The sequence below is a fragment of the Gardnerella nova genome (assembly GCF_049244055.1).
In the GTDB taxonomy this organism is placed as follows: domain Bacteria; phylum Actinomycetota; class Actinomycetes; order Actinomycetales; family Bifidobacteriaceae; genus Bifidobacterium; species Bifidobacterium vaginale_H.
Genome location: NZ_CP058369.1, coordinates 1,325,963 through 1,383,633 on the forward strand (window position 1 = coordinate 1,325,963; position 57,671 = coordinate 1,383,633).

Annotated in this window: 48 protein-coding genes and 3 rRNA genes (2 of these 51 running past the window's edge); 22 read left to right on the plus strand and 29 right to left on the minus strand. The window is 43.9% G+C overall.

The window, feature by feature from the left end:
• Window positions 1-667, minus strand: the 5' portion of a protein-coding gene (locus tag HXT56_RS05165) for a carbohydrate ABC transporter permease (RefSeq protein ID WP_116712656.1). Its footprint begins 188 nt before the window's first position; 667 of the gene's 855 nt are visible here — the first part of the coding sequence; it begins with the start codon at window positions 665-667; its stop codon lies beyond the left edge, outside the window.
• A gap of 299 nt (window positions 668-966) precedes the next feature.
• On the opposite strand from HXT56_RS05165, the gene HXT56_RS05170 reads away from it, so the two are divergent.
• A complete protein-coding gene (locus HXT56_RS05170; protein ID WP_421777947.1) occupies window positions 967-1,980 on the plus strand; it encodes a LacI family DNA-binding transcriptional regulator in 1,014 nt (337 codons plus the stop codon).
• A gap of 188 nt (window positions 1,981-2,168) precedes the next feature.
• Here HXT56_RS05170 and HXT56_RS05175 read toward each other — a convergent pair whose 3' ends face one another.
• The 3 genes from HXT56_RS05175 to HXT56_RS05185 all read right to left on the minus strand — a co-directional run bounded on the left by HXT56_RS05175 (window position 2,169) and on the right by HXT56_RS05185 (window position 6,101).
• Entirely contained in the window at window positions 2,169-3,515 is a 1,347-nt protein-coding gene (locus HXT56_RS05175; protein ID WP_116712658.1) for an ABC transporter substrate-binding protein, read from the minus strand.
• 274 nt (window positions 3,516-3,789) lie between these two features.
• On the minus strand, window positions 3,790-5,193 hold the full coding sequence (locus tag HXT56_RS05180) for an ABC transporter substrate-binding protein (protein ID WP_116712659.1): 1,404 nt from the start codon (window positions 5,191-5,193) through the stop codon (window positions 3,790-3,792).
• A 197-nt stretch (window positions 5,194-5,390) separates the two neighbouring features.
• Window positions 5,391-6,101, minus strand: coding sequence for a histidine phosphatase family protein (locus tag HXT56_RS05185; protein ID WP_116712660.1), 711 nt, complete (start codon window positions 6,099-6,101; stop codon window positions 5,391-5,393).
• Between the two features lie 172 nt (window positions 6,102-6,273).
• Here HXT56_RS05185 and HXT56_RS05190 point away from each other — a divergent pair, with 172 nt between their 5' ends.
• Window positions 6,274-6,729: a DUF4235 domain-containing protein gene (locus tag HXT56_RS05190; protein ID WP_116712661.1), complete on the plus strand. Its 456-nt coding sequence runs from the start codon at window positions 6,274-6,276 to the stop codon at window positions 6,727-6,729.
• A 109-nt stretch (window positions 6,730-6,838) separates the two neighbouring features.
• Window positions 6,839-7,627, plus strand: coding sequence for a nitroreductase family protein (locus HXT56_RS05195; protein WP_421777948.1), 789 nt, complete (start codon window positions 6,839-6,841; stop codon window positions 7,625-7,627).
• Between the two features lie 50 nt (window positions 7,628-7,677).
• Here the strand turns inward: HXT56_RS05195 and HXT56_RS05200 are convergent, their stop codons facing one another.
• Complete coding sequence (locus tag HXT56_RS05200; protein WP_250310023.1) at window positions 7,678-7,935, minus strand: hypothetical protein; 258 nt, start codon at window positions 7,933-7,935, stop codon at window positions 7,678-7,680.
• A gap of 351 nt (window positions 7,936-8,286) precedes the next feature.
• Between HXT56_RS05200 and HXT56_RS05205 the strand changes: the two genes are divergently transcribed.
• From HXT56_RS05205 to HXT56_RS05215, 3 genes are all read left to right on the plus strand, one after another.
• Window positions 8,287-9,813, plus strand: coding sequence for an aminotransferase class I/II-fold pyridoxal phosphate-dependent enzyme (locus HXT56_RS05205; RefSeq protein WP_421777949.1), 1,527 nt, complete (start codon window positions 8,287-8,289; stop codon window positions 9,811-9,813).
• Between the two features lie 351 nt (window positions 9,814-10,164).
• Window positions 10,165-11,595, plus strand: coding sequence for an ATP-binding protein (locus HXT56_RS05210; RefSeq protein ID WP_116712665.1), 1,431 nt, complete (start codon window positions 10,165-10,167; stop codon window positions 11,593-11,595).
• Between the two features lie 368 nt (window positions 11,596-11,963).
• Window positions 11,964-13,226 (plus strand): MFS transporter, encoded by a 1,263-nt coding sequence (locus HXT56_RS05215; protein WP_116712678.1) that lies wholly within the window; start codon window positions 11,964-11,966, stop codon window positions 13,224-13,226.
• Window positions 13,227-13,270: 44 nt separating this feature from the next.
• On the opposite strand, the gene HXT56_RS05220 is transcribed toward HXT56_RS05215, so the two are convergent.
• From HXT56_RS05220 to HXT56_RS05235, 4 genes are read right to left on the minus strand one after another with little or no spacing between them, the layout of a single operon-like run.
• The gene (locus HXT56_RS05220; protein ID WP_116712666.1) at window positions 13,271-13,795 is read right to left on the minus strand and encodes a hypothetical protein; all 525 of its coding nucleotides are present in this window, start codon (window positions 13,793-13,795) and stop codon (window positions 13,271-13,273) included.
• A gap of 27 nt (window positions 13,796-13,822) precedes the next feature.
• The gene (locus HXT56_RS05225; RefSeq protein ID WP_421778499.1) at window positions 13,823-15,034 is read right to left on the minus strand and encodes an ABC transporter permease; all 1,212 of its coding nucleotides are present in this window, start codon (window positions 15,032-15,034) and stop codon (window positions 13,823-13,825) included.
• Window positions 15,018-15,728 (minus strand): ABC transporter ATP-binding protein, encoded by a 711-nt coding sequence (locus tag HXT56_RS05230; RefSeq protein ID WP_004129373.1) that lies wholly within the window; start codon window positions 15,726-15,728, stop codon window positions 15,018-15,020. The genes HXT56_RS05225 and HXT56_RS05230 overlap by 17 nt, the downstream gene beginning before the upstream one ends.
• On the minus strand, window positions 15,725-16,627 hold the full coding sequence (locus HXT56_RS05235) for an efflux RND transporter periplasmic adaptor subunit (RefSeq protein WP_421777950.1): 903 nt from the start codon (window positions 16,625-16,627) through the stop codon (window positions 15,725-15,727). The genes HXT56_RS05230 and HXT56_RS05235 overlap by 4 nt, the downstream gene beginning before the upstream one ends.
• A 474-nt stretch (window positions 16,628-17,101) precedes the next feature.
• Between HXT56_RS05235 and HXT56_RS05240 the strand changes: the two genes are divergently transcribed.
• The 4 genes from HXT56_RS05240 to HXT56_RS05255 all read left to right on the plus strand — a co-directional run bounded on the left by HXT56_RS05240 (window position 17,102) and on the right by HXT56_RS05255 (window position 19,944).
• A complete protein-coding gene (locus tag HXT56_RS05240) occupies window positions 17,102-17,773 on the plus strand; it encodes a response regulator transcription factor (RefSeq protein WP_116712670.1) in 672 nt (223 codons plus the stop codon).
• Window positions 17,770-18,930 (plus strand): histidine kinase, encoded by a 1,161-nt coding sequence (locus tag HXT56_RS05245; protein WP_421777951.1) that lies wholly within the window; start codon window positions 17,770-17,772, stop codon window positions 18,928-18,930. Before HXT56_RS05240 ends, HXT56_RS05245 begins: the two co-directional genes overlap by 4 nt.
• 160 nt (window positions 18,931-19,090) lie before the next feature.
• Complete coding sequence (locus HXT56_RS05250) at window positions 19,091-19,561, plus strand: hypothetical protein (protein ID WP_004129385.1); 471 nt, start codon at window positions 19,091-19,093, stop codon at window positions 19,559-19,561.
• A gap of 11 nt (window positions 19,562-19,572) precedes the next feature.
• A complete protein-coding gene (locus HXT56_RS05255) occupies window positions 19,573-19,944 on the plus strand; it encodes a hypothetical protein (protein WP_004112863.1) in 372 nt (123 codons plus the stop codon).
• A 182-nt stretch (window positions 19,945-20,126) separates the two neighbouring features.
• On the opposite strand, the gene HXT56_RS05260 is transcribed toward HXT56_RS05255, so the two are convergent.
• From HXT56_RS05260 to dcm, 4 genes are all read right to left on the minus strand, one after another.
• Window positions 20,127-20,528, minus strand: coding sequence for a transcriptional regulator (locus HXT56_RS05260; protein WP_004129386.1), 402 nt, complete (start codon window positions 20,526-20,528; stop codon window positions 20,127-20,129).
• A 182-nt stretch (window positions 20,529-20,710) separates the two neighbouring features.
• Window positions 20,711-21,430, minus strand: a complete 720-nt coding sequence (locus HXT56_RS05265) for a nitroreductase family protein (RefSeq protein WP_421777952.1) — start codon at window positions 21,428-21,430, stop codon at window positions 20,711-20,713.
• 110 nt (window positions 21,431-21,540) lie between these two features.
• Window positions 21,541-22,989, minus strand: coding sequence for a Sau3AI family type II restriction endonuclease (locus HXT56_RS05270; RefSeq protein WP_421777953.1), 1,449 nt, complete (start codon window positions 22,987-22,989; stop codon window positions 21,541-21,543).
• Window positions 22,990-23,098: 109 nt separating this feature from the next.
• Complete coding sequence (dcm, locus tag HXT56_RS05275) at window positions 23,099-24,373, minus strand: DNA (cytosine-5-)-methyltransferase (RefSeq protein WP_250310011.1); 1,275 nt, start codon at window positions 24,371-24,373, stop codon at window positions 23,099-23,101.
• 335 nt (window positions 24,374-24,708) lie between these two features.
• Here dcm and HXT56_RS05280 point away from each other — a divergent pair, with 335 nt between their 5' ends.
• The 3 genes from HXT56_RS05280 to upp all read left to right on the plus strand — a co-directional run bounded on the left by HXT56_RS05280 (window position 24,709) and on the right by upp (window position 27,538).
• Window positions 24,709-25,890: an NUDIX hydrolase gene (locus HXT56_RS05280; protein ID WP_421777954.1), complete on the plus strand. Its 1,182-nt coding sequence runs from the start codon at window positions 24,709-24,711 to the stop codon at window positions 25,888-25,890.
• A gap of 46 nt (window positions 25,891-25,936) precedes the next feature.
• Entirely contained in the window at window positions 25,937-26,593 is a 657-nt protein-coding gene (locus HXT56_RS05285) for a thymidine phosphorylase (protein ID WP_421778500.1), read from the plus strand.
• Between the two features lie 306 nt (window positions 26,594-26,899).
• On the plus strand, window positions 26,900-27,538 hold the full coding sequence (gene upp, locus HXT56_RS05290) for a uracil phosphoribosyltransferase (RefSeq protein ID WP_102155552.1): 639 nt from the start codon (window positions 26,900-26,902) through the stop codon (window positions 27,536-27,538).
• 898 nt (window positions 27,539-28,436) lie between these two features.
• Here upp and rrf read toward each other — a convergent pair.
• From rrf to HXT56_RS05310, 4 genes are all read right to left on the minus strand, one after another.
• Window positions 28,437-28,553, minus strand: a 5S ribosomal RNA gene (rrf, locus tag HXT56_RS05295).
• Between the two features lie 177 nt (window positions 28,554-28,730).
• Window positions 28,731-31,792 (minus strand): 23S ribosomal RNA (locus HXT56_RS05300).
• A gap of 373 nt (window positions 31,793-32,165) precedes the next feature.
• Window positions 32,166-33,691, minus strand: a 16S ribosomal RNA gene (locus HXT56_RS05305).
• Together the 16S, 23S and 5S rRNA genes form the textbook arrangement of a ribosomal RNA operon.
• A gap of 189 nt (window positions 33,692-33,880) precedes the next feature.
• On the minus strand, window positions 33,881-34,027 hold the full coding sequence (locus HXT56_RS05310; protein ID WP_162720529.1) for a hypothetical protein: 147 nt from the start codon (window positions 34,025-34,027) through the stop codon (window positions 33,881-33,883).
• 385 nt (window positions 34,028-34,412) lie between these two features.
• Here HXT56_RS05310 and HXT56_RS05315 point away from each other — a divergent pair, with 385 nt between their 5' ends.
• Window positions 34,413-35,213: an SIR2 family NAD-dependent protein deacylase gene (locus HXT56_RS05315; RefSeq protein WP_421777955.1), complete on the plus strand. Its 801-nt coding sequence runs from the start codon at window positions 34,413-34,415 to the stop codon at window positions 35,211-35,213.
• Between the two features lie 137 nt (window positions 35,214-35,350).
• On the opposite strand, the gene HXT56_RS05320 is transcribed toward HXT56_RS05315, so the two are convergent.
• The 12 genes from HXT56_RS05320 to HXT56_RS05375 form a co-directional block, all read right to left on the minus strand.
• On the minus strand, window positions 35,351-37,267 hold the full coding sequence (locus tag HXT56_RS05320; protein ID WP_421777956.1) for an alpha-glucosidase: 1,917 nt from the start codon (window positions 37,265-37,267) through the stop codon (window positions 35,351-35,353).
• 63 nt (window positions 37,268-37,330) lie between these two features.
• On the minus strand, window positions 37,331-37,519 hold the full coding sequence (locus HXT56_RS05325) for a hypothetical protein (RefSeq protein ID WP_421777957.1): 189 nt from the start codon (window positions 37,517-37,519) through the stop codon (window positions 37,331-37,333).
• 181 nt (window positions 37,520-37,700) lie between these two features.
• A complete protein-coding gene (locus HXT56_RS05330; RefSeq protein WP_116712642.1) occupies window positions 37,701-38,012 on the minus strand; it encodes a prevent-host-death family protein in 312 nt (103 codons plus the stop codon).
• Between the two features lie 203 nt (window positions 38,013-38,215).
• On the minus strand, window positions 38,216-39,184 hold the full coding sequence (locus tag HXT56_RS05335) for a ketopantoate reductase family protein (protein ID WP_116712607.1): 969 nt from the start codon (window positions 39,182-39,184) through the stop codon (window positions 38,216-38,218).
• A gap of 241 nt (window positions 39,185-39,425) precedes the next feature.
• Complete coding sequence (locus tag HXT56_RS05340; protein ID WP_116712643.1) at window positions 39,426-40,472, minus strand: ribokinase; 1,047 nt, start codon at window positions 40,470-40,472, stop codon at window positions 39,426-39,428.
• A 46-nt stretch (window positions 40,473-40,518) separates the two neighbouring features.
• On the minus strand, window positions 40,519-40,914 hold the full coding sequence (rbsD, locus tag HXT56_RS05345) for a D-ribose pyranase (protein WP_116712608.1): 396 nt from the start codon (window positions 40,912-40,914) through the stop codon (window positions 40,519-40,521).
• 292 nt (window positions 40,915-41,206) lie between these two features.
• Complete coding sequence (locus HXT56_RS05350; RefSeq protein ID WP_421778501.1) at window positions 41,207-42,145, minus strand: D-ribose ABC transporter substrate-binding protein; 939 nt, start codon at window positions 42,143-42,145, stop codon at window positions 41,207-41,209.
• 265 nt (window positions 42,146-42,410) lie between these two features.
• The gene (locus tag HXT56_RS05355) at window positions 42,411-43,412 is read right to left on the minus strand and encodes an ABC transporter permease (RefSeq protein ID WP_116712610.1); all 1,002 of its coding nucleotides are present in this window, start codon (window positions 43,410-43,412) and stop codon (window positions 42,411-42,413) included.
• A 171-nt stretch (window positions 43,413-43,583) separates the two neighbouring features.
• Window positions 43,584-45,077, minus strand: coding sequence for a sugar ABC transporter ATP-binding protein (locus HXT56_RS05360; protein ID WP_421777958.1), 1,494 nt, complete (start codon window positions 45,075-45,077; stop codon window positions 43,584-43,586).
• Between the two features lie 215 nt (window positions 45,078-45,292).
• Entirely contained in the window at window positions 45,293-46,303 is a 1,011-nt protein-coding gene (locus tag HXT56_RS05365; RefSeq protein ID WP_116712612.1) for a LacI family DNA-binding transcriptional regulator, read from the minus strand.
• Between the two features lie 386 nt (window positions 46,304-46,689).
• Window positions 46,690-47,154, minus strand: a complete 465-nt coding sequence (locus HXT56_RS05370) for a nucleoside deaminase (protein ID WP_116712613.1) — start codon at window positions 47,152-47,154, stop codon at window positions 46,690-46,692.
• Window positions 47,155-47,231: 77 nt separating this feature from the next.
• Window positions 47,232-48,002, minus strand: coding sequence for an alpha/beta hydrolase (locus HXT56_RS05375; RefSeq protein WP_116712614.1), 771 nt, complete (start codon window positions 48,000-48,002; stop codon window positions 47,232-47,234).
• Window positions 48,003-48,293: 291 nt separating this feature from the next.
• On the opposite strand from HXT56_RS05375, the gene HXT56_RS05380 reads away from it, so the two are divergent.
• From HXT56_RS05380 to HXT56_RS05415, 8 genes are all read left to right on the plus strand, one after another.
• Window positions 48,294-49,226 carry a DUF4862 family protein gene (locus HXT56_RS05380; RefSeq protein ID WP_421777959.1) on the plus strand — a complete coding sequence of 311 codons (933 nt, stop codon included), beginning with the start codon at window positions 48,294-48,296 and terminating at the stop codon, window positions 49,224-49,226.
• A gap of 55 nt (window positions 49,227-49,281) precedes the next feature.
• Window positions 49,282-50,319 (plus strand): ROK family protein, encoded by a 1,038-nt coding sequence (locus tag HXT56_RS05385; protein ID WP_421777960.1) that lies wholly within the window; start codon window positions 49,282-49,284, stop codon window positions 50,317-50,319.
• A 35-nt stretch (window positions 50,320-50,354) separates the two neighbouring features.
• Entirely contained in the window at window positions 50,355-51,023 is a 669-nt protein-coding gene (locus tag HXT56_RS05390; protein ID WP_421777961.1) for an N-acetylmannosamine-6-phosphate 2-epimerase, read from the plus strand.
• A 174-nt stretch (window positions 51,024-51,197) separates the two neighbouring features.
• The gene (locus tag HXT56_RS05395) at window positions 51,198-52,763 is read left to right on the plus strand and encodes an ABC transporter substrate-binding protein (protein ID WP_116712618.1); all 1,566 of its coding nucleotides are present in this window, start codon (window positions 51,198-51,200) and stop codon (window positions 52,761-52,763) included.
• 200 nt (window positions 52,764-52,963) lie between these two features.
• Window positions 52,964-53,869 carry an ABC transporter permease gene (locus HXT56_RS05400; RefSeq protein ID WP_165846104.1) on the plus strand — a complete coding sequence of 302 codons (906 nt, stop codon included), beginning with the start codon at window positions 52,964-52,966 and terminating at the stop codon, window positions 53,867-53,869.
• Between the two features lies 1 nt (window position 53,870).
• A complete protein-coding gene (locus HXT56_RS05405; protein ID WP_116712620.1) occupies window positions 53,871-55,895 on the plus strand; it encodes a dipeptide/oligopeptide/nickel ABC transporter permease/ATP-binding protein in 2,025 nt (674 codons plus the stop codon).
• Entirely contained in the window at window positions 55,892-56,752 is an 861-nt protein-coding gene (locus tag HXT56_RS05410) for an ABC transporter ATP-binding protein (RefSeq protein ID WP_250309765.1), read from the plus strand. Before HXT56_RS05405 ends, HXT56_RS05410 begins: the two co-directional genes overlap by 4 nt.
• A gap of 151 nt (window positions 56,753-56,903) precedes the next feature.
• Window positions 56,904-57,671 carry the 5' portion of a dihydrodipicolinate synthase family protein gene (locus HXT56_RS05415; protein ID WP_421777962.1) on the plus strand. The gene runs 192 nt beyond the window's last position, so 768 of the gene's 960 nt are visible here — the first part of the coding sequence; it begins with the start codon at window positions 56,904-56,906; its stop codon lies beyond the right edge, outside the window.

The window sequence follows — 57,671 nt, forward strand, 5'->3', positions numbered from 1 at the left end:
AGTTCTGGTCAAAGAGCTTGAAACCGTTAGTAACTGTCAGGAATGTGCAAACAGTAATCGATGGCATCATCAAAGGAATGGTGATCTTAAACAGTGTTTGCATTGGGGTTGCACCATCAACAGCAGCAGCCTCAATAACATCTCCTGGAAGAGCTTGCAAACCAGCAATATAAATAATCATCATATAGCCGATTTGCTGCCAGCAAATAAGCAGCACCAAACCCCAGAAGCCATATACAGCAGAATATGTAATAGAACGACCAAAGTAAGCCAAAATACCATTAAGCACAAGCTGCCAAACATAACCCAACACAATGCCGCCAATCAAATTTGGCATGAAGAACACGGTGCGGAAAACGTTTGATCCCTTAAATTTCTTAGTGAGCATATATGCAATTGCGAAGGCAATCACATTAATAAGAATAGTGGTAACTACAGTAAACGCCGTAGTAAAAATTAACGAATGAACAAAATGTGGATCCTTAAATGCCTTGCGGTAATTACGGATACCAACAAACTTACCGTCTGTAACAGTGTGGAATTTGGTAAAGCTCAAATACACGCCCATAACAAACGGGGCAACAAAACCAATAATAAAAGCCGCAAATGTTGGCAAGGCAAATAACGCCCACCATTTACGTATTGCTTTTCCGCTCATACTAATCATGACTCGTCACTTTCTCCTCCTTGAGTGCGACGTCACCATAGACGTCGATGCCCGAACCAATACTTTTATTTTACTACATGAACGAGTTATGTCAAACGTTGTCATTTTCTTGCAAAGAGATTATGACGACTTGTTGTTTTCAAATTAAAAAATTGCTTGTTATCATTGGCTTTTTAACAAAATCTGCTAGAATGGAAACGGTTGCAAACGTTTGTTTATTATGGGCTATAACGTCGATAGCAAACTTGCAAACACAAAGTTGTGGTAAGCGTTTGTTGTGTGGGAATGAAGGAGTTCACATGTCCGCAAACATTCAGGATGTCGCAGATAAGGCACACGTGTCAGTTTCTACAGTATCGCGCTCCTTCACGCGACCAGATTTAGTTTCTGCTTCCACACGCAACAAAGTTTTAGCCATCGCAGAACGCCTCAATTTTTCTATTTCACGTTCCGCAGCCGCATTGAAATCTGGACGAACATTGCGCATCGCTTTACTGATTAGCGATCAAATTCGTCTCTGGTTCAGCGCATCAATTATTCAAGGCCTAAACCAGGTATTCCACCCTGCTGGCTATGACTTATCAATTTTCCAAATTTCAAGTAGTGAAGAACGGCGAGAATTTTTCACCATGCTCCCTACACGGCGTAATGCTGATGCAGTTATCGTATGTTCTTTTGACGTAAACAGTGACGAAATTGCGCAACTCAAAACCACTGGCGTTCCTATTATTGGTATTAACTGTTTACACCCACAGAATTGTGATTTTGACGCAACCATCAACATTGACGACGATCAAGGCGCGCGTCTTATGGCACGACACTTGATTGGCTTGGGGCATCGCAATATTGCTTATGTGCGCACAACTCGCGATGTTTCGCTACATTTTAGCGTTTTGCAGCGTTATCATTCGTTTATTGACGAGTGTAAAAATAACGGAATCACACCAAAAGAAATTGTGGCACCTGCAAATTTAGACAGAATAAGCGCTATAGTTTCTATGCTTCTTGGGAATACAAATATGCCGACTGCTACTGCTTGCCAGGAAGATGGAATTGCTATACCACTTATGTTCCAGCTTGCGCGTAGCGGTTATGCAACTCCTGGCGATGTGTCGATTATTGGTTTTGACGATAGTTTTTATGCTCACGAAACTGGCTTAACTACTATTAGGCAGGATCCGGTTGATATTGCTGCAACTGCCGCAAAAATGACACTTTCGCTTATAAATGGTCAAGAGGTTGAAAATCCGTATATGATCGTGCCAGCGCAGCTTATTGTGCGTTCAAGCACTGCCGCTTTATTAAGTGAGTAAATATTTTATTTTATTTAAGCAAGTAGCTTTTTATAATTTCTACACACTATTTAAATAACATTAAATAACAAAATCCGCTAGGACTTAACACTTATATCATAAGTGCCAGTATCCTAGCGGATTCGCTTACGTCACCTTTGCTTACTTACGTCAGAGGTGCAACGTCTATTAATTTATTTGAATGAAGATTAGTCCTCATCTTCGTGAGCCTGAGCGTATTCCTTAGCCCAGCCGTCAACGAACGCAGTCTTAACCTTATCCCACTTGCCAGTGCCCTGAGCGTACTCAAGCAAAGCAGAACCAAGATCGTTCTTCCAGTTGTCAGATGGCATTACGGTGAAGTTCCAGCTTACTGGGGTCTTACCGGACTTTGCATCCTCAACAGCAGCCTGAGTCAATGGGTTGTCGGACTTAATGTCTGCGAAGCTCTTGAATGGAGTGGTGAAGCCCATCTTCTTGGACAAAGCATCCTTGCCTTCTTCGGAGGTAAGCAGCCACTTCAAGAAGTCCTTGGTGGCCTTCTTGTTAGCATCCGAAGCCTTCTCGTTGATGCACCAGTAGTTTTCAGAACCAGTGGCCAAGCCCTGCTTCTCTTCGCCCTTAGCGCCAATGTAAATTGGGAGCATGCCAAGGTCTTCAGCCTTCATACCAGCCTTGGAGAGATCACCCCAAGCCCAAGTACCATTCTGATAGAACACAGCCTTGTTCTGGGAGAACTCAGCGTTTGCATCTTCGCCGGTCTTGGAGCTGAGCTGCGTTGCAGGAGTGGTGGAATCAGTGATATAAAGATCGAAAATCTTCTTGTAACCATCGAGGAACGTACCCTTCACCTTTGCAGGCTGCTTGGTAACGTGATCTTCCTTGAACTCGTAGTACAAAGGAAGGTTTGCAAGGTGTGTCTTAAAACGCCAGTCAGAGCTGGAATCGAAGCCAGCAGAAGTGAAGGCACCGTCGACACCAAGATCTGCCTTATGAGCCTGAATATCGTCAGCCACTTCCTTTAACTTATCGAAGGAGTTAATTTCTTCAGCAGACTTAACTTTTGCATCCTTAAGCTCGGTGTACTTCTTCAACAAAGCCTTGTTGTAAATCAAGCCGTAGGTTTCCATTGCGTATGGCACGCCAACAACCTTGTCGCCATCCTTGAGAGCGATATCTTTGTTCTGAAGCTGCTTGTAAAGCTCAGTATCCTTCAAATCAGCGGTGTAATCCTTCCAGCTTGCATAGCCAACTGGGCCGTTAATCTGGAAGAGTGTAGGAGCTTCGTCACCCTTGCTGATTTCGCTCTTCAACGACTGCTCATACGTGCCGGAAGCAGCGGTCTGCACCTTAACCTGTACACCAGTCTTCTTGGTGTATTCCTTAGCAACTTCCTTCCACTGGTTAGCAGCTTCTGGCTTGAAGTTCAGGAAGTAAACCTTACCCTTCTCAGCAGCTTTATCGCTGGAAGAAGAACCGCAAGCTGCAAGCGCGCCAAACGCCATTGCTGAGCATGCTACCAATGCAATTGTTGATTTAATCGTACGATTCATCATCGAACCTTTCTCCTATGCCGACAATCCCTTCGTTGGACTGTCACACCTCTAGGTGTCCTTATCGACAATATTTATTATGCCTCAACTATTTGAATATTGCAAACGATGGCATAACCAAAATTAACGCGTGTCACCATAAAAACGGCACATAATAATATATTTAATAAAATTGGCAGGTATTTATTGGAAATAATTAAAGGGATTACGCAATAATTTAGCAAACGATTGCGCAATCCCTTGAGGATTATAGTTTAAAACAAATTATTTAATTAGGCTAACTCTTACTGTGAGCAATCGCATACTCTTTAGCCCAGCCATCCACGAACGCTTTCTTAAGAGTATCCCATGCTTGATTAGCGCCCATAGAAGTCATACCGTCTTTTGTCGCCTGAGCGTATGTAAGCAGATCAGAGCCAACATCGTCTTTCCAACCGTTAGATGGCATGGTAACAAACACCCACGTAACAGGTACTTTGCCTTCTTTAGCAGTGTAATCTACAGCAGCCTGAACAAGAGGATTTTTTGCTTTAGGGAATTTTTTGAAAGGAGTAGCAAAGCCCAACCTATTAGCTAAAACATCCTGAGCCCAGCTGTCAGTAAGCAGCCACTGCAAGAACTCATTAGTCGCCTCTTGATTCTTTTTTGAAGCCTTTTTATTAATGCACCAATAGTTTTCAGAACCCGTAGCCATGCCCTGATTCTCTTCGCCATTAGCGCCAATGTAAATTGGGAGCATGCCAACGTCTTCACGTTTTATGCCAGAATTTGCAAGGTCACCCCAAGCCCAAGTACCATTCTGGTAGAACACAGCCTTACCAAGCGCAAATTCATAAACAGCATCCTCACCAGTTTTAGTACTTAACTGACTTACAGGAGTTGTGGAATCAGAAATATAAAGGTCAAAAATCTTCCTGAAATTATCTAAATAGCTGCCTTTTATTTTTGCAGGCTGCTTAGTGTCGCCATTAAACTCGTAATAAAGAGGCATATTTGCAAGATGTGTTTTAAAACGCCAGTCAGAGCTGGAATCGAAGCCTGCGGACGTAAAAGCACCGTCAATTCCAAGCTCATCCTTGCGTTTTTGCAAATCGTCTGCAACTTCTTTCAACTTACCGAAAGTAGTTATTTGATCTTCAAAAGATTTGCCGTTTTCTTCCGGCTCCAACTTTGAATTATGAAGATCCGCATACCTAGCAAGCAAAGCCTTGTTGTAAATCAAGCCGTAATTTTCAGTAACATACGGCACTGCAACCGGCTTATTATTGTCTTTAATGGCAAGCTTTTGATTACTAAGCTGCTTATAAAGAGGGGAATTACTTAAATCAGCCGTGTAATCTTTCCATTTAGCGTAGCCAACAGGACCGTTAATCTGGAATAGCGTAGGCATGGCATCAGGATTATTTTTAACAGCATCACGAAGCTCATCTTCGTAACTGTTGCTTTGCGGAGTCTTGACATCTATATCAGCCCCCGGATGAGTTTTTTTATACTCATTAGCAACATCTACCCAAATATCCTTGCCTTCAGGCTTGAAGTTGAAGAAAATAACTTTCCCACCAGCAGACCTATCGGTATTTGCACCAAAAGACTTAGAAAAACCAAAAGCAGTAAACGCGCAAGCCGCCAAAACAGCGCAAACAACTAGCGCAATAATCGACTTAACTGAACGACTCATCATCGAACCTTTCCATATACTGCTAATCTCTTCCAAACTAACTAATTACCGCTATTGAATACTGTCTAAACCACAGTAGTGAACTAATACTACAGCAAATGCAAGACTCAAATATATAAATATCTTTGCAAAAAAATTTGCGTAAATCGCAATAAAATATCTGAAAATATCTGAAAATATCTGAAATTCTAAACCGTATTTCAGCAATTCCAATGCACGATTACATTGTCGCCTTTGTACTCGCCCAACACAGAATAATGAGCAGTATCCATACGAAGAAGTCGCGCAAATTCAGGATTTACTCCAAGCCAGCGCGCAGTAAGAATACGCAATACATGAGCATGCGCAACAACAAGCACGTCCTTGCCTAATTTCAATTTAGGCATTGCCATATCAATAATCTTTTGAGTACGATCCGAAACCTCTTGCAAGCTTTCTCCAGAAGTCCTGTGCACATCTACTGCTTCTCCACTAGGAAGCACTTCTTTAGCGTCACTAACCATGTGAGAAGGAAGAACTTTAGGACCATGCTTCCACACATCCCACGCCTCAACGCCACTTAACGCTGCAATATCGCCTCTAGTACGACCTTCAGCAGCACCATAATCCCACTCCAGCGCACTATCACAAATTGTATACGAAGTAAATCCAGCAAACTGAGCTGTTTGCTGCGCGCGACGAAGCGGACTAACAAGCACACAATCCTCATCAAAACCTTTTGTGAACGCACACTGCAATCTAGCGCCAGCCTCTTTTGCCTGCTCAACACCGACTTCAGTAAGCGGCAAATCCGTGCGCCCGGTATGTTGACCAGACACACTCCAAGCAGTTTGACCATGACGAAGTAACACCAAACGCCCCTGCTTCGCGCACTCCTTTTCAACTAACTCTTGAGTACCATTATTCTGCATAGTTTCACGTTCCTTTAACGCGCCATGTACCCTGCTACCGCGCCGGGCGCCCCGCAGCGCGAATATTCTTCAAATAAGTACTTCCTAAAATGCAGCTACTTTGCCGCAAATCGAGATTACTGTTCTATGTTACCGCCAAAATTGGTATTTCGTTACCACTAACATAGAAAATATGACGCAATTATCATCGGCAAATAGTAAATCTGCTCACAGCCACCGTGCAGCTCAAACTGCCGTGCAACGACTTAATGCAGCAAATCATAAGATTGATGTGCTTCGCGAGCGCCGATTAAAAAACCCAAATACTTTAGGAGATTCGTTGCTTAAAGCCGCGCTTCCGTCTTTTGCAACGTTTATAGCAGGGCAAATTGCGCAGTTAATATGGAAAAAACATGTTGATACTAAAAAAATCAATTTAAACTCTAATAATCGTTCTAATAATCTTTCTAAAGAAAAAATTGCGAAAGAGCAACGTGTTAAGCAAGAAGAGCCGTTGCTAATGTCTCTTGGATTTGCAGTATTTTCTGCGATAATTACTACGCTCGTTGGCCGCTTAGTAAGTCACGGAACCTTGTCTTATATTGCACGAAGGCAAAGAAAGCGTCAATTTAGAAAAAATAAATTCTGATTTTGAACAAATGAACTGAGAATGCAAAAATAGGCAAAATAAGCGAAATAATAAAAGAGATATAAAAAAAAATAAGGGATAATAAGGAATAATAAGGGATAATAATAACGTGCAAAACTTACGTCATAACGAAACTATTGATACTTTACTGAACCGCCGCTCTATTCGCGCTTTTAGCAACGAAGCAATTGACGAAGATACAGTCGCGACTCTTGAAACAGTGGCTCAGCGAGCCGCTTGCAGTCAGTTTTTTAACGACTGGTCAGCGATTAAAATTACGGATAGCGCAATTAAGCAGAAGCTTTCCGAAATTGGCAACCAAACATATATTGCCACTGCTCCGCTGCTGTATGTTTTTATTATTGACCAACACAGAAACGCTGTAATCGCGCAAAAAAATGGCGTAGATGTAGATACTAGCAGCGACGAGTTTATGCTTAAAACTCGTTACCGCTTTACTCAAGCACAAAACGACGTTATTTTGGCGCTTCACGCTATGGAAACTGCCGCGGAATCTTTGGGACTTGGTTGCGTAATTCTTGGTTCAATTTTGAACAGTAGAACTCAGCTTATTGATATTTTGAATTTGCCTGAATACACGTACCCTGTGCTTGGCTTAGCAATTGGTAAGCCTGCGCAAAATCCGGAATTAAAGCCGCGCATGAGCACTAACATGCAGATTTTTGAGAACCGTTACCCTGCTGACAACGCTGAATTATTAGAAAATCTTGCTGATTTTGACGCTCGTGTGCATCAATATTACGATTTGCGAAATGCTAGCCGACCGGTTGACGCTTTTAGTGCGCAAATTGTTGCGTTGGCAGCGGATAGTAGCGCTAAAAAACATGAGGCAGAAGACGTTGAGCAAGTTGCAAGGCAAGGTTTTAACGTTGCGTAGGTTTTAGCATTGCGTAAGATTTAACGTTACGTAATTAGCGCCGCACTAGTTTAACGTCGTCTTGGTTTATATCCACGCTTTCTAGACCTTGGCTTTGTACTTGCGGACGGCGGGCGCATATCAGAATACATGCGATCTACTGGATCTCTATGCGTCAAATGCCAACAGCCACAATATTCGCAAGCGTACACCCACAGCTTTGCACCGCGTTCGCGCAAACTTTGCTCCGCCGCCATAAGAGCCTGCCCTTTATTCTTATACATGATTTTTTGGGTAGTTTCGCAGCGCTTCGGAGTAAAGAAATACATAACTTTTATGGTAGCAAACCACTTAACACAACTTATATAAGTTACGCGCAATAGCAGAAATCACGCGTTATTCCCAACCTACGGCAACAATCACACTTATAAACGTTCAAAATAAATTCAATTCCTTATACTTTAGTTCAATTACTTAGCTAAAATTCAACAAAAATTCAATTTCGCCACTATTTCTCGTCATTTTTCTACGATTTTTTGAAAAAATACTATACAAAAGTAATCTTTTCGACTAACATTGGGCAAATAATTCAATTTAATACTTATATTTTGAACTTTATTGTGGACTTTGCCATAAACTTGTTCAATTTATAAATGCTGGTTTTACGAGAAAGACAGATTATGGCACAGAATTTTGCTGACGAGCTTAAGAAAGCTATGAAGCGCAAGGGGTACAAGCAGATTGACGTAATCGAGCTTGCAGCAAAAAACGGCCATAAGCTTGGCAAAAGCCAGTTAAGCCAATATTTAAGCGGCAAAACTGAGCCTCGCAAAGACATGCATAACATGCTAGCTGAAATTCTTGGAATTAGCGACGACGGGGTAAAAGGCGGTCATTCTTGCGCAAAAATCAAGCAAAACTGCCAGTCTGCAGAAGAACCACAATTAAATCAGCCACAGCTTACGGAAGCTGAACTTTCCCAAACACTCAAACATAGAAACTTCAACAAATCCACCAAACTCGAAAACGTACTTTACGACGTTCGCGGCCCTGTTGTTGAAGAAGCAAACCGCATGGAAGCAAACGGAACACACATTCTAAAGCTCAACATTGGAAATCCTGCGCCTTTCGGGTTCCGCGCTCCAGACGAAGTGATTTACGACATGCAGCAGCAGCTTATTGACTGCGAAGGCTACTCGGATAGCCGCGGACTTTTCTCTGCGCGCAAGGCGATTATGCAATACGATCAGCTTAAGGGCATTCCAGGCGTGCAAATGGAAGATATTTACACTGGAAACGGTGTTTCCGAGCTGATTAATCTTTCTATGCAAGCGCTGCTTGATTGCGGCGACGAGATTCTTATTCCAAGCCCAGACTATCCGTTGTGGACTGCGTGCGCTAGCTTGGCAGGAGGCACTCCTGTGCACTACATGTGTGACGAAAAGTCGCATTGGTACCCAGATATTGCCGATATTCGCTCTAAAATCACGCCTCGTACTAAAGCAATCGTGATTATTAACCCAAATAATCCTACGGGCGTGCTGTATAGTCGCGAAGTTTTGGAAGAGATTGTTAAGATTGCGCGCGAGTTTAATCTGATTATTTTTGCGGACGAGATTTACGACCGTCTTGTTATGGACGGCAAGAAGCATATTTCGATTGCTTCTCTCGCTCCAGACGTGTTCTGCGTAACTTTTAGCGGACTTTCTAAGTCGCATATGATTGCCGGCTTCCGTATTGGTTGGATGAGTCTTTCGGGAGATAAGTCCAAGGCTCGCGACTACATTATGGGACTTAACATGCTGTCTAATATGCGATTGTGCTCGAACGTTCCTGCGCAGTCGATTATTCAGACTGCTTTGGGTGGATACCAGAGCGTTGAGAAGTATTTGGAGCCGGGCGGTCGCGTGTATGAGCAGCGCGAATACTGCTATAACGCGCTTCAGGAGATGGATGGCGTAAGCGTTGAGCGACCGGATGCCGCTTTCTACATGTTCGTAAAGCTTGATCCTGCTCGCTACAACATTCACGACGACGAACAGTTTGCGCTTGATTTGCTTCGCGATCAGAAGTTGCTGATTGTGCACGGCAAAGGCTTTAATTGGCAGACTCCAGGCTACTTCCGCGTAGTCTACTTGCCGCGCTTGCAAACGCTTCGCGACGCGATGAGCAAACTCTCCAACTTCCTCTCCTACTATCGCCAGTAATTATGCATCTTGCTTGCAAACTGCAGCACTACAAATCACAGTACAAACAGCTAACGCAAGTAGGTACATTTCGGAGTATTTCGGAGTATTTCGGAGTAAAACACCGCAACAAACACAAAGAAAACCCAACAAAGCTATACAAGAGTAGGGCTCAACACACTTCGGAGTAGTTAAGAGTAAAACAACAATGTACTTAATAACACGCTGTAAATACTCCTAATTTACTCACATGGCATTCCAGTCAAATCCTTGAAATAATAACACTCTCTATATCCTTCTTTTGATATAGTAATCACAAGAATTATTCGTATAAAAATCGCGCAGTAATGCTTCGATATTTAAGGCGGAACAATGGAAGAGTACAAGATTGAAGATATTAAAGACCTGAAAGAAGGTCAGTATTTTGATCGCAAAAGTGCTCGCATAAAACCTAAAGATATATTAAAACACGTCATTGCCTTTGCCAACGCAGACGGAGGCACATTAGCTATCGGCATCGATGATAATGGCGAATTATCTGGCACAAATTATACGGAAGCTCATTCTTTAGACGAATATGAACTAGCAATCCAACAAGATATCATTGGCCAGCCTTCAATCGATTACAGTAAGTTAGACTATGAATCCAAAGATGGCAAAAATGCATTATTCATCATTCATATTGATTGCTCAAAAAATAGACTTATTAAAAACCGAAGTGAAGAAGTTTATTTAAGAATTGGAGATAAAAGCGTCAAACAAAATTACTCTCAAATTAAGCAATTAGAGTATGCTAAAGGCGAAAGATTATTCGAGGATAATCTGATTCCAGATGCTAACCTGGCAGATCTTGATGAACAATTGTTGAATGAATATAAAAAACAACTTAATTGCGAGCATTTACCTAATCAGCAAGTATTAGAAGCTCGCGGATTTATGCATCAAGGTCAACTAACTGCCGCATCAATTCTAATGTTTGGCAAAAATCCAAGCTATTATTTCCCACAAGCTCGTCTGAGATTCTTGCGATATGAAGGAACACATCGTGAGACTGGAGCACGAATGAATATTGTTAAAGATCAAACCTTTGACGGACCGATTCCAACAATTATTCGCCAATCACAAACAGCTATACGAGCGCAATTGCGCGAATTTGAATATCTTGGAAACGATGGAAGATTCAAAGTCGTACCAGAATATCCAGAATTTGCTTGGTTTGAAGGAATTGTTAACGCCGTAGCACATCGCGATTATTCATTAAGAGGCGATTATATTCGCGTTAGCATGTTTGACGATCGATTCGAGATATTCAGCCCTGGCTCCTTGCCAGATATTGTGACATTAGAGAATATGCGACATACGCGCTACGCTAGGAATCCTCGTATTGCTCGCGCGCTAGTTAACTTCGGCTGGGTTCGAGAACTCAATGAAGGAATTAATAGAATTTATGAGGAAATGGCGGAATTTTATCTCAATGATCCTCAATACAGCCAGCAAAATCCTTACTCTTTATTGCTGACGTTAGAAAATAACTATGCTTCGCGTCAAATGCGCATGGACGATCATATAAATGAGTTAGAGGAAAAACTAAATAATGGCGAGTTCAATGAGAATGAGCGAAAGATTCTCGCATATTCATATAGCAATGATCGAATTACCGTAAAAACAGCTGCAAATCTTATTAATATGAGCGAAGCTACAGCGCGAAAATTATTACGTGGACTTGCTAATAAACACGCTCTACTGTGGCATGGAAATTCTAAACTTGATCCTAAGCAATATTATGCGCGCATAAAAGATTAGATCAAGCACAAAAAACAGTTAAGAGTAGTTAAGAGTAGTTAAGAGTAAAACACAGCAACAAACACAGCAAAAACCCAACAAAGCTATACAAGAGTAGGGCTCAGCACAGTTAAGAGTAGTTAAGAGTAGTTAAGAGTAGTTAAGAGTAGTTAAGAGTAAAACACAGCAACAAACACAGCAAAAACCCAACAAAGCTATACAAGAGTAGGGCTCAGCACAGTTAAGAGTAGTTAAGAGTAGTTAAGAGTAGTTAAGAGTAAAACACAGCAACAGAACACTCATTACACTCGCAGTCCAGAAAAAGGTGTACATAAAGGTGTAAATATCAATAGACACATATCATTCATAATATGAAAGAAAAGCACGTAATGAACGCTGGAACACGAGTACGATCGGGTTTGATTATATCCGTTTTATCGCTTAATGCTTTTCTTATAACAAGCTGTAGATTTGGCGTAAGTCTATATCTTTTAATACATGTCGACTTATCTCACGCAGCGCTTAACGCGGTTTCCGTAGCACTTATGACCTGCGTAGCAGCACCGCTTGGCGGAATTATTGCAGATAAATATCCACCAACTAGATTGTTTATAGCGCTAACGTTCTGTTTTGCCTTGTTGTGCACTGGATACGGTTTCGCTTTAGTAGCACAGCATAATCTTATTGCTATTACGGTTACACTACTCGGCATAATATTCGGGTTCTTTACCGCATTTTCTTCGCCTAATCAAAAAGTATTGATGGCGTATAGCGCACCGACTGGCGAAAAAACCAAATTTTTAGCAAGCATGCGCATGTGGATTAATCTCAGCAGGCTTGCTGCACCTGCGATTACTGGCATATTTGTTGATATATGCAACCCGCTCATTTTCTTTACGAGCATTGCTATTGTGATGATACTAGCGGCGCTACCTCTACTGTTAGTTAATCTAAACCAGCAAACACAAAATAGCGCAAACAATACGAAAACAGGAAGCAATAAAACTGCTGGTTTTGCAGCTTCTCTACACTATATGAAATCTACACCATGGTTAATAGTCTTAGGAGTAGTATCAGCATTACAATCAGGCTCATGGCTTGCTGCATTCAGACTAATGGGAGCACACCATTGTCTCACACTTTTTCATTCGGCATCCACATGGGGATCAATAGTCAGCATATTTAACATTGGCATGATTGTAGGTTCGCTATTATGCAAATATATTGTGCTACATTATGAGATTTTATACTCTATTTTATTACCTGGATTCCTTTCTATTCCTTTACTTATTTTTGCACTTAATAATTGGATTGCTCTTTTTCTTTGCTCTGCTTTCATTGCAGGTATTATTTTTGACGCAACTATTGTCTATGGGCAAACAGCTCTTCTCGACGGCATACCAACACACATTCTCGGCGCGACTACTACTTTTACTTCTATTATGGAGCAATGCGGCATTATCGTAGGGTATGCAAGCGTACTAGCATGGGGAAATCTAAATTCATCATTATTCATAATGATTGCAGCTGGCGTAATACTTATTTCAACAGGTATAGCCTTATGGATTATTCAAACTCGTAAACAAACATACCCATCAATGCTTACCAAAGATTATTGGACACCATCAACATGGGTAAAAAGAAGCATATAACAAGCTATTTAGTGCGAAAGCACAATAAAGCTATGCAAATGCAACTACATCACAGGGCAATTAGTTTGCACATCCTGTTGGAATCCTGACGGATCTCCCAGTTTTGCTTTACGCATGTGCTCTTTGAAAAAGTTTCGCGTTGCATCATCACAACGATCTGGACCCATAAACGGCATGCTAGGCACTTTTTCAAGCTCATGCAAAGCTTTACTTGCCGCTTGTTCATCACTAGCATACGTATCTAGCCATTGCCGTTCCCAAGCACACTGATAATAATTAGATGCTTGCGTATCACCATATCCACTCTGGAACTGACCGTCTTTTTCTTCTCCAACCAAGTTTGCAGGAGCTTTATATTTTTCAGGCCAACTAAGCTTTGCCACAGATTCCTGATATTCCTTCTCTATATGAGCAAAATCAACAATCTCTCTAGGCGAACTATTTTGCGAGCGCTCACCACCCACACCACTCGCATTATTGTTGCCTACTCCTCCACACGCATTAAACATAAGAAGCGCACTAAGCACACCAACAATAAGAGTTGCTTTACCAATAGTATGATTATTCATTATTCCTTCTTTCTTATTTTTTGAAAATTAACGCAATGCTAATGCTGGTTGTAAACGCGATGCTTTTATTGCCGGCACCACACTTCCAGCAAGCGCTGTAATAAAAGCCGCAATAACAGCTCCAATAGCAGCTTCATATGGGTAAACTGGCGGACTAACTGGGCTTGCTGCATCCCAAAAACTTGATGCTATAGACACAAGACCAAAAGAAACAGCAACAGCAGCAATCGAAACTATCAGCGCTAAAATGATCGCACTGCCTAACACGAGTGAAGCAATCGACCATCTAGTAGCACCCAAAGCTCTGCGTATAAGCAGTTCATGCGTGCGCTGCTCCAACGATGCTAAACCAATATTGATTAAACCTAGCGCGGAAACAAAAAGCAATAATGCTGCTACGATAGCAAAACTTAATTGCAATACTGTTATCACATTCTCGTAATCATCACTATTATCATGTCTTCTAATTTCGTTTACTTGTCCACCGCAACAGTCGTAAAGAGCATCTGAAACATAAGATTTAATTGATTTTTGAGAACGATTTTCTTTATTCAACCAGTAGATTGAACCTTGAGCTTCTTTTCCAGAATATTCCCAAAGAGTTGAAGCGTAACGTAATAATCCTAGAATATTCACGTATACTTTTGCTGAGTCTACGCCATCGTTCACAACTCCAACAATCCTTATAGGACTCATTTGTGTTGTTTTGCGAGAAGTAATAAATGCTACTTCACCAATCTTGTATCTTTTGCTAGCAGATTGGTTTACTACCATTTCTAATGCGTTGCTTTTAGCGCTATTACTAAACCATCTTCCACTTACAATAGGTAAGTTATAAACTTTGTTGTATCCTGCCGTAGTGTAAACAGCGTCAACATATTGAAGATTGCTTGTCTTATATTCTTTGCTTATTTTTACACTATTCGAGGCTGGCATAGAAGCGCTAAACAGTAGTCCAGTGTTTGGTTGTAGCATAACGTTAGCGTTACGGTTTGCGGATTCAATGCGATTTAAGAATTTGTTAAATACTGAATATTCGTCAAAATTTTGTGCTGAAAAAGTAATCTCGTATGTTGGTCTACGACCGTTTAGCTGTTCGTTAGTTGCAATAAGATAGTCCTTACCAACCGTGCCGATAAGCACTGACGCAATAACGGCAATGATGCCTATAAACATTGAAAAACCTGTGAGGAAGGATCTCATAGGAGACAGGCGCAAATCTTTAAGCAGCATGATCATAAAGAACACCGCCTTCCATAGTAAAAATGTGAGAGCAAGAACGAGCTACTTTCATATCATGAGTGACTAATAGTAATGTTGTTCCAGATTCTTGAACACGATCATGCAACACTTGAAGCACTTTTTCTCCCGTACTACTATCGAGCGCACCAGTTGGCTCATCGCAAATAAGTAATTCGGGATTAGTAACGAGAGCACGCGCAATCGCGACTCTCTGCTGTTCACCGCCTGATAGACTTCCAGGGTATTCGTTTAGTTTATCTTGCAATCCAACAGCACATAATGCTTCTTCTATCGTTTTTCTTCTTGTCTGCTTGCTTTGTTGTAGTCCTGCGTATAAAAGCGGCAACTCAACATTTTCTCTAATACTTAAATGCTTAATGAGAGAATAGTTTTGGAAAACAAAACCAATATTTCGAGCGCGCATATGCGATACTGTATTATCACTACACTTTTGGATTGACTTGCCAGAATAATAGTATTTTCCAGTAAAATTTTTATTCAAAAATCCAATAATAGAAATAAGACTCGTTTTGCCGGAACCAGACCTGCCAACTACCGCGTATGTTTCACCTTGATTAAGTAACATAGAGGCAGAGTTAACAGTGGTAAGCCATTCGCCATTGCCTAGTTTTACACGCGCTGACACGTCTTGTAGTTCAACCAGTGGAACAGGATTGTTCTCCATAATCATTGCACTCCTGGAATGAGATCAGGAGAAACACCTGCTACGACATCACCCTCACGCAAGCCAGACGTAATTTCAATATTAGCGCCGTCACTGATTCCAAGACCAACTTCTTTACTCTCCCAATTATCGCCTTTTTTGTATGAGACTAAGCCTTTTTGAACTCTTCCAGCAACCGCACTAACAGGCAGAGTTAGAACCGATTGTTTATGCTTGCCATTAAAAACAAGCGTCGCATTTTGGCCTGATTCTACTTCTACGCTTTTATCTATTAAACACGTTAAAACTTTTGACGATACACTAGGTGTACTTTGCAAACTCGACTCATCTGTTTGAGTCGAATCAGCACTATCATTCTTGCTACTACCCGAAGCTGCAATATCGGTAGAAGTTCCACCGCTTTGTACTATTTGCAAACAATTGGTTGGTCCAACACCGTCTTCAACTTGGAAGCGACCTTTAATATCTGCAATATCCGCAGAACGAAGTAAAGCTTTTGCGTTAAGGCTTATTGAAAAACCTTCATATTTAAGAGTGAATAGCGGGAAAGATTTAGGCACGTCCGCAGATGATTCAGCTACTGACACAACTTTAGCGTCTACGGGAGCAATAATTTTGTTACCAGCATTGTAGCCTAGAACACTTCCAGCTTTTACAACACTTCCTGCTTTTACCGATGGAGAAAAATTCCCTCTACTTACAGCAGTGATAACAAAGGTAGACGATTGTTCTATTGCTGCTTTACCCGACACAACTTGTGTTAAAGGCTGTTTTTTGACTGAAACAAGTGGAACTGAATCATTTGGCGCCTGCTGCTGACTATTATCAACTGCTCTACCAGAGCATGCAGTAAGCAAACACACTGGCAGAGCAGCTAACAAGAATACTTTCGTAAACTTACGCATAACACAAAGCTCCTTACTCTCCAAACTCGTAAACGCATAGGATGCGTCGAAACAAGCCTCTCAAACTGATCCAAAATAAATAAAGTGCTTGATAATGCTACGATTAACGCTTTTATGATTGACACTTTATTGAGGATTTCAGCTTTTGCTTAATAGCCTATAATCGACGTAAAGAGTTTGCATCACACTAAATGATGATTTTATTTATGATTCTTGGAGCTTGCGTAATACCAGAGAATGATTTATTTTGCATAGAGTTTATACACTACTAAGCGACTTACTTGCGCATAGCCTCAACCACATTGATTTGAATCACTAAGCTTTAAGCGAACTTATTCGCTGCGGAGTAACCCCCGTAAGCTCCAGTAACTACCTTTATACAATCTGCTTTGTAAAGGTTTTCCTAGACAAGATATTCATCATACAAATTCAAGTACTATTATTACTTAAATAATGCTTTTCTAAAGGAGCAATATGATAGCAAAGCATATTACTGTTGGCATTGTTGATGATGATTGTTTTTGTCTACACGGCCTAAAAACATATATTGAACAGGTTGTTCCGTCCTGCAATATTTGCTGGTTGTCCACGTTTGCCGATCAAGCAATTCAGTTTTGTCAAAATCAATGCCCGGACGTGCTGCTAATTGACATGTATATGTCTGGGGTTTCGGGAATCAAAATATTATACGAATTGCGAAGAAGATACTCACTCCCAATAATAATTGCTATAACTTCATTCCCTATCAACGATTATGCTTTAAAAGCATCAACAGCAGGCGCACAAGGCATTGTTGGAAAGAACCACCCAGAAACTATTTGCGCCATGCTTAGCAGTATTGCCCATGGCACATTCAAGCCACAAATAATAGGAGATTTTCATTTTGACGACACGATGACAGCATTTCAACGTTTGCAAAATAAGCCCAAAAATGGACGCCTTGCTTTAACGGATCATGAGACTGAAATTGTAAAGTTGTGCAGTAAAGGCATGACTAATGCGCAAATCGCTAAACGTTTATTTGTTGAAACTTGTACTGTGGAAACTATCCTTCGTCGCGTGTTCAAAAAATTGAATGTGACAAATCGTTCACGACTTATTACTACATGGCTGCATGATGAATATTTAGGAAATGATACACAATGATTATTTTCTTAATGCGTCGTTTGCGAGAAAAGCTTATTGACAATAAAACATTTTTACTATTGGGATGCTTGTCGAGCACAATGGATGCATATATTTACTCAAATAGCGACAATATCACAATACAACTTGTCATAGTTTACATGATTCTTGCTGCTATAAATCTGTTTCTTTGCTTGCTCCCGCATTTTATGAGCATGTTCTATATTTTTGTACATCTAAGCATTCTTGTTATTCCTAGTCTGAATCTTCCACCAGTAACTTTCGGGCTAATCATATCATTTGTTTTTATTTCGTATTTATATCCGATTCAATTTACACTACCTTTATTCTTAGTAATAGATGCGTTACACTACGTTGCATACCGATACTTATCAACTTTGTCTTTCAAGTATCTTATTGCTTACCTTTTAATAAATATATTTTGCGTTTGCACTGGTATTATTTTGCGCATTTCTCACCAAAAAATGGTTCTTTATGAAAAAGATAAGCAAACAATTAATAATCTTCATCTGGCTGTGCGAATGCACGATAGATTAACTAATAAGATTGCAGATATTGCACTACAAAGTAAAATAGCATTACTTGACAAGTCTATTTCTAAAAAACAGCGAAGTGCTATTGAGGCAATAAATGATTTGGCAGATCAGGCTTTTGAAGAAGGACATAATATTATCGACATTCTACGTGGAAATACTGCTAAGCAAGATGCTCGAAGCGAGTTCATCCAGCACATTGAAGATACACTACAAATGAACGACTCAATCAACACATCTTGTGGATTAAAAGGAAAATCAATATGCAATATATCTAGTAACGATATTCCTGAAGACATTAGCGATGAAATCATCTGTGAAGTTATTGAATTAATCGAAGAACTATATTTGAACATGCGAAAATATGCTTCTTTAGTTTATTACATCAGAATTTCGATACGTGAAAAACAAATTGTTATAAAACAGTTCAATGTTCGATTTTTGGGCGGGAAAAGTAAAGATGCAATTCGCTCAGTATCTCAAAAAGGACTTCTGCTTCATCGCGATACCCTAAAGCATTTAGGCGGTTCACTCTATTTTCGAGCCTTTGGTAAGTATTGGGAATGTAATGCAGTTATACCTTTAAAAAATAAACATAACTATATAGATAGTATGCCTTACTGATTCAGTTTAAAAGATTAATGAATCTTAAGCAGTTTTAGATAGTAATTATTTGTAAAGGTTTTCCTAGACAAGATATTGTTTACCTTTTAGCACGCCATTAATTTATAAATTGTCAAGGTTTTTGGCATAAACAGTTACTTCTCGTACAGAAAGGCATATTATGAAGAAGTTAGCTATAGCAGGCGTATTATCTGCTTCATTAATTTTTAGCAGTATTATTGTTCCTTCTTCTACCGCACTCGCTCTTGAGCCAACAGGTAACACCGTTGAAAAGAACATAACATGCGGAAACATCGTAACAAAAGATGGCTACCGCGTGTATGTAGTTAATGGATATCTCATTAAAATTCCAGCATCTAATGCAGAACCAACGCAATCAGAGCTTCGTAACATATTACAAGAACGCGGGAAAATTAGTCTTGTAGTTAAAACAATTAAAACTATTTATCATAAATTACCTAAGCAAGTTAAACAATTCATTAAAAGTCATTTAGGATTAAACGAGCTTATAAAATTTTTGGAGCATTGGACTGGAAAGATTGAAGACGGAATTTATAATGCCTGCAAATCAGCAGGAATGCCAGATTGGATGGCTTGGATTGTAACAGAAGCAATTATGATGCTTATATAGTAGGAAAAGATATGAGTAATTTAGAAGATACAAAAGCACAAATTCCGTCCGTATTTTGGACAATAGCCAATGGCGTATTTCTTGCTAGCGGAATTGCGCTGATTGTAATGCGTAATGATTATCTATGGGGAGTGCCTCAAATTATCGCTGGATTATTTGGACTTGCAACCATGTTTCTCATTAAAAAACCGTGGTGCGCGCAGCTATATTTTATCGTATCTTCACTAGCTGTAATAGCAAATGGGCTTATGGAAATATTCGGCATAATCCACGGATCTGGATACGGTTATGTTCCGCTGATTATTGGCATAATTGTGCTTCTATTTATAGGCCTTGACAAGGATGAAAGTTCAAAAGCTCTTGGCATAGCCAAAAATAAGTAAAAGCATTAGACTGCGAATTTTAATATAAAAACATATCACAGTTTTCAAAGGCCAAGCTGTAGCCATGCATCCTACGACTTGGCCTTTGATTATTTATCTGTTAATGGTTTATTTTACATAGAGTTTATACGTTACTGAACAATTTATTTGCTTATAGCCTCAACCACATTGCGATTAAATCACTAAGCTTTAAGCGAACTTATTCGCTGCGGAGTAACCCCCGTAAGCTCTGCAACATCACGAACCGTCAAGCCCTGATTCCTTAGTATGCGAACCGTTTCCCGCATAAGCATAGATGCCTTTTGCTGAGTTTTTATAGCTGCAGATTTTGCATCTAACATACGTTGAAGCATAAGCTCATCTTGCTCACTAAGTTTCGGAGTTACTTTCACGCCATTGACTTTAACATTTAAAGTTGCAGCAGCATCTTTTACCATTGCTGCAACCTGATCAAGCCTACGTACTTGAGTAAATAATCCTGGTATTTCCGGCACTTCTATAGCCCACCAGTCATCACATCTGCGAGCTATAGCGGTCACCATTTGCAAACAATTTGTTGCATTATCATGCTCAGTAACACTCATTGGTTAAGTTTTTTCTCCAACTCTTTTCGCTTCACGCATATAAGTATGTGCCTATTTAACAATTAAGTAAATAGGCATTGCATACAAAAAATCGTATAAATCCATAACCACAATGTGCGCACTTCTATCTGATATTTTCCAAAGTACTTTGGGTTTTGCAAGATAGATTGGTTTGTGCGAAGTTACTTTTCTTGCACAAGTTCGATTGGCGGATGCTCCGCGCGGAAAGCATTTACGTGCGCTTCAGACGCATACCCCAGCGCAAAACCAGTAATCAGCGCATACTCCGGCGGAATGTCGAATACTTCGTCAAGCGGCGAACGCCACGTGGCAAGAACGCCAAGCGGGCATGAATCTACGCCTTGCTCTTTGGCAGCCAACAGTAACGTTTGCAGCATAATTCCAGCATCCAGCGCAGCAAACGGCAGAAAATCGCGGCGAACAAGCACAAATCCCATAACTGGCGCACCAAATGCCTGGAAGTTGCGCAAAGTGTGAGCATTTCGAGCAGGAAAATCTTTGCGATCAATATTTAAATGTTTATACAACGCCAATCCTAAACGAGCGCTGCGTTCTTTAAGCGATTGCGGATACGGAGCCATTACAGGAAAATCTCCATCCGGCTGGCTCATTTTCTGGGCTATAAGGCGTTCTTCTTCGCTAAGAGTTGCGTCTTTAGTGCGAAACATTGCTTTGCATTTTTGCGTATATGCATCAATAAGCTTCTGCTTGCGTTCTCCTTGAGCAATAGCGAGCATGTAGCCACGAGTGTTAGACCAGCTCGGCGATTGTGCAGCTGTTTGCAAAATAGTTTCAAGTATTTTAGAATCGACCGGTTTATTTAGAAAATCACGTGCAGAAAATCGCGACTTTGCGAGCGCTTCAAAAGTTTGTGCAATCATGCTTTTTAGTATATCTCACAAGTTACGCGTTAATGCAACTATCTTTTTTTAAGGATTGGAAGTTGAAGCCGGAATAGCCTTGGCATCTTGTGCGCCAGCTCCTGCGACATCTAACCAATATTCTCAGCAACTATTTTGGCAATATATAGCCTATCTATCCACCAACATTGTTTGGTGATAGTTTCACCGTTTGGAAGTGTTATAACATCATTGCCATTTTTACCGTGTGGCCTCATATGAAATACGTGATTAAATGACATCTTAGGAAGCTGATTCCCATCCGTTCCATAGCCAGTAGATTTACCAGATATCATAATCTCATGCACTTTATTCCATGCAGGCGCAACATATTTTTCAATATCTTCTTCTGGCATATTCCATAAAAAACCACCAACTAAAACATCATCTTTATAGCAAGTCGATTTTCTATTTTTCCCATTACTTTTAAAAACAACGAAATAGAACTTATTATTCTCAAAAAACTTATACAATCGCGAATCATGCCACTGCATATTTGGATCCGCCAATTCGGCCCAATCATCCTCTTTTAACGCAGGGAAAGACATATTCTGCTCTGGCTTACCGTCATCATACAATACAGTAGTTTTTAATTGAGTCACACTCGCTGCAGCAAACTGTTCAATTTCTTCTATTCTGTTCTTTTTTACACCCAACATCTTCAGTGCAAGCTGCGAATTAAAAGAATAATGCGTTTTAAGCTCCACATTAAATTTATTGGCCAAAACAGAAATTTTAGAACCAACATATTGCCCAATCCTCTTTTGCACATAATCATTAAGATTTTCGTTAATAGACATTGGCAACCGTTCAAAAAGACTACCTTCACCTAAAACTCTTTGTGCAACAATGGTCATATAGCTAGGCTTATACGAAAACGCACGCTGTTTTGCACGTATATATCTACTTTCAAACCCGCTTGGTGCAGGAGCGTCTCTCAACGACTTTGCAGCCGTTTCTCCCTTAGTACAAGCAGCAAGATAATTAGTATCAGACTCGCTCAACCTATCTGCATAACCAGAAGCTACTTTGTTTTTTATGTATTCCCAATCTTTACGGATTGTTTCTAGCTCACCAGGTTCATATTTCAATACAAAAGAACCGTAAATAGCGCAATCAAGTCTGGATTGGTTGGTTTTATCAGTCCTGTTATCAAGATAATAAATAATAATCATCTGACGCGCTTTTTGCCAAAATGATGATTTATCAAAAACCTCATTACACAGCGTCAAATAGTTGATAATATCAACAACCAAACGTTCTTTAGCAACTATCTTCTTTTTCTTATTTGAACGAATCGGCGTAACTTTTAATTCATAAAATTCATCAGCAACCATAATATCTGGTTGTTTATCGGAATTTATAGAATACCCGAAAACTGATTCTTCAATAATGTTGCCTAAAGAACCCTTGTTGCCTGCTTTTTCACCACGACCAGTTTTATCAATCTCGCGAAAAGTTTTGCCATTGATTCCAGTAAGCAGAGCGGTTATTTCGTCAATGTCCGAAAACTTGCGATTGTCGCCTATATGATTAGACATGCTTCCCACCATTCTGCCTCTTCCCTCGCACAACTTTATTTATTACATTTTCCTATTAACTCAATTCCTACACAACCTACAAATAATTATAATTATTTAGATACGAATTTTATGCCAAAATGTCATTAGCTAGAATTTTGCCAATTTTATGCGGAATACCAGTAACTAGCGCATTCCCCATACAAAACGCTCTATGGCCATCACTCATCCCATCATTCGTCCAACCTTTAGGGAACATTTGCAGCTGGTCTAGCTCATCTGGAACAAGTCTTCTCAATCTGCCATTTTGCATAACAACATGTTTGGTTCTACTAGCGCTTTTCCCACCTTCACCTGTAAGAATAGTTCTGCTTGGCGCATCAATTTTATCTGGAAAAGCAACAGGACCTTCTGAATACATGTACTCAAATCCATTCGAAGCTGTTCGTAACTCCCTTTTACCGCCTTTAAGATACTGCCAAGAAGCGAGCTTATCCTCTTCAATCCAATATTCTTTAGGCACTTGATTGGCTTCAACTAGAACGCTACCCAATGTCATTGCATTGCCAGTAAATACAGCATCCGTTTTAACGGTATAAACTACTCCATCTTGCATAACACCAGCATTCTGGAATAGGCTCACCTTAGCTTGTTTGCCAAAATCTTGAGATATAACATATGGATTGTCACTAATAGAAAATTCATGTTGTGCAGAATTTTTTTCTGCAATAGATGCTGGAAAAGCTCGTGCTATAACGCCATTTTGCAAAAGATGTTCGGACAAGTTATACCATTTCTTAGAATCATGTTCTGCAAAAACATATACTCGTCTACGTCTTTGAGGCATTCCGTAGTCAGCAGCATTAATAACGCGCCATTCTACGCTATATCCTAGGCGAAAAAGACAAGAGAGAATAATAGCAAAATCCCTACCACGCTGTGCGGCAGGTGATTTTAATAAGCGATCAACATTTTCAAGCAGGACATATTTAGGATGGCGTAATTCCAACATTTTATTAATACTCCACCACAGAACGCCTTTTTTGCCGTCAATTCCAGAAGACAATGCTAACGGTTTTGCCACAGAATAATCTTGACAAGGAAAGCCACCAACAAGCATGTCAAAATCTGGAATATCACATTCCCCGTGTTCAAATTTTTTAAGCACTTCTGCTATATCTTCATTAACACAGCTACCTTTGCCAAAACGCTTCTCATAGCATCTCCACGCAAATTGCTTGGATTCTTGCCCAGCAGGCTCCCACTGGTTTGCCCAAACTGTTTTGAAAGGCCCTGCTGGTTCTGCAGTAAAATCATTTCCTTCGGAAGGAACATATCCTTCTAATCCAAGACGAAACCCACCTACTCCTGCAAAAAGTTCAGCAACTTTTATTGTCTTGGACATATAAACCCTCGTAACATTAGCAAATTTTCAATACACGTATAATTTAGTATAAATTCAATACACAAAAAGATCAAATTTAATTCAACTATAAATTCCAATTCTGAATCTGATTTCCCACGCCAATAAAACAGTTTTAAACCATCTGCCAGTTTTAGCATGCTTTTTACTCCCCCATTTGCCAGTTTTAGGAGGTTTTTACGCCACCATTTGCCAGTTTTAGCAAATTTAAGGATTATAAAGCAATAACAGCTTTTTGTTACTGCTATGACTGTGACAAAAGTAAAAGATTACAGCGCAACTAAAAATTGCGAAAGAAAACCGCTAAAATAGTGAATATGAGTGTAGTGACGACACGATACGTTGAAGCGGCTGGCGGCATTATTTATCGCAGGCGCAATATTACAGGTAGCTCAAACGCTGGCGAGACGGGGAACCCGAGCAGCCAACCAATAAAGCCAATCCAGGCAAACAAACTAAGCGACGACGACTTCGAACTTTGCCTTGTTTACCGCCCTAAATACGACGATTGGAGCTGGCCAAAGGGCAAGAACGAGCCAAACGAATCACATCGCCACACTGCAGTGCGCGAAGTTGGCGAAGAAACAGGCTACTCCGTTGTTCTCGGCCCCCATATCACACAAATCGAATACCCGCTCGAGCACGAGGGTAAAAAGCAAACTGCTAAAAATGGCAATGGTTCACACAATACACAACCGGAAGTTATTAAACGAATCCACTATTGGATGATGCGTGAAATCGACAAGCCAACCGCAGCAAAACGCTTACCTGCTTTCGGACCAATTAAGCCAGCAAAACCTACGGAAATTGGCAATATTCTGTGGCTCACTCCTTCTAAGGCTCGCAAAAAACTTACGCACGATAGCGACCGCGAAGTACTAGACGCTTTCTTAGAGAAGCTCCACGCTGGCCAAGCAGAATACAGCACGTTGCTTTTGGTACGTCACGGAAAAGCTGAGTCTCGAAAAACTTGGCAAGGAAGTGAAGCAACTCGACCAATCACTCCTCTGGGTGCTGCCGCTTCATACGCTCTAGGCCGCGAACTTGCCTGCTACGCGCCGAATAAAATCATATCGTCTCCTTGGAAGCGTTGCGTAGAAACAGTTGCAGCTTTTGCACACGACTCTTCGCTTCCTATAGAACAGGTTGCGGAACTTACTGAAGATTGTCACGAAAAGCAACCAAAATCTACGTTGTCTGTTCTTGTGAACGAAATACAAAATCTTGAGCGCAACGCACAAAACGCGAACGAAAGCGCAACCAACAACACGACCAACAACACGACCAACAACACGACCGTCATGTGCTTGCATCGCCCAGTTATCGGCACATTCTTCGATTACTTGCGCAAAATTACGAAACCTCGAGCACACAAACGCATCCTTAGTCAAAAATCACCTTATATGCCAACTGGAAGTGCCGTGGTTTTGCACCTGACAAACACTCCTCAAGGTCCTCGCATTATTGATATTGAAAAGGTTATTCCAAGTGTCTACTAGTCTTAATTCGCAATCGAGTTCCATTCATTCGAGCCGCGCGGCCTTTATGCCAAGTCCTACGGGATCTGCTCGCCCAAGCCGACCTGCACAAATGGACCCAACAATGCTCGCGCAAATTGAAGGTGGCACCGATCCGCAAATTGTGCATGAAATTAGCCGCACTTCCGCTGCCGTTTTGCTTAATCGCGTGCATAAAACGCAATCTCCGGAAATCGTTGAGCGCGTGCTGAATTTAGTTGAGAATGAGGGTATTGAAGTTATTGCAGATTTGTGGAGTCACGCAGAAGCCGAGTCTCTCCCCGGAATGTTGTGGCGACTATATTTGTTACGCATGTCGTTGCGTAAGCAGCGCGAGGCTTACGCTGAATATTGGAGCCTTGGGGAGCCCGAAGCTACGAGTGCTTCAGCTATTACAGGAATTGACGAAGCGCCTACTGGGGAAGATATTGCACGCCTTGCAGATTCTATTCTTTCGGGTGCTTTTACGGGCGACTTTGCTGTAGCACTGTATCGCGCTTCAGCTTTTACTTCGATTATTGCGCGCGGTATGCGAGTTTACGCAAAAAAGTTGGATGAACAGAATAAAAGCGTTAGCCACACTCAAAAGATTGCGCGCAAGTTGCATACTGCAGCAAATCTTCACGCACTTTCGTTATCTTTTGCTCATGGCGCAAAACTGTGGCGAGCAGGAAAACTGGAATAAATTATTTACGATTAGAATTGCGCGGCGCGTGAGAATAAAAAACAATGTATACTCAAAATGATGCTGGCTTGTGTTTAAGCCCCGGGCTCCATTTTTTGCCGCTGCGAGCGGCGTTTGCGCCGACAGGCGCTTTCGCAAGTCAGTATCGTTTTTTGTTTTAAAGTTTGAAGTTTAGATTTTTGATTTTAGATTTTTGCTAGCGAGTTTTAGATAAAATATTTTTTTACTCACATTTGTTTATATTTTGCACAAAAGTAACGGCACGCCGCTAGCTTAACATGCAATGCTTGCACTAATCTAGAAGGTATGGATCTTCATGTTTTACATCATCCGCTGGTGGACCACAAGCTCACCGTTTTGCGCGATAAGAATACACCTTCTAACATTTTCCGCGAGTTGGTTTCCGAATTGGTAACCCTCGAAGCGTACGAAGCAACCCGCAATTTGGAAGTTAGCGATCGTGAGATTGAAACTCCTATTTGCAAAATGACCGGTAAGCATTTGAACCGTCCACGCCCAATGGTTGTGCCGGTTTTGCGCGCAGGCCTCGGTATGCTCGACGGCATGACTCGTCTTCTTCCAACCGCTGAGGTTGGATTCCTTGGTATGAAGCGCGACGAGCAGACGCTCGATATCATCACTTATGCCAACCGTTTGCCAGAAGATTTGACTGGACGTCAGTGCTTCCTTCTTGACCCAATGCTTGCCACCGGTGGCACTCTTATTGCCGCTACACACTATTTGGCTGAGCGCGGCGCTAAAGATGTTACTGCTATTAACATTTTGGCAGCCCCAGAAGGCTTGGAGCGTTTGGAGAAGGAACTTGATCCTTCCATTGATTTTAAGGTTGTTGTTTGCGCTGTTGACGAGCATCTGAACGACAAATCTTATATCGTTCCAGGTCTTGGCGACGCCGGTGATCGCTTGTATGGTTTGATTGACTAATAGTTACTAACCAAATCAAGCGAAAACTAAAGTTTCAAAACTACAAAATAGCCTGCTGGTTTGCAACAATTTGCATAATTCAGCAGGCTTTTGTATTAATTGATTGTTGGAAATTGCGGTTATTCCCTAAAATGCGTGTACATATCACAGTTTAGTTTCTGCACCAGTAACGAAAAAACGTTATTGAGTGTTACTCGTGCAGAGCACTGACTGCGCTAGTAACGAAAAAACGGGATTATACGTTACTAGCGCAGATTACGTACTGCAGGAGCAACGTATGCTTATATTGCAATTTGTTTGGCATGCGCGACGACCTGCCTGAGCGCTGCGATTTAGCGCGCGAAGGCAACTCGGAGCGCCGAGCTTGCTCAAGTTGAAAGCACGGGGTGCTTTCAACGCAAGCTCAGTAGTGAGCGTTTATTCCTCACGGCTATTGGTAGCCGTTCGGCTGATTTGGCATGTGAAGCACACCGTGCTTCACAATTGAGCCAAATCACGCTTTGAAGGAGCTTGAAATCCCAATGATTTCAAGCTCGGTCAAAGCGCCTGCCTGAGCGCTGCGATTTAGCGCGCGATTATTCCTTTACACGACTGTAAAGTTTTAATCGCTTTCTGGCGAGATTTCGACATTTACATTACATGACTGTAAAGGAAAAATCGGTTTAGTGATTTGGAACATTTACCGGAAAATTTCCGGCGTTTGTTGTTGTTTTGGTGGTTTTTTGGAACATTTGCCGGAGTTTATCTCATGTTTGGAGGGTTAACCCTCGCTCTACACTCCAAACATGAGGATACTAGCGCGTGTTTGGAGGATTACAAAAAACAATATACGAAAACAAAAAAACAATATACGAAAACAAAAAAAGCGGGGAACAAACGTTCCCCGCTAAAAAGAATAATGCGGCAGCGTGCTAGTCTCCCACACCCTATCGAGTGCAGTACCCTCGCCGTGTCAGGCCTTAGCTTCCGGGTTCGGAATGGGACCGGGCGTCTCACCTGAGCCATGACCACCGCAAACTTAATTATAACACTCACCAGCAGTGAGTGGCAAGTTGGCGGTTTGGGAACCGGACATGAACGCGAATAAAAACAACTCTTACCAACCGATCGTTAAGCAAAACATTCAGTACTCATTAACGCTAGAAGAAAAATACTCACAGAAACTCACCCTCCCCACTCACAAGAGTAGAGAAGAATGTCACCATCACCCATTAGTACTAGTCAGCTCCACCCCTTACAGGGCTTCCACATCTAGCCTATCAACCACGTGTTCTACATGGGGGCTCACACACTAACGTGCATGGAATGCTTATCTTGGAGCAGGCTTCCCGCTTAGATGCTTTCAGCGGTTATCCCTTCCGAACGTAGCTAACCGGCAGCGCCACTGGCGTGACGACCGGCATACCAGAGGTTCGTCCACCCAGGTCCTCTCGTACTATGGGCAGGTCTCCTCAACATTCCAACGAGCGCAGAGGATAGAGACCAAACTGTCTCACGACGTTCTGAACCCAGCTCGCGTGCCGCTTTAATCGGCGAACAGCCGAACCCTTGGGACCTGCTCCAGCCCCAGGATGCGACGAGCCGACATCGAGGTGCCAAACCATCCCGTCGATATGGACTCTTGGGAATGATCAGCCTGTTATCCCCGGGGTACCTTTTATCCGTTGAGCGATGCCACGTCCGTACGCCGGCACCGGATCACTATCTCCGACTTTCGTCCCTGCTCGACCCGTCAGTCTCACAGTCAAGCCCGCTTGTGCGATTACACTCAACACCCGATTGCCAACCGGGCTGAGCGGACCATTGAGCGCCTCCGTTACTCTTTAGGAGGCAACCGCCCCAGTTAAACTACCCGCCAGGCACTGTCCCTAACACGGATAACGTGCTGAGGTTAGACGCCAGATATGGAAAGAGCGGTATTTCACTATTCGACTCCACGCAAGCTAGCGCCCACGCTTCACAGCCTCCCGCCTATGCTACACGATCCACACCTAACGACAATACCAAGGTATAGTAAAGGTCCCGGGGTCTTTTCGTCCTTCTGCGCTTAACGAGCATCTTTACTCGTACTGCAATTTCGCCGGGCTCCTGGCCGAGACAGTGGGGAAGTCGTTACGCCATTCGTGCAGGTCGGAACTTACCCGACAAGGAATTTCGCTACCTTAGGATGGTTATAGTTACCACCGCCGTTTACCGGGGCTTAAATTCACCGCTTCACCGAAGCTAACGGATCCTCTTAACCTTCCGGCACCGGGCAGGCGTCAGAGCGTATACAGCGGCTTACGCCTTCGCACGCTCCTGTGTTTTTGGTAAACAGTCGCTACCCCCTAGCTTGTGCCACCCCCAACAGCTCAACAGCGTAAAACCATATCACCATCAAGGGTCTCCCTTATGCCGAAGGCACGGGAGTAATTTGCCGAGTTCCTTGGCCAGGATTCGCCCGATCGCTTCGGTATACTCTACCAGACCACCAGTGTCGGTTTAGGGTACGAGCGGAATCACACCTCACGTTGAAGCTTTTCTCGGCAAGCAGGATCACCGGAATCAGCCTTACAGCCTACCCATCACGCCTCAGCTTAACATCCCCCGGATTTACCTAGGAGACAGCCCACACGCTTAGCCACGGAAAACCACCTCCGCAGCCGGCTACCTACCCGCGTCACTCCCACGCTAACCTACTACCAATACAGTCCCAACACAAACAAGCCAACAACCCCGAAAGGAAGCCAACTCGCAAATGAAGGTTAGTACTCTCAGATTCAGTTCGAACGGTGTAACACCGGTACGGGAATATCAACCCGTTCATCCATTCGACTACGCCTGTCGGCCTCGCCTTAGGACTCGACTCACCCGGGGACGACGAACGTGGCCCCGGAACCCTTAGTCATTCAGCGGACGGGATTCACACCCGTCTCTCGCTACTCATGTCTGCATTCTCACTCCCGTACAGTCCACGACAAGTTCACACTGCCGCTTCACCCCATACAGGACGCTCTCCTACCCCGCATGAACAAAATTCATGCAGTCGCGTCTTCGGTGGCGTGCTTAAGCCCCGCTACATTGTCGGCGCGGAACCACTAGACCAGTGAGCTGTTACGCACTCTTTCAAGGATGGCTGCTTCTAAGCCAACCTCCTGGCTGTCTATGCGACTCCACATCCTTTCCCACTTAGCACGCGCTTCGGGACCTTAGACGACGATCAGGGCTGTTTCCCTTTTGACGACGGAGCTTATCCCCCGCCGACTCACTGCCGTGATAAACCTAACAGGTATTCGGAGTTTGGCTGCTATTGGTACCCGGTATGGGCCCGCAAGCATCCAGTAGCTCTACCCCCTGTAAGCAATAACACGACGCTGCACCTAAATGCATTTCGGAGAGAACCAGCTATCACGGAATTTGATTGGCCTTTCACCCCTAACCCCAAGTCATCCCCCCAGTTTTCAACCTAGGTGGGTTCGGTCCTCCACACGGTCTTACCCGCGCTTCAACCTGCTCAGGGCTAGATCATCCCGCTTCGGGTCCAGGACATGCGACTCAAACGCCTTTTAAAACTCGCTTTCGCTACGGCTCCCCCACCCGGGTTAGCCTCGCCACATACCACTGACTCGCAGACTCATTTTTCGATAGGCACGCCGTCACCCCACAAAGAAGGCTCCGACGGATTGTAAGCGCACGGTTTCAGGAACTATTTCACTCCCCTCCCGGGGTGCTTTTCACCTTTCCCTCACGGTACTAGTACACTATCGGTCAGACAGGAATACTTAGGCTTACCCAACGGTCTGGGCAGATTCACGCGGGATTCCACGAGGCCCGCGCTACTTGGGAATAAACATAAAGAGACATCGCACGACAAGCTACGGGGCCATCACCCTCTACGGCTGGGAATTCAATCCCATTCACCTAGCACGACATTTTATCACTCTCCTCAACCCCGTCAGAGGCTGAACAGTCAATCCCACGACCCCGAATGCGCAACACCTGACGGTTATCACACGCACCCGGTTTAGCCTGATCCGCTTTCGCTCGCCACTACTCACGGAGTATCCTTTCCTGCAGGTACTGAGATGTTTCACTTCCCTGCGTACCCCCCACAAAAACTGTGGTGACCACCCATAACAGTGGCCGGGTCTCCCCATTCGGAAATCCTCGGATCAAAGCCCACTCGGCAGCTCCCCGAGGCATATCGCAGCCCGTCACGTCCTTCATCGGTCCTGTCTACCAAGGCATCCACCATACGCCCTTACCAGTGACAAACACTAAAGTAAGAACCCATCAGCAAAATTCTCTAGACAAAAAATCATCACACTAAACGATCACAAAACGATCAAGCGACTCCAACAAAAGGAGCCGGTTGAAATTGATAAAAGCAAAAAAAATCGAAACAAAAAGTTTCGCATTTTACTCGCGTCCACTATCCAGTTCTCAAACCACCACAACACCAAGAACCCAAGCCAAAAACAATAAAAGCCTCAACCTGAAATCCAAGGGCCAGGACCGCAACCCCCAAAAAGGAGGGGTGGCAATCCGGGAACCCAAAAGCATGCCCAACAAACTCATTTAAAAACATTAACTATTGATTTCCACACCAGTAACCACACTCAACCGAGCGTGCACAAAAACTCCGTAGAAAGGAGGTGATCCAGCCGCACCTTCCGGTACGGCTACCTTGTTACGACTTAGTCCCAATCACGAGCCTCACCTTAGACGGCTCCCTCCAAAAAGGTCAGGCCACCGGCTTCGGGTGCTGCCCACTTTCATGACTTGACGGGCGGTGTGTACAAGGCCCGGGAACGCATTCACCGCGACGTTGCTGATTCGCGATTACTAGCGACTCCGCCTTCACGTAGTCGAGTTGCAGACTACGATCCGAACTGAGACCAGTTTTAAGGGATTAGCTCCATGTCACCATGTCGCAACCCGTTGTACTGGCCATTGTAGCATGCGTGAAGCCCTGGACGTAAGGGGCATGATGATCTGACGTCATCCCCACCTTCCTCCGAGTTAACCCCGGCGGTCCCCCGTGAGTTCCCGGCATAACCCGCTGGCAACACAGGGCAAGGGTTGCGCTCGTTGCGGGACTTAACCCAACATCTCACGACACGAGCTGACGACGACCATGCACCACCTGTGAACCTGCCCCGAAGGGAAACCACATCTCTGCAGTCGACAGGCACATGTCAAGCCCAGGTAAGGTTCTTCGCGTTGCATCGAATTAATCCGCATGCTCCGCCGCTTGTGCGGGCCCCCGTCAATTTCTTTGAGTTTTAGCCTTGCGGCCGTACTCCCCAGGCGGGACGCTTAACGCGTTAGCTCCGACACGGAACCCGTGGAATGGGCCCCACATCCAGCGTCCACCGTTTACGGCGTGGACTACCAGGGTATCTAATCCTGTTCGCTCCCCACGCTTTCGCTTCTCAGCGTCAGTAACAGCCCAGAGACCTGCCTTCGCCATTGGTGTTCTTCCCGATATCTACACATTCCACCGTTACACCGGGAATTCCAGTCTCCCCTACTGCACTCTAGCCCGCCCGTACCCGGCGCAGACCCACCGTTAAGCGATGGGCTTTCACACCAGACGCGACGAACCGCCTACAAGCTCTTTACGCCCAATAATTCCGGATAACGCTTGCGCCCTACGTATTACCGCGGCTGCTGGCACGTAGTTAGCCGGCGCTTATTCGAAAGGTACACTCACCCGAAAGCTTGCTCCCAATCAAAAGCGGTTTACAACCCGAAGGCCTTCATCCCGCACGCGGCGTCGCTGCGTCAGGGTTTCCCCCATTGCGCAATATTCCCCACTGCTGCCTCCCGTAGGAGTCTGGGCCGTATCTCAGTCCCAATGTGGCCGTCCGCCCTCTCAGGCCGGCTACCCGTCGAAGCCTAGGTGGGCCATTACCCCGCCTACAAGCTGATAGGACGCGACCCCATCCCATGCCACTAAACACTTTCCCAACAAGACATGCGTCAAGTTGGAGCATCCAGCATTACCACCCGTTTCCAAGAGCTATTCTGGAGCATGGGGCAGGTTGGTCACGCATTACTCACCCGTTCGCCACTCTCACCAACCAGCAAGCTGGTCAGATCCCGTTCGACTTGCATGTGTTAAGCACGCCGCCAGCGTTCATCCTGAGCCAGAATCGAACCCTCCACGAAAAAATTCAATGAAGAGCCAAAATAAGGCTCCAAAAAATAAGAAAAAGACGAGACATTCTTTAAGGAAAGAACATCCCAACAAAAACCTCACCACCATTTAACCATCTCTCAGGCACCCCACAATCTGTGAGGCAGGCAATGAACTGGCAATAATTAACTAATAAGTAGTACAGACACGCTCTTGAGTTCTCAAACCACCACCACACCAGCCGGCCCATCAACCTCAACCGAGGAGAACCAGCCGCGCTGAGCAGCAAGAGATAAACTTACACCAACCCACGCCAAAACGCAAACCCACCAAAAACAAACACCCCAAAACCATTGAAAACAAGCCAAAACACCGGCGTGTCGAAAACAGTAAAAAACCAGACAAAAAACCAACAACAAACCAACAACCCAACCCAAAACCAACAAAAATAACCAAAAACAACCCCAAAAACACAAAACCCGGGAGTGTCGCACTAACCAACATTAAACAAAACAGCAACAAAGACACAAAGCCAACACGAAAACAACGCAAAAAAGACATATTCGAGGCAGAAATAGGTAAGATATACGCAAAAATATATGAGCGCTATATTATATGAGCGCTATATATGGCGTGAGAAATACTTATATAAGTAGATACTTAAAAATAAACACTTATAAACACTAATTAAATAACACTTATAAATAAATACTTATAGAAAATGAGAACTTAGCAAAACGAAGGAGTAGAAGAATGAGCAACACCACCAACACCACCAACACTCGCGCAAGCAAGCACGGGCACCACATTGTGGTGCTAACCGGCGCCGGAATCTCCACAAGCGCAGGCATCCCCGACTTTCGCGGCCCAGACGGCGTATGGACTAAGCACCCGGAGCAGATGAGTGTTTACGACATAGACGCGTTCCTAAGCAGCAAAGAGGAACGTATCTACTCTTGGCGCTGGCAAAAAGAATCCCCCGTTTGGAACGCGCAGCCGGGAACCGCACACAAAGCGCTCGTGAAGCTCGAGCAAGCCGGTATGCTCAACCTTATAGCAACGCAAAACTTTGACGCCCTTCACGAAAAAGCCGGAAACGATCCAAACTTTATAGTCAATCTTCACGGAAGCATCGGCACCTCGCACTGTATGAGCTGCCATGCAAGCTACAATACTGCCGATATTATGCGCGATTTAGATGAGCACCCGGATCCGCATTGCAGACGTGCCCTGCCATACCGCAGCAATATGCCTTGCAATGGGCTTATAAAAACAGACGTCGTATATTTTGGAGAAGCACTTCCGGAAGGCGCTATGGAACGCAGCGCGCAGGCAATAGTTAAAGCGGACGAAATGTGGGTTATTGGTTCCACACTAGAAGTATTTCCAGCCGCATCTTTAGTGCCGTTGGCAGCGCGCGCGGGAGTACCGATTACGATAATGAACTTGGGTGCCACCCAATACGATTATTTGGCAAAGCGCATAATCCGCGAAGATATTGCGAAAGCTCTGCCAAAGTTGGTAGACGAAACTATTGAAGAATATAGTAACTAATACGTGACGTCTAATACGTGACGTCTAAACGTAGAATAACGAACCGAAAATAAAATAGCCCTTGCTACTCAAACCAATTTGCAAACAGGTTGGCAAAGTAGCGAGGGCTAATTATTTGCTTTCGATTACTTCAGTTATTACAAAAGGATTGCAACACCTTCCCAAGGCGCAAGAGTACCGTTTTTAAGCGATGTAAGCGCATGATTTACGTCGTAGGTTGTAACCATTACGTCATGCTCTACAAAATCGTTAGAAACGCGATTTTGCAGCATTTTCGCACTTTCTGCAGGAATAGGTACAGTTGAATCCGTCATATTAACCATTACGAGCATGCGTTTCGCAGAATCCGCAGCAGATTCCGCACTAGATTCAGCAGATTTCGCAGAATCACCCTGCTTCTCACAACCAGATTTAAGCTCGCGCACAAACGCGTACACGCACTCGTCATCCGCATCAACCAAATTCCAAGAACCAGCAGAAACAATAGGCTCCGAATGACGCAACGCAATCAAATACTTATAGAAAGCGTAAACGGAATCCGAATCTTCCATCTGCTCAGCCGCGTTAATATCCACATAATTAGGATTCACGCTAATCCACGGCTCCGCATTATTTAACGACGGAACATTAAAAGGCATGAATCCCGCATATTTAGACGCATTCCACTGCATTGGAGTTCGAGAATTATCTCGGCCGCGCTTTGCGAGCGCATCCATCATCGACTCCGCCGACTGAATATGCGCTTCTTCTACGCGCTGCTTAAACATGTTTAACGCTTCCAAATCGCGATACTGTTCGAGACGCGTAAAGTGCGCGTTAGTCATACCGATTTCCTCGCCTTGGTACACGTAAGGCGTGCCACGGTGCATGTGCAGAAGCATTGCAATCGCCTTCGCAGAACGCACGCGCATCTCGTCGCTAGCTTCACTTCCCCAACGAGAAAGCGCACGAGGCTGATCGTGGTTATTAAAGAACAGGCTCGCCCAACCAGCATCCTCTACAGCCTGCTGCTGTTCAGCCATCACGCGCTTTAACGAAGTAAGCTTAAGAGGCACAGGATTCCACTTAGTACCGTTTTCGCAATCGATATCCACGTGATTAAACAGGAATAGCATGTCGAGTTCACTGTGAGCAGGATCCGTAATATATGTGTTGCGATGCGGAGAAATTCCTGGAGCTTCACCAACGGTCAAGAAACCTTCACGCCCTTCGAAAACTTTTGCACGCATCTCGCGCAAGAACTCGTCTAAGCGAGGGCCGTCTGAGCAGAACGGGAATGGCGAAGAATAGCCGTCGGCTCCGGCTGGCAAATCCTCAATCTGGCAACCAACCTCACCCGGCAAACGACCTTCAGAATCAACATGCTTGGAAATTTGCGTGATCACATCCATACGGAAGCCGTCGATTCCGCGATCCATCCACCAATTCATCATCTTGTACACGGCAGCGCGAACCGCAGGATTTTCCCAATTCAAATCTGGCTGCTTTGGCGAATACTGGTGAAGATAGTATTCGCCGCGCTTTGGATCGTACGTCCACGCGGAACCGCCAAAATACGAACCCCACTTATTCGGCTCCGCGCCCGGCTCACCAGGGACGCAACCTTCACGCGCCGGCCTCCACCAATACCAATCCGCGTAATCGCTTGAAGCGTCGCGGGAAGCCTGGAACCAAGCGTGCTCGTCAGAAGTGTGATTTACTACCAAATCCATCACGACTTTAAGCCCGCGCTCGTGAGCACCAGCCAAAAGCTCGTCCATATCTTCCAAGGTTCCAAAAAGCGGATCAATATCTTGATAGTCTGAAATATCGTAACCGTTATCGTCTTGTGGGGACTTGTAAACAGGGCTGAGCCAGAGCACGTCAACGCCTAAATCCGCCAAATAGTCGAGGCGCGAAGTGATTCCCTTCAAATCGCCAATGCCGTCACCGTTCGTATCTTGGAAGCTTCGCGGATAAATCTGGTACACAACAGCATTCGCCCACCAAGGGTTTGGCGTAGCGCCGTTTGTGCGCACGGATTGCGGCAAGTTCGCTCGATCAAAAGTAGTCATACATTCCCCATTAATTATTTTTATAATCTATTTTTTATTATCTATAATTTATTATTCCATATTTCAGCTATCTTTGGATTTTTCAAGCAACGATAGAGCATTACTTACCATTTCAGAATACTTGCGAATAATTTTAGAATCAGTTCTAGCATTAGAGAATAATTCATCATGACTACCAGATCTCACCAATACTAAAGAAACAGACAAGCCATCAACCCAATAAATAAGCAGTAAATCTGGCTGTACATGCAACTCACGGTACCCTTTCCAACTACCAGTAAGAGCATGATCACGATATTTACTCTTTAATATCTGTTAATCATTATCTATAAGAGCCTGAAATACAGCAAGAAAATTTTCAGTGTTAATATGCTTTTTACGAATCTTTTTGTAGTCATTATCAAATGACTTAATTGTAAGAAGTCGTCTCTTTTCACAGTCCATTTAGGTAATCCATCATATCTGAAGCAGTGTGTGATTCATGAGTAAATTCGTGATTTTGAACCTGTTTACGAGCTTCCTCGTTTTTATTTTCAATGGCTTCTTCAATATACTTTTGGAGTTGTTCCTCAAGTGATTGGTAATGCTCAAAATCTTCGCGATCAATAATGAAGTACATTGGTTGATTGTTTTTTAACACTGTAACTGGCATGCCAGCACTCACTTTTGCAAAAGCCTGCGCAGATTTACCATTACTAAAAGCGCTAATAGGAACCATAGTGCTTATTGGAGCTACCGTAACCATATGCATTAACCTAACTTTTCTACAGACAATCCATGCGTATACTTAATACATGTATATTTACTATGCGTTTTACAAGTATATATAAAAGTTATTATACTTGTAAATATTGTAGTTAAAAGAGTATAAAAAAGCGGCCCACAGTAAAAACCGCGAGCCGCGCCTCCTTCTCATTCACTGTAAGAGCTATAGGGATAGTCTCTCAATCATTGCTGGTGATGCAACTTAAAAGCAAGCTCAGCTAAGTGCACGCCGTGAGTTAAGAACTCGTGAGTGCGGCAAACGTAATCGTTTTCGCGACCAAGCTTCGCAATATAACCGTTGATATAGTCGACTTCCGTTTCACGACCGCGGCTCATATCTTGATACATAGAAGGATAATGCAAAGGATTTGCCACGCGACTTACATAATCAATAGCTTCCATCTCTTGCTGACGCGTATTAACCATACGAATTCCGGCACGATCGCACACATCGTACGCTTCGTTAATAAGCTGACGAGCCATATCCATTGCTCCTGGGTACGAAATAAACTGACCCATCTGAATCTGATACATAGTACACAAAGTATTAATTACGGAATTAAAAATCACCTTCGCCATGCAAGTACCCTTAAAATCTTCCGTAATAGTAGGGTTCAAACCAGCAGCTTTAAAGTCGTCTCGCATAGCAAGCTCAACATCGCTTACCTGCTCATTCAACGCGCACATATTCATGGTTCCAACGCCAACTTTACCAATAAAATCAACGTCTCCCGGGCCGTTCAAAACTGTTGCAATCATGGCAGTTCCACCATAAATATGATCATCCGGGAAGTACTGCTGCAACTTTTCGAAGTGCCCCCAACCGTTCATTGCAGCAAACACAACTTGATGATCCTTAAACAGATGCTTGCAACGCTCCAACATTTCTGCAAGCTGCATCTGCTTCATAAACACAATCCACACGTCTGGATTGCCATCGTAATCTTCCGGCGTATACATATTAATCGGCACCAAATGGCGGTTTTCGTGGTCTCGGCTAACCATTACACCGCCCTGCTCACGCACCTTATTTACGTTCTTATCCCAGGTGTCAATGAAGTCAACATGAATACCGGCCGTTTCCTGCAACAAAACGCCATAGCGATATCCCATAGCTCCAGAACCGATCATTGCATATTTCATGCCACTCATAGTGACACCTCCTTTTAGGTAAAAGTGTGCTTAGGCGAGATTCATGCATTTACAGGAATTACGTCGAAGCGACTACAAATATAATAAAAAGCAGTAAGGCTGATCGTAGTGACTAAAATCAGCCAACTGCTTTTTGGTTTTTATAGCATATTACACAGTTTTTGGAGAATGTCAAAATTTTGTATATCGGCAAGGCGCGAACGTCAACTGAATATACACAATTTATGCATGCATCACCTACTTACAAGTGAAAAAATTGACGAATTTGAGCAACTGTGCCGTAAGAAGCTTGTGCACCAAATCCAGTAGCAGCATATGCAGCTACATAAGAAGCCAACGAAGCCGCATCAACGAGTCGCATATCTGCAGACAAACATGCGAGCACAGTACCCATAAAAGCATCACCACAACCAGTGGTATCAACAGCATTGACATGCTGAGCCATAATTCTATGCACTGAATTATCGGCATAATCCAAAACAATAGACCCCTTTGAACCAAGTGTTACTATCGCTTCATTAAAGCCAAACTCATGCATTGCACGAAGTGCATGCTGCCAATCAAACGAATCCCAATCGCCATTATCAGGTTCTGAAATATGCAACAATTGCGCCATTTCATGCTCATTAACCAGTAAGATATCTGCAGATCGTATAAGATCTTGCGGTAATGTATCCAAAAAAGGCGAATTATTAAGCAAAACTTTTACGCCATGCTCATGCGCTAAGCGAGCGCACATCGTAACCGATTCTAACGGACTTTCCAAACAAAGTCCTAATACTTTTGCACTAGTAATAGCAGCTTTCACAGATGGCGACTGAATATAATCAACATCAACTTGCGAGTTAGATCCAGGCGCATAAACAATAGTATTTTCGCCACTTTGCGCATCCACTGTAATCACTGTTGCACCACTGTTGCAATTGGGTACATGACGTACATACGTCGTATCAACACCAGATTCTTGCAAAGCACCAGTAAGAAAATCAGCATTAGCATCATCGCCTACCGCACCGAACATACATACGTGCGCACCAAGCTTTGCAGCAGATACTGCCTGATTACCTGACTTACCTCCAGGCAGTATTCGTATTTCGTTGCCTTTAATGGTCTCACCAGGCATAGGAAGACGATTAGCAACAATAGTATAATCCGCATTCATAGAACCAACTATCGCTACAGTAGGCATCTTCATATTTCGCATCGCAGGCAATGTTTCATGTTGCAAATCCACATTAACAGGCTGAATGACTTTAATCTTTTCTAAACTCTCCAACGAGTCAAGCATATGATAACTAGACATAATTCTCCCTAAATATTGCGCAAAACAAAGCTTAGAATGGAACACCACAACGCAGCAACACGTTAGAATACGGGGTAGTCTCACCCGTTCGAATCACGAATTTAGCTTGCGAAACAAGAGCCTTAAATCCTTGTTCGCCATCATGCGGCACATAAGTCAATGGCACGCCAAGCAGATCCTTGACCCATGTTTCTGGAACATCATCACAAGCTTCTTCCGCCATAATACCAGACTCAAGAACAAGATCATCCTTTATTGATGCAAGCACGTCAGTAAATCGCGGTATTCCAAAAACCAAGGCTAAATCAATAACTTCTACGCCCGCCGGGACAGGCAAGCCACAGTCAGAAACAACAAATTGATCCTTATGCCTTAATTTTGCAATAGCAGCTGCTAATTGTGCGTTCAAAATACCATGAGTTAACATAATTCACCCCATATCACGGCTCATGAAAGTGACATCAACAATGATCATCACCTTTATAACAAGTTCGCCACCACGAACATATATGATAAAAATCTTATTAAGAAAAAATGGCGCTGAGAACACTAAATCATACGGTATTAATAAATTTTACTGTTGCGATTATTTTCACGAAAGCATCATGAATGCTCCCAGCGCCATATAAATTTTGCATTAGCTATATTGATCCATAAAACTACTCAACATAAATTTTAATGTTTATACACGGAATTACATAGTTTTATGCAAATATGTATTACTCAAAATCACCCACATTCTTTGCTGTTACCGTTTTCACAGTAATTGGCTCAGTCTTTGGAACACTTTTCCCTTTAATAGCTTTTACAGCAGCAGCAACGGCAGAACGGCCAAGTTCCTTTGGTTGCTGAGCAATTGTTCCAACCATTGTGCCGGCCTTAATAGCTTTCATACCGTCAGCAGTGCCATCAAAACCGACTACTTTAATTTCTTTACCAGCTTTAGCTCCTAATGCTTGAATGGCGCCTAATGCCATCTCGTCATTTTCGGCGTAAATGCCAGTTACATTCGGGTGCGATTGCAACAAATTAGTAGCCACATTTAATGCTTCAGCACGGTCAAAGTTAGCAGTTTGTTCTGCTACAACTTTAATATTTGAATATTTCTTAATACGATCTTTGAATCCTTTGCCACGGTCGCGAGTAGAAGCCGCTCCAGGAATACCTTGCAAAATCAAAACTTCACCTTTTTCGCTAATACTATTAGCTAGCGTGTCAGCAGCCTGAGCACCACCAGCAACATTATCGGAAGAAATATGCGAAGTAACTTTTTCACCAGTTACAGAACGGTCAACAGAAATCACAGGCAAGTTCGCGCTTAGCAACGGGGCAACTGCAGGACCAGCAGCATCAGAATCTACAGGGTTAATAATAACAGCTTTTGCACCTTGCGATTGAGCATTCTGCGCTTGATCCTGCTGCTTTGCAGAATCATTCTGAGCGTCGGAAACTTGCAAATCAACACCAAGTTTCTTTGCTTCAGCTTGAGCACCATCACGTAGATCCACAAAGAACGGATTGTTCAAAGTAGAAACTAGCAATGCGACTTTATCGCCACCATTAGTACTACCACATGCACTCATGCTGACAATAAGTGCAGATGCTGCTGCAAACGCGCAAGCAATCTTTACGCTTCGACGCATAATTGGATAATTCATCATATCTCCTTTGATTATTGCCCTGTGCTACCGCAAGTTTTTTAGTTCAATAAATCCACAATATTGCAGTGACATAAGGCTGATGTTTCACCATCTCTTTACCTTATTGTTACGTAGTTTTGAGTTATAAAGTTCAGTTATAATATTCCAAATTGTTTCAATTCTTGCTGAAAATATTGATTACTCACCGCTTACGAATCAACATTTGCAAGATTCACCTCCTTACTACGAGAAGATCAAGTTTATAAAAAGTATTAATTTGCTGTCAGTGCGTATCTTCCTTACGGCGCAAAGTATCAAGGCTTACAGCGAATGCAATAACCAAACCGATAACTACTTGCTGCCAGAACGAGGAAACATTCAAAATATTCAAGCCGTTACGAATTACAGCCAACAAAATTGCTCCTACGAAAGTGCCAGAAATCTTGCCTTTGCCGCCAGAAAGTGAAGCACCACCGATAACAACGGAAGCAATCGCATCCATTTCGTAACCAGTGGCAGCCTGAGGCTGAGCGGAATGTAGACGACCAGCAATAACTAAACCGGCGACAGCGGCAAAAATACCCGAAAGAACAAACACCATAATTTGTGTTTTATGAATATTGATGCCAGAAAGGCGCGAAGCTTCCATATTGCCGCCAACAGCATACATAGAACGACCAGTAGTGGTGAAGTTCAGTATTACTGCAGCAATAACACCCATGATAATCATCATCACAATTGGCATTGGAATACCTAATATGTTGGCACCAAAGAAATTAACCATGCCGGATGTAGAAATAGGACGACCGTCTGAAACAACAAGGGTAAGGCCACGCGCAACAGACATCATTGCCAATGTGGCAATAAACGATGGCAACTTAAGGAAAGCGTTAGCTACGCCAGAAATAAGTCCAAAAAGTGCACCGGTTGCTATACCAACCACAACAGTCAGCACTGGTGGCAACCCCATAGAAACGCCTGTATATGCAACCAACATGCTAGAAATTGCAGCCACCGAACCTACTGACAAATCAATACCAGCGGACACGATAACAAAGGTTTGACCGAATGCCAAAATAGCAACTGTCGCAGCTTGAATACCCACATTGAGAATATTCACACTCGTCAAAAATGCCGGCGTAGCGCATGAAAGCGCAGCGCATAAAATAACCAAGCCAATAAGAGCGCCATTGCGAGATGCAAACTTTTTCGCTGCAGGCAAAAATCCTTTATCAACTGCACCGTATCCCAAATGCTCAGATTTTGCACTACTCGTAGCAGCCATAATTTATACTCCTTTAACAAATTTTGCTATAACTCACTGCACTGGTATGCGCAATAAATTGTTGTATGCAAGTTTTACGTTTGATTGGTAACTTTAATTTTTAAGATTTCAACATGGCTCATGTATCAGTTTCATATTGAAAACAGTAAGGTTTTGCTCATTTCTGTATGCTCAAATACCAGATGCATTAAGGTGAGTCACTGCAAGTTCCATCACACTTTCCTGCGTAGCCTCGTTTGCAGCTAATTCACCGCTGATTCTGCCGTTCGACATCACCAATACGCGATCTGACATGCCAAGCACTTCAGGCAAATCTGAGGATGCCATTAGCACAGCACCTCCATTTTCTACGATATTGTTAATCAACTCGTAAATTTCTACACGAGCACCAACATCAACACCACGAGTAGGCTCATCCAGCAATAGCACTTTCACGTTCGCCATAGACCATTTACCGAACACAATTTTTTGTTGATTACCGCCAGATAGCGAACCAGCGAATTGATCAATGTTTGCCATACGAATACGCAATTTTTTTGCAGTTTCTTCTTCGCGAGTACGCTGCCCTTTCAAATCTGCAAAGCCGGCGTGTGCTGTAGAAACTAATGTAGAAATTCCCAAATTTTCTGCAACAGATGCCTCAAGAATCAATCCTTGTACTCGACGATCTTCTGGGACTAAACCAAGACCGGCTGCAATGCTTCCTGCGATATTCGCTTTTGCAATTGGCTTACCATCAACAGTTATTGTGCCTGAATCATAGCTATCTGCACCAAATATTGCACGAAGAACTTCGGTACGACCAGCACCTACCAAACCTGCAAGACCCACAACTTCGCCAGCATGAACACTGAAGGATACGTTTTCTAGCGCACCTTTTCGCGTTAAGCCTTCTACTTTTAGCAGCTCTTTGCCTTGACTACGTTTGCCATGAGGGAATTGATTTGTAATATCACGACCTACCATGAGTTTTACAAGTTCCTTCTCAGAAACTTTCGCATCAACAGTATCGACATATTTACCATCACGAAGCACAGTTACAACATCACCAACGCGCGCAATCTCATCCAAATGGTGAGAAATAAACACCATGCCAACATTCTTGGATTTTAAATCTTCCATAATGCTGAATAATTGTTCACATTCACGCTTCGTTAAAGCTGCAGTCGGTTCGTCAAGAATAAGAATAGATGCATGCTGCATAAGCGCTTTAGCAATTTCTACCATTTGTTGACGAGCTACGCCAAGTTCTCCCATTGGCTTATTAACATCTTCATCTAAACCGATAACTTGTAATGCGACTTTCGCACGAGTACGCATCGTCGCACGATCAATAAAACCAGCTTTAGTGGGAAGCATACCAAGGAACAAATTTTCCATAATAGAAAGTTCTGGCACCAAATTTAACTCTTGGTGAATCACAGCAATACCCAATTTGCGAGCAGCATCCACATTAGGAATTCGCACTGTTTCACCATTGATCTCAATATGACCTTTATCTGGCTGATAAATGCCACTCATCATCTTAATAACTGTTGACTTGCCCGCACCATTTTCACCAAGGAGAACATGCACTTCACCCGGTTTTACTGTTACAGACAAATTGTCAACTACTGTAGAATTACCGAATATTTTCGATACTCCTACTAGCGATAGTTCCGTCATGTCTTACCTCTTTCTTCGCTACAGCACCACTGCTGCCACGAAAATGCAATAAATTACGCTACATTACGCTTGTGCTTTGGATGAGAATTATGCTGCAATGTGCATGCAAAACGTAACAACAACGGTACGCTCAGGCGATTGCTGCACACGCTTACAAAGTCACAGTACAAAAATCAATAACAATAGTGTCAAGCTATAAAATAACAGCCTTACAACTACGCATTTCCTAACGATTCACGCGGAATATACATAGTTTCTACTCGCTGCGATTGAACATCAACATTATGTTCTAACATATCCAAAAAAAGTGCAGCACTAGTACGACCAATACGCTGAACTTGTTGCGAAATAGTAGAAATACGCGGCGTTGCTAAGCGGAATATTTCAACATCATCAAACGAAATAATTGAAATATCACTACCTATCACTAATCCTTCACGAGCCATTACATCCATCACTCGCAGCGCATCTGGCGAATAGCCGATAATAAGCGCTTTTACGCCAACGCTAATCATGCGATGCAACACGCTAGCACATGAGGATTGTTCAAACCCCGTAGATTCTACAAATACATGTTCTTCGCCAAATATCTCAGAAGCCACTGTACGAAATACTTGTTCGCGTTCTTGCAGTGACGGTGAAGCGATAATTGGACCCGACACGTAGCCAACTGAGCAAAAACCATGTTGTTTAACATCCAATAATGCGTCACGAATACCTTGCTCTGGATCCGAATCCACAACTGGCACATGCGTCAAATCACCAGTCCGAGGCTCCACATGTCTATCCATAAACATAAGTGGAAGATGCTGTTCCATCAACATTCTCATAGCATCAGTCTCCTCACCTTGAGGCACAATAATCGCACCATCAATGCGTTGAGAAAGAATACTTGTAATGAATGAATCTTGACGAGCTGCACTCTCAGAAGATGTTCCAATAAACGCACAATAGCCGGCATCAAACAACGAGTCTTGCACAGTATACGCAAGCTCAGCAAAATATGCATTGCGTATATCTGGCACAAGTAACCCAACTGTCTTAGTATGAGATGACCGCATTGCCTGAGCGCGAGAATCTGGTATATAACCTAATTCCGCAACTGCACGCTCAACTTTCGCCTTAGTGCTTGCCGATATACGACCCGTATTATTCAATGCGCGGGAAACAGTTGATACTGATATACCAGCACGTTGCGCAACATCGCGAATCGTAATGTACGACATGACACCTCCAGCTCATCTCTTATGCTCAACCAGTGCTAACAATTTTGCACTGTTATCGATATGTTTTGATTTTAGCTTGTACTCCATGTTTTATACTACGTTTTTTCATATACTCCTTTCGTTGGAGAAAAACAGCACTATGCAACCATGCATAAGAGCCTCTGTACAACATTATTCTCAATGAGCAGTTTCATCAGCGCTGAATAGAATCCGCAAATTGAGATAACGTTCCCACAATTGTCAGTTTCTTCAACTTACCTCATGCGGTAACGTTACCGCAACTATAACATTTTGCTAGGATGAACACAAGGGGAACGCGCTAAAAAATTACTTTTCATGCACTGCGTTATCTTGAATTAAACGCAACACTAAAAAATTATTCAGTTTTACCTATGATTTTCAAAAAAGTTTCGCAAAAGTTGAGCACATTCAGATTCGCACACAGAACCAATAACTTCCGGATATGAGCCTACATGCCTGTCTCGTAAAATATCCCATACTGACCCGCAAGCACCCAATTTTGCATCCCACGCACCAAAAATTACGCGCTTAAGACGAGTTTGCAAAATTGCGCCAGCACACATTGGGCAGGGTTCGAGCGTAACTACCAAAGTGCAGTCAGATAAATTCCAAGATTTTCGCGCAATAGCAGCACTTTTCATAGCAAGCACTTCCGCATGAGCCAACGGATCCGACTCTCGCTCGCGCAAGTTTGCGCCGCGGCCAATAATATTGCCGTCGCCATCAAGTACAACGGCACCAACAGGAACTTCACCCGCCTTAGCCGCTTCTACCGCCAATCGCAACGCTTCCTTCATTGCGCAAGTAACGGAATCATCGTTTTTATTCATAGAATTAGCTCACACAATCAACTTGCGAAATTAACTTGCACAATCAACTCACACAATCAACTTACAAATCGCAACTACTAAAGAAGTCCCGACGCAATATCGTGAGTAACAAACCATTTGCGAATATCGCCAAGTTCCTCCATGTGCACGGCGTGATCGAGACCTCGATATCGCTTCTCCTCAAGCCACGTGTGTTCCTCAAGCCAAGCGGCCGCGGCAGAAAATTCGTAAGGAGGAATAACTGCATCCTCTAAGCCGTAACCAAAGAATACAGGCGTGTTTCGCTCTGCCAATTCGTCGTCTTTTAGCGTAACTTCGCTGGCAAAAGCAGGAACGTTCGGAGCTATAAAACCAGAAAGCGCAACTGCAGCACGATAGCGGTCAGGGTTCAAACGCAGCACGTGCACTGCGAGCGCAGCTCCCTGCGAGAAACCAAACGGAACTACATCGCGGTTGGCTGGAATATTTGCACTCACCCACTCGTCGATTGCCGCCGCAGCCGCATACATATCGCAATCCAAATCTTCCCGCTGTGGCACGGCATCATGGAACCAACTGTACGCGCCTTCAGCGAGCTTGAGAGGAGCACGAAGCGCAATCGCATCGTTATAAGGCGCTACTATTCGCAATAAATCTAGTAAATCTTCTTCGTTAGAGCCCCAGCCGTGCAACAACAGCAGCAACGGATGCGTTGGGTGAGCTGCAGCATTTCCTTGCGAATATTGTGCGTGCGTTACTTTTAGAGGCTCGCCAAAATGTCCTGGAACTACATGCGATTCGCGGCCAATATGCGGCTCGTAAGAATTGTTACGCGCATTATTACCATACTGTTCATCGTTAGTATTCATTGCATCACCGCCGCTCGTATAAATAGTTGCGTTATAAATTATTATTTTAATAAATATTTCGTATCACGTCATTATGATTTTTCCCTTTACAGCATACGGCATTCGAAGATTAACTCATAAAAATTCGTAGAATAAATATTTTGATTTTGCAATGGTAGCCTTTGCTTTGCAAAAGTAAAGTATTGCAAACTTAACAAGATTTGATAATTTATCAGACGTCTGACGAATTGTAGCGTGTTTACTGTAACATACAAAGAAAGCTAATTCAGCCGCGATTTCAAGGAGGATATCATGCTGAAAACTAAGTTCGTTGTAGGCGCATACGCGTCGCTGCCAAAATCACGCGAAGAACAAAAACAATACTACGATTTACTCGGAACTCAAAACTGGGTTGCGGGAACTGAAATCCCATATCCTGGCGATTTAGCAGACCCACAAAACCGAGCATGGTTAGCAAACGCAATCCCGTCTAGCTGGCATAAAAACACGATAACCGCAATTCCAGGAACAATGCGGCACATAAATTTTGATCCGGACCCAGAATTTGGACTAGCAAGCCCGGATGAAGAAGGGCGACTTCGCGCAATTTCCTTCTTTAAGGACATTCGTCAAGCAATAGCTGATTTTGCAAACCTTCGCAACAGCTGCGATATTTCGCATATTGAAATACACACGGCACCAACTCGAATAGCGCACGCGGACGCAATGAAAAAGTCGCTAGATGAGCTAGCACAACTGGATTGGCTTGGGGCAAAACTGGTAATAGAACATTGCGACAGATATATTGAGGGCCAGAATCCAGAAAAAGGCTTCCTTCCGCTCGAAAATGAAATTCAAATCGCAAAAGATACGGGAATTGGAGTCACAATTAATTGGGGCCGCAGCGTTGTCGAAGAACACAACGCTCAAGCTGCTATAGCACACGTGCGCGAAGCAAGAAAGGCTGGAGTTCTGCAGGGAGTAATGTTCTCAGGGGCAGGACCAGACGCTACGCAATACGGGTACGAGTGGATTGACGGACACTTACCTATGGCTCCAGACGAACCAACGTCTTTAATGACTTCTAAAGAAATTCAAGAAACCACGCGCGAAGCGTTAAAAGACGACTATGCAATCGACTATTTGGGAGCAAAAGTGTGCGTTCCTCAAGACGCCAGCGTTTCGGAACGTTTGAACTACTTAATGCACATTTACGACGCCGTAAACGCAACGCAAGACGCGTGAATAGTCAAACTCAATTACCTCACAAATAAAAGATATTTAATCAACGGATGTAATTATGAACGAAACAAAAGATTCTCGCTCTACATATCTTGCCTTTGATATAGGTGGAACGAAAATAGCTTACGGATTGGTTACTTTGCCGGAACTTTCGTGCAGCAAAAATATTGCGAATACTGAAAATATTGCGGATACTGCGGATACTGCAAATTGCGCTATTCCGTTTGTGCAAGATTACGGATCAATACCAACCGAAGCGTCAAAAGGCGGGGAAGATATAAAAAATCGTTTAGTAGCGAAAGCGAAACAAATCCTAGAAGAAGCACAAAAAAATGGCATAACCATTAGCGGAATCGGAATCGCAGCCGCAGGAGTGCCAAATAGTAAAACTGGCGAAATTGTGGCGGCAACGAATATTCTTCCCGGTTGGCGCGGGCAGCGGATTTACGACGCGTTTAAAAACGTAACCGATTTGCCGGTTTATATGATTGGAGACGTTGGCGGCCACGGACTAGGGGAAGCTATTTACGGAGCCGGGCGCGGAAAATCGATTGTACTTTCTGTTGGAATAGGAACGGGTATCGGCGGCGCAATTATTATAAACGGCAAACTTTTTACGGGCGCACACTCAGTTGCAGGCCATGCCGGACACGTTGTTAGCGATCTTGGCGTTGGTTTCGATTGCTCGTGCGGAGCGCATGCGGGGCATATTGAGCCTGTTGCGTCTGGAACTGGTCTCGCAACTCTATACAATCGCGATTTACCGGAGGGCGTTCACCCGGCACAAAACGGCTACGAAGTATGTGTTTACGCAAACGAAGGCCAACCACACGCTAAAGAAACGCTTGCTAGAAGCGCAAAAGCTTTGGGAGAATGTGTAGCTGGAATGGCGAATCTTATAGACCCCGACGTCATAGTACTTTCTGGTTCCGTTGTAGAAGCGGGCAATATTTGGTGGGATGCTATGCACGCTGGGTTTGAAGATTCTGCCTTAGCTTTGGTTAAGAACACTCCGATTCTTAAAGGCAAACTTGGTGGCACCGCTCCGTTAATTGGTGCCGCTTTTGCCGCTTACTCAAGTTTGAAACACTGCTAAAACATTTGAAACACGCTAAAACAAAGGAGAAAACTATGAATTCTGTAGTTGAAAAAATTAAAGGTGGCTTGATTGTTAGCTGCCAAGCTTACCCTGGGGAGCCTCTTAGACACCCGGAAACAATGGCACAAATGGCAATGGCTGCCGTAGAAGGAGGCGCTATAGGAATTCGATGCCAAGGCTTAGCGGATATTTCTGCGATTAAAGGGCAGGTTGACGTTCCCGTAATTGGCATTTGGAAAGACGGGCACGAAGGCGTTTATATTACGCCAACTTTGCGCCATGCGCGTTGCTGCGCGGCGGCTGGAGCGGATATTATTGCGATTGATGCAACTGATAGGCCACGTCCAGATGGGCTTACTTACGAGCAGACGGTTCGTGCACTACACGACGAAGGCATAGTTGTTATGGCTGATTGCGGCAATTTCGACGACGCTAAGCGCGCTGCGGATTGTGGAACGGATATTATATCTACGACTTTGGCGGGGACTTCTCCCGGAAGACCAAAAACAGAAGGGCCTGATTTTGAACTTTTAGGCCAGATTTTGCAAGCTTTCCCAAACTACCCTATTATTTGTGAGGGGCGTATTCACACCCCGGAGCAGTTGCATGAGGTTATGCAGATGGGCGCGTGGGCAGCAGTTGTTGGAACTGCAATTACGCACCCAACGTCGATTACGCGTTGGTTTGCAGCAAAGTTGTAAAAAAAAAATAAAGAATAAACGAATTTTCACAATTACGACACACGTAAGACTTGACATCAGACATCAGACCTCTTATGTTTAGAGTAACGTGAAAATCACACGAGCTTATAATTGAAAACTTTTCACATTCAAAGATGAAATGTGAATAAACAAACTCAACGGTGAGGAGAAAACATGAAACGAATTAGCTCAAAGCTAACCGCTGTAATAGCTGCAAGCCTAGCCGCAATAATGATGCTGTCTGGCTGCGGCGGCGCAAAAACCCACAAATCAGTCAAAGCGAAAACCGCTGTCAAAGACACGATTACCGCTCAGGTTGCGTACGCAAGCCGTGATTTTGCGCCATCTACAACATCCGGCGCGTTGCCAATGGCAGCAAACTGGCATGTTACAGAGCCTCTTTACGCTCTTGACTACAGCAACTTTAAGGTTTTCAACGCTCTTGCAAAAGGAGAGCCAAAGAAAATTTCCGACACCGAATACGAAGTAACAATTCGCGATGCCGCTAAGTTCTCGGACGGAACAGAAGTAACAGCAGACGACGTAGTATCCTCCTTCAAGCGCACAACCGCGCAAGGAAGTCTCTACATTTCTATGCTCGACTTCATTGATTCCGTAGAAGCAAAAGACAATCGTCACGTAATCTTTAAGCTAAAGAAAGCCTTCCCACTGTTCAAGCAGCGTCTCGCCTTGATTCAAATTGTTCCAACCGCAAAGTCGGATGCAGACTTAAAGAATCAGCCAATCGGATCCGGCCCATGGAAGTACGTATCAATCACCGATAACCAAGTAAAGTTTGAGCGCAACGATTTGTACAACGGCAAGTACAAGGCACAAACCAAGAACATGGTTTGGAACATAACCGTTGACGATACCGCTCGCGTAACCGCTATGCAAGGCGGCAAAACAGACGTAATGGAAATGGTTCCAGCACAAGCCTTCAACACTTTGAAGTCGTCTGGCTCTGAACTTAAAACCGCTCAGGGCTTCACTCTCCCATTCGTTATGTTCAACACGAAGCAGAAGCCATTCGATGACAAGCGAGTGCGCCAAGCCGTTCTTTACGCAATCGACGTAAACAAGCTCATCTCCAACCAAATGAGCGGCCAAGGCGAGCCAGCAACAAGCTTCTTGCCAAAGAACTACGCAAACTACCATAAGGCGAAGAACGTATACACCAAGAATATCGACAAGGCAAAGAGCTTACTCAAGGAAGCCGGCGTAAGCGGACCAATCAAGTTCACCCTTTACACAACCGACCACACTTGGATCACCCAGCTTGCCCCACAAATCAAGAATGACCTCGCCGAAATAGGCATGGACGTAGACATTCAGTCCATGAAGTCTTCCGCACTTTACCCATCAATCACCGACCGCGACGACGCAAACTACTCGATGGTTTTGGCTCCTGGCGATCCATCCGTATTCGGCAACGATCCAGATTTGTTGATGAGCTGGTGGTACGGCGACAACGCTTGGACCCGTCAGCGCACATTCTGGAAGACCTCCGAAGGATATACAAAACTTCACGATTTTATGGACAAGGCTTTGGCAGCTAGCACCCCAGCAGAGCGCCAAAAGTATTGGAACCAGTGCTTCGATTTGCTTAGCGACGAAGTTCCTCTGTACCCACTCTTCCACCGCAAGACTACAACCGCTGTAAAGAAGGGTTCTTTGGCTGAGTGGAACGCAATCGGATCTACCGGCATCAACTTGGTAAAAGCAAAGCTAACAAAGTAGGTGCAAATCAAGAAGCGAATAAATAAACTTCATTCCCCAAACCTCTAGTCACAAAACCGGCCCAACTGTTTACCTTTCTCACCTTTGCGCAGATGAGCCGGTTTTGTTATACAAAATAACAATTTCTTCAATGGATGTGTGGATGTCTTATGAGTAATTTTCTTAGACTTTTAGGTAGGCGACTCATTGCCCTGCCGTTCATGGCATTCGGCGTTACGTTCCTCGTATTCTTCCTTATGTCATTTTCAAAATACGATCCAGCAGTTGCAGCTTTAGGCGAGAACTCGTCTCCAGCAGCTCTGGCAGCCTTCCGCCACGAAATGGGTTACGATAAGCCGTGGTGGGAGCAGTTCGGATCCTACATTCTTGGCCTTTTCCAAGGAAATATGGGTGTTTACGGCGTAAACAAAGATTCCGTAGCAGAACGCGTTGCAGAAGCATTCCCAATCACTCTGCAGCTAACTTTCATCGGCTTGCTGATTGCAATAATTTTTGCCGTAGTGTTTGGCGTTTTTGCAGCACTTTACCGCGATACTTGGGTTGATCAGACAGTTCGAGTTCTTTCGATTATTGCAATTGCAACTCCATCCTTCTGGCTTGGCGTTCTTTTGATTTACGTTCTTCAGATTAAGCTCGCGTGGCTTCCTGGTTCCGGCGATTTTGTGCCGTTCTTTGAAGATCCAGAAGCTTATATTGCAAGAATGGCAATGCCTTGCTTCGCACTAGGCCTTCCGGTAGCCGGTCAGCTTACGCGAATCATACGAACCTCAATGGTAGAAGAATTGGATAAGGATTACGTGCGAACCGCAATCGGCGCAGGAATTCCAAAAAGCGTGGTGGTCGCTAGAAACGTGTTCCGCAACGCTTTGATTACACCAATCACAACCCTTGGTATGAAGATTGGTTACCTTATGGGTGGCGCAATCGTTATTGAGGTTATCTTTGCTCTCCCAGGAATGGGTACCGCAATGTTCGATGGTATCAACGGCAACCAGCCGATGCTCGTACAGGGCGTTGTTCTGGTTGTTGCAATCGCATTCATCTTTATAAACATCATTGTTGATTTGCTCTACGTATTAATCAACCCAAGGATTAGGACGGTGTGACATGCTATTTGGAAAGAATCAGGTAGCAGATGCCGCATCAAAACCAGGCATCAAATTTAACAGATTCAACAAAATGAGCTTAGGCTCCAGAATTTCGTTCATCGTAATTGCGATTCTAGCCTTTTGCGCAACTTTCGCACGATTTATAGCTCCTTGCGATCCAGTAAAGATTACGCAAAACTATCAGGCACCAACAGGCGCACATTGGTTCGGTACCGACAACCTTGGTCGAGACGTGTTCTCCAGGGTTATGTATGGCGCACGCTACTCGCTGGTAATCGGTTTGTCGTCCGTGCTCTTCGCATTGGTTATGGGAGCCATCATCGGCGCAATCGCAGCAGTAAGCCGCACCTGGATTTCTGAGCTTATCATGCGATTGATTGATATCGTAATGTCCATTCCAGGAATCGCATTAGCAGCTGTGTGCCTTGCAATTCTTGGACAATCGATGATCGGTATCATCATTTCCATTGGTGTGCTTTACGTGCCACAAATCGCAAGAATTGTGCGCGCAAATATCATAAGCGAATATGGAAAAGATTATGTACGAGCAGTAATCGTTTCCGGCGCCCGCGCACCGTGGATTTTACTCAAGCATGTAACCCGAAACATTGCAGCTCCAGTCATGGTGTTCACAACGCTTTGCGTTGCCGACGCAATCGTTTTCGAAGCCTCACTTAGCTTCATTAACGCAGGTATTCCAGAGCCAACTCCAACTTGGGGTAACATTTTATCTTCCGCAAAAGCAGGCGTTATCTTTGGATACTGGTGGCAAGCATTGTTCCCAGGCCTTGCAATTATGATCACCGTTTTGTGCTTAAACATTCTTTCTGAAGGCATTACAGACGCAATGGTCGCAGCGCCAACTGCTCCAGTTTCTAAGACTGCTGCCGACGCTGACGCCGCACGCAAGGAAGACAGGATCCTTACCGACCCAGTTGCAGCTTACAAAGAACAGCACGCAGCTTTGGTTGAATCTCTTGCGAAACTTCGCGAAGCTGAGTTAAAGCGCACGGATCGCTTGCAACCAATGTCTACAGAAGCGCCAGTCATTGAGGTTAAGGACTTGTGCATTCAGTTCCCTCGCTACGGAAATGTGAACGTTGTAGATCACTTGAGCTTCTCAGTTCGCCCAGGCGAAACAATGGGCTTGGTTGGCGAATCCGGCTGCGGAAAGTCGATTACTTCGCTTGCAATTATGGGGTTGCTGGATCCAAAAGCAAAGATTAGCGGACAGATTCTGTTTAATGGCAAGGATCTTGTAAAACTTAGCCCAAAGGAGCACAACGCTCTGCGCGGCCACGAAATTGCAATGGTTTACCAAGACGCATTGTCTTCCTTGAACCCATCAATGTTGATTAAGACTCAAATGAAGCAGTTGACCTCTCGCGGAGGAACTCGTAGCGCCGAAGAGTTGCTAGAGCTTGTAGGCTTGGATCCAAAGCGCACGCTTGAATCCTACCCGCACGAGCTTTCTGGCGGCCAGCGTCAGCGCGTGCTAATTGCAATGGCACTTACGCGAGATCCAAAGTTGATAATTGCAGATGAGCCAACAACCGCTTTGGATGTCACTGTTCAAAAGCAGGTAATCGATCTTCTTAATGAACTTCGTGAAAAGCTTGGATTTGCAATGGTGTTTGTAAGCCACGACTTGGCTCTCGTAGCTAAGGTTGCTCACTCCATTACCGTAATGTACGCAGGCCAAGTTGTTGAGCAGGGTGCAACTAAGGAAATACTTACAGATCCTCGCCACGAGTACACGCGCGGTTTGCTCGGTTCTGTAACTTCTATCGAAGCTGGCGCTCCAAGATTGCACCAGGTTCCAGGAACAGTTCCAAGCCCATCCGACTTCCCTAAGGGAGATCGATTCGCTCCGCGCTCTTCGCACCCAGATCAGGGACTTGACGTGCGCCCAATAATGAAGCGCATTCCAGGAACATGGCACTTCTACGCCGCTCAACCGGAGCCTGAAACGGATGCACCTTCCGCAATTTTGAACGCATCTGATCAAGGAGATGTGCGATGAACATGAATATTAGCGAAACAAATAAAGCACAGAACAAAAATGGCGATGTTCCAATCATTGAGCTTGTAGACGCGGAAGTGGTGTTTACTACTCGAGCTGGATCTGGCCTGTTCCATAAGAACCAGATTACTGCAGTAAACAAGGTAAACCTTAAGCTGATGCCGGGTAAAACAATTGGTATTGTTGGCGAATCTGGCTGCGGAAAGTCAACAACCGCAAATATTATGTGCGGTCTTCAACAGGTTACGAGCGGCAAGGTTCTGTTCAAGGGGCAAGACGTTACGCATCGCACTGCAAAAGAGCGTATGGATATTGGTCGCGTTGTTTCCGTTGTGTTCCAGGATCCGGCAATGGCATTGAACGCACGCATGAGCGTTATTGACCAGCTGATTGACCCTCTTGTTGTACACAAAATTGGCGACAAGGAAGCGCGTGACGCAAGGGCGAAGGAGCTAATCCGAATGGTTGGTTTGCCTCATTCTGTTCTTGGCGCTTTGCCAGGCCAGCTTTCTGGCGGACAACGTCAGCGCGTGGCAATCGCTCGCGCACTCTCACTTAATCCGGATGCAATCATTGCAGATGAGCCAACTTCCGCTTTGGACGTGTCGGTTCGCGCACAGATTTTGAATCTTCTTTCCGACTTAAAGAAGAAGCTGAATCTTTCAATGGTGTTTATTAGTCACGATATTCAAACGATTCGCTACATATCCGACGAAGTTGTTGTTATGAATCATGGAACGATTGTTGAGCGCGGCGAAACGCACCAAGTGATTAATAATCCGCAAAATGAGTACACAAAGATTCTGATGGGTGCAGCACCGTCGCTATTGCACCCAACGGAAGAAGAGTGCAAGTAAGGTGCGCCAAATAAATCTATAAATCTAAACGTAACCGTGGGCGGTTTGCTACGTCTTGCAATGAAACTCATGCAAGCCGCCCGCTTTATCCGGCTAAATTTCAAATACGAAATTTAAATACGAAAATTTTAAATACGAAAGAAGTGTAATTATGACTGAAAAATTCCACGGCGTTATTCCTCCAGTTGTTACGCCATTAACTGCAGACGGCGAAGTAGACGTTATTAGCTTTGAGCGCTCGCTTAACCGCATGATTGACGCTGGTGTAGACGGCCTCTTTACGCTTGGATCTTCTGGCGAAGTGGCATTCAGCACCGATAAGCGCCGCCGCGAAATCATTGAAAACGTAATGCGCATTGTAGACGGCCGTGTGCCAGTTTTGGTTGGCTGCATTGACACGGAAACAAACCGCGTAATTGAGCACGCAAAGGAAGCTAAGGAGCTTGGAGCAGACGCAATCGTTGCAACGGCGCCATTCTACGCACTTGGTGGCATGGCTGAAGTTGAACGTCACTTCCGTCTTATTCACGAAGCTGTGCCGGATTTGCCATTGTTTGCTTACGACATCCCAGTTTGTGTGCACACGAAACTTCCTGGCAATTTGCTTGTAAAACTTGGAAAAGATGGCGTTCTTGCAGGCGTTAAGGATTCGTCCAACGACGACGTGTCATTCAGATTCTTGGTTGACGACAACAATAAGGCTGGCCATCCTTTGATTCTTCTTACCGGCCAGGAGGTTGTTGTTGACGGCGCGTATATGGCAGGCGCAGATGGATCTGTACCAGGTCTTGCAAACGTCGAAGCCACTGGCTACGTGCGTATGTGGAAGGCTGCTCAGGCGGGAGATTGGGCAACGGTTAAGAAAGAGCAGGATTGGCTCTCGGCTTTGATGCGAATTGTTACCGTACCTAGCGGCGTG

What these genes read in the sequence shown, in the direction of transcription:
- HXT56_RS05215 (WP_116712678.1), top strand. Translation starts at nt 11,964, where the DNA reads ATGAACGCTGGAACACGAGTACGATCGGGTTTGATTATATCCGTTTTA.
- HXT56_RS05230 (WP_004129373.1), bottom strand. Translation starts at nt 15,728, where the DNA reads ATGATTATGGAGAACAATCCTGTTCCACTGGTTGAACTACAAGACGTG.
- upp (WP_102155552.1), top strand. Translation starts at nt 26,900, where the DNA reads ATGGATCTTCATGTTTTACATCATCCGCTGGTGGACCACAAGCTCACC.
- HXT56_RS05355 (WP_116712610.1), bottom strand. Translation starts at nt 43,412, where the DNA reads ATGGCTGCTACGAGTAGTGCAAAATCTGAGCATTTGGGATACGGTGCA.
- HXT56_RS05385 (WP_421777960.1), top strand. Translation starts at nt 49,282, where the DNA reads ATGAACGAAACAAAAGATTCTCGCTCTACATATCTTGCCTTTGATATA.
- HXT56_RS05390 (WP_421777961.1), top strand. Translation starts at nt 50,355, where the DNA reads ATGAATTCTGTAGTTGAAAAAATTAAAGGTGGCTTGATTGTTAGCTGC.
- HXT56_RS05205 (WP_421777949.1), top strand. Translation starts at nt 8,287, where the DNA reads ATGGCACAGAATTTTGCTGACGAGCTTAAGAAAGCTATGAAGCGCAAG.
- HXT56_RS05250 (WP_004129385.1), top strand. Translation starts at nt 19,091, where the DNA reads ATGAAGAAGTTAGCTATAGCAGGCGTATTATCTGCTTCATTAATTTTT.
- HXT56_RS05410 (WP_250309765.1), top strand. Translation starts at nt 55,892, where the DNA reads ATGAACATGAATATTAGCGAAACAAATAAAGCACAGAACAAAAATGGC.
- HXT56_RS05405 (WP_116712620.1), top strand. Translation starts at nt 53,871, where the DNA reads ATGCTATTTGGAAAGAATCAGGTAGCAGATGCCGCATCAAAACCAGGC.
- HXT56_RS05375 (WP_116712614.1), bottom strand. Translation starts at nt 48,002, where the DNA reads ATGAATACTAACGATGAACAGTATGGTAATAATGCGCGTAACAATTCT.
- HXT56_RS05170 (WP_421777947.1), top strand. Translation starts at nt 967, where the DNA reads ATGTCCGCAAACATTCAGGATGTCGCAGATAAGGCACACGTGTCAGTT.
- dcm (WP_250310011.1), bottom strand. Translation starts at nt 24,373, where the DNA reads ATGTCCAAGACAATAAAAGTTGCTGAACTTTTTGCAGGAGTAGGTGGG.
- HXT56_RS05180 (WP_116712659.1), bottom strand. Translation starts at nt 5,193, where the DNA reads ATGATGAGTCGTTCAGTTAAGTCGATTATTGCGCTAGTTGTTTGCGCT.
- rbsD (WP_116712608.1), bottom strand. Translation starts at nt 40,914, where the DNA reads ATGTTAACTCATGGTATTTTGAACGCACAATTAGCAGCTGCTATTGCA.
- HXT56_RS05185 (WP_116712660.1), bottom strand. Translation starts at nt 6,101, where the DNA reads ATGCAGAATAATGGTACTCAAGAGTTAGTTGAAAAGGAGTGCGCGAAG.
- HXT56_RS05265 (WP_421777952.1), bottom strand. Translation starts at nt 21,430, where the DNA reads ATGATTGCACAAACTTTTGAAGCGCTCGCAAAGTCGCGATTTTCTGCA.
- HXT56_RS05400 (WP_165846104.1), top strand. Translation starts at nt 52,964, where the DNA reads ATGGCATTCGGCGTTACGTTCCTCGTATTCTTCCTTATGTCATTTTCA.
- HXT56_RS05360 (WP_421777958.1), bottom strand. Translation starts at nt 45,077, where the DNA reads ATGACGGAACTATCGCTAGTAGGAGTATCGAAAATATTCGGTAATTCT.
- HXT56_RS05370 (WP_116712613.1), bottom strand. Translation starts at nt 47,154, where the DNA reads ATGAATAAAAACGATGATTCCGTTACTTGCGCAATGAAGGAAGCGTTG.
- HXT56_RS05285 (WP_421778500.1), top strand. Translation starts at nt 25,937, where the DNA reads ATGCCAAGTCCTACGGGATCTGCTCGCCCAAGCCGACCTGCACAAATG.
- HXT56_RS05280 (WP_421777954.1), top strand. Translation starts at nt 24,709, where the DNA reads ATGAGTGTAGTGACGACACGATACGTTGAAGCGGCTGGCGGCATTATT.
- HXT56_RS05245 (WP_421777951.1), top strand. Translation starts at nt 17,770, where the DNA reads ATGATTATTTTCTTAATGCGTCGTTTGCGAGAAAAGCTTATTGACAAT.
- HXT56_RS05315 (WP_421777955.1), top strand. Translation starts at nt 34,413, where the DNA reads ATGAGCAACACCACCAACACCACCAACACTCGCGCAAGCAAGCACGGG.
- HXT56_RS05395 (WP_116712618.1), top strand. Translation starts at nt 51,198, where the DNA reads ATGAAACGAATTAGCTCAAAGCTAACCGCTGTAATAGCTGCAAGCCTA.
- HXT56_RS05175 (WP_116712658.1), bottom strand. Translation starts at nt 3,515, where the DNA reads ATGATGAATCGTACGATTAAATCAACAATTGCATTGGTAGCATGCTCA.
- HXT56_RS05200 (WP_250310023.1), bottom strand. Translation starts at nt 7,935, where the DNA reads ATGTATTTCTTTACTCCGAAGCGCTGCGAAACTACCCAAAAAATCATG.
- HXT56_RS05380 (WP_421777959.1), top strand. Translation starts at nt 48,294, where the DNA reads ATGCTGAAAACTAAGTTCGTTGTAGGCGCATACGCGTCGCTGCCAAAA.
- HXT56_RS05255 (WP_004112863.1), top strand. Translation starts at nt 19,573, where the DNA reads ATGAGTAATTTAGAAGATACAAAAGCACAAATTCCGTCCGTATTTTGG.
- HXT56_RS05225 (WP_421778499.1), bottom strand. Translation starts at nt 15,034, where the DNA reads ATGATCATGCTGCTTAAAGATTTGCGCCTGTCTCCTATGAGATCCTTC.
- HXT56_RS05335 (WP_116712607.1), bottom strand. Translation starts at nt 39,184, where the DNA reads ATGAGTGGCATGAAATATGCAATGATCGGTTCTGGAGCTATGGGATAT.
- HXT56_RS05330 (WP_116712642.1), bottom strand. Translation starts at nt 38,012, where the DNA reads ATGGTTACGGTAGCTCCAATAAGCACTATGGTTCCTATTAGCGCTTTT.
- HXT56_RS05190 (WP_116712661.1), top strand. Translation starts at nt 6,274, where the DNA reads ATGACGCAATTATCATCGGCAAATAGTAAATCTGCTCACAGCCACCGT.
- HXT56_RS05270 (WP_421777953.1), bottom strand. Translation starts at nt 22,989, where the DNA reads ATGTCTAATCATATAGGCGACAATCGCAAGTTTTCGGACATTGACGAA.
- HXT56_RS05340 (WP_116712643.1), bottom strand. Translation starts at nt 40,472, where the DNA reads ATGCTTGACTCGTTGGAGAGTTTAGAAAAGATTAAAGTCATTCAGCCT.
- HXT56_RS05365 (WP_116712612.1), bottom strand. Translation starts at nt 46,303, where the DNA reads ATGTCGTACATTACGATTCGCGATGTTGCGCAACGTGCTGGTATATCA.
- HXT56_RS05235 (WP_421777950.1), bottom strand. Translation starts at nt 16,627, where the DNA reads ATGCGTAAGTTTACGAAAGTATTCTTGTTAGCTGCTCTGCCAGTGTGT.
- HXT56_RS05240 (WP_116712670.1), top strand. Translation starts at nt 17,102, where the DNA reads ATGATAGCAAAGCATATTACTGTTGGCATTGTTGATGATGATTGTTTT.
- HXT56_RS05320 (WP_421777956.1), bottom strand. Translation starts at nt 37,267, where the DNA reads ATGACTACTTTTGATCGAGCGAACTTGCCGCAATCCGTGCGCACAAAC.
- HXT56_RS05220 (WP_116712666.1), bottom strand. Translation starts at nt 13,795, where the DNA reads ATGAATAATCATACTATTGGTAAAGCAACTCTTATTGTTGGTGTGCTT.
- HXT56_RS05260 (WP_004129386.1), bottom strand. Translation starts at nt 20,528, where the DNA reads ATGAGTGTTACTGAGCATGATAATGCAACAAATTGTTTGCAAATGGTG.
- HXT56_RS05350 (WP_421778501.1), bottom strand. Translation starts at nt 42,145, where the DNA reads ATGAATTATCCAATTATGCGTCGAAGCGTAAAGATTGCTTGCGCGTTT.
- HXT56_RS05210 (WP_116712665.1), top strand. Translation starts at nt 10,165, where the DNA reads ATGGAAGAGTACAAGATTGAAGATATTAAAGACCTGAAAGAAGGTCAG.